Source organism: Flavobacterium xanthum (assembly GCF_900142695.1).
GTDB lineage: Bacteria > Bacteroidota > Bacteroidia > Flavobacteriales > Flavobacteriaceae > Flavobacterium > Flavobacterium xanthum.
In genome coordinates this window covers 57,672-115,342 of the sequence record NZ_FRBU01000003.1, presented here as the reverse complement: position 1 = coordinate 115,342, position 57,671 = coordinate 57,672, and the positions used below count along the sequence as shown (strand labels likewise).

Annotated in this window: 52 protein-coding genes (1 of these 52 only partly in view); 32 read left to right on the top strand and 20 right to left on the bottom strand. The window is 34.7% G+C overall.

Translation table 11 applies throughout. The features are described from left to right. Positions 1 to 140: 140 nt before the first annotated feature. Genes BUC11_RS02405 through BUC11_RS02385 form a run of 5 tightly spaced genes read left to right on the top strand, consistent with a single transcriptional unit; the run spans position 141 to position 4,054 of the window. Entirely contained in the window at positions 141 to 629 is a 489-nt protein-coding gene (locus tag BUC11_RS02405) for a hypothetical protein (protein WP_073351530.1), read from the top strand. Next, positions 617 to 1,327 (top strand): NRDE family protein, encoded by a 711-nt coding sequence (locus BUC11_RS02400; RefSeq protein ID WP_073351529.1) that lies wholly within the window; start codon positions 617 to 619, stop codon positions 1,325 to 1,327. Before BUC11_RS02405 ends, BUC11_RS02400 begins: the two co-directional genes overlap by 13 nt. Before the next feature lie 10 nt (positions 1,328 to 1,337). Then, complete coding sequence (locus BUC11_RS02395) at positions 1,338 to 2,372, top strand: ATP-grasp domain-containing protein (RefSeq protein ID WP_073351527.1); 1,035 nt, start codon at positions 1,338 to 1,340, stop codon at positions 2,370 to 2,372. 4 nt (positions 2,373 to 2,376) lie between these two features. Beyond that, positions 2,377 to 3,030, top strand: coding sequence for a LysE family transporter (locus tag BUC11_RS02390; RefSeq protein WP_073351526.1), 654 nt, complete (start codon positions 2,377 to 2,379; stop codon positions 3,028 to 3,030). 52 nt (positions 3,031 to 3,082) lie between these two features. Beyond that, positions 3,083 to 4,054 carry a M20/M25/M40 family metallo-hydrolase gene (locus BUC11_RS02385; protein WP_073351525.1) on the top strand — a complete coding sequence of 324 codons (972 nt, stop codon included), beginning with the start codon at positions 3,083 to 3,085 and terminating at the stop codon, positions 4,052 to 4,054. On the opposite strand, the gene BUC11_RS02380 is transcribed toward BUC11_RS02385, so the two are convergent. Then, positions 4,047 to 4,625: a GNAT family acetyltransferase gene (locus BUC11_RS02380; protein ID WP_073351523.1), complete on the bottom strand. Its 579-nt coding sequence runs from the start codon at positions 4,623 to 4,625 to the stop codon at positions 4,047 to 4,049. The genes BUC11_RS02385 and BUC11_RS02380 overlap by 8 nt on opposite strands. Before the next feature lie 130 nt (positions 4,626 to 4,755). Here BUC11_RS02380 and BUC11_RS02375 point away from each other — a divergent pair, with 130 nt between their 5' ends. Further along, a complete protein-coding gene (locus tag BUC11_RS02375; protein ID WP_073351521.1) occupies positions 4,756 to 5,433 on the top strand; it encodes an SDR family NAD(P)-dependent oxidoreductase in 678 nt (225 codons plus the stop codon). 12 nt (positions 5,434 to 5,445) lie between these two features. Continuing rightward, positions 5,446 to 6,048, top strand: coding sequence for a SprT-like domain-containing protein (locus BUC11_RS02370; protein ID WP_073351519.1), 603 nt, complete (start codon positions 5,446 to 5,448; stop codon positions 6,046 to 6,048). A gap of 4 nt (positions 6,049 to 6,052) precedes the next feature. Here BUC11_RS02370 and BUC11_RS02365 read toward each other — a convergent pair whose 3' ends face one another. The 6 genes from BUC11_RS02365 to gcvP form a co-directional block, all read right to left on the bottom strand. Further along, a complete protein-coding gene (locus BUC11_RS02365; RefSeq protein WP_073351517.1) occupies positions 6,053 to 6,814 on the bottom strand; it encodes an ABC transporter ATP-binding protein in 762 nt (253 codons plus the stop codon). Continuing rightward, positions 6,811 to 7,560: an MlaE family ABC transporter permease gene (locus tag BUC11_RS02360; protein ID WP_066081144.1), complete on the bottom strand. Its 750-nt coding sequence runs from the start codon at positions 7,558 to 7,560 to the stop codon at positions 6,811 to 6,813. Before BUC11_RS02360 ends, BUC11_RS02365 begins: the two co-directional genes overlap by 4 nt. 80 nt (positions 7,561 to 7,640) lie before the next feature. Further along, positions 7,641 to 8,489, bottom strand: a complete 849-nt coding sequence (locus BUC11_RS02355; RefSeq protein WP_073351515.1) for a glycosyltransferase family 2 protein — start codon at positions 8,487 to 8,489, stop codon at positions 7,641 to 7,643. Next, positions 8,489 to 9,013 carry a class I SAM-dependent methyltransferase gene (locus tag BUC11_RS02350; RefSeq protein WP_073351513.1) on the bottom strand — a complete coding sequence of 175 codons (525 nt, stop codon included), beginning with the start codon at positions 9,011 to 9,013 and terminating at the stop codon, positions 8,489 to 8,491. Before BUC11_RS02350 ends, BUC11_RS02355 begins: the two co-directional genes overlap by 1 nt. A gap of 231 nt (positions 9,014 to 9,244) precedes the next feature. Further along, positions 9,245 to 10,303 (bottom strand): 3-oxoacyl-ACP synthase III family protein, encoded by a 1,059-nt coding sequence (locus BUC11_RS02345; protein ID WP_073351510.1) that lies wholly within the window; start codon positions 10,301 to 10,303, stop codon positions 9,245 to 9,247. 281 nt (positions 10,304 to 10,584) lie between these two features. Then, on the bottom strand, positions 10,585 to 13,434 hold the full coding sequence (gene gcvP / locus BUC11_RS02340; RefSeq protein WP_073351508.1) for an aminomethyl-transferring glycine dehydrogenase: 2,850 nt from the start codon (positions 13,432 to 13,434) through the stop codon (positions 10,585 to 10,587). Between the two features lie 147 nt (positions 13,435 to 13,581). Here gcvP and BUC11_RS02335 point away from each other — a divergent pair, with 147 nt between their 5' ends. Further along, positions 13,582 to 14,394 (top strand): UbiA prenyltransferase family protein, encoded by an 813-nt coding sequence (locus tag BUC11_RS02335; protein ID WP_073351505.1) that lies wholly within the window; start codon positions 13,582 to 13,584, stop codon positions 14,392 to 14,394. 104 nt (positions 14,395 to 14,498) lie between these two features. Here the strand turns inward: BUC11_RS02335 and BUC11_RS02330 are convergent, their stop codons facing one another. From BUC11_RS02330 to BUC11_RS02315, 4 genes are all read right to left on the bottom strand, one after another. Further along, positions 14,499 to 14,951, bottom strand: coding sequence for an SRPBCC family protein (locus BUC11_RS02330; RefSeq protein WP_073351503.1), 453 nt, complete (start codon positions 14,949 to 14,951; stop codon positions 14,499 to 14,501). Positions 14,952 to 14,956: 5 nt separating this feature from the next. Beyond that, a complete protein-coding gene (locus BUC11_RS02325; RefSeq protein ID WP_073351500.1) occupies positions 14,957 to 15,664 on the bottom strand; it encodes a YqjF family protein in 708 nt (235 codons plus the stop codon). A gap of 268 nt (positions 15,665 to 15,932) precedes the next feature. Continuing rightward, on the bottom strand, positions 15,933 to 19,601 hold the full coding sequence (locus tag BUC11_RS02320; RefSeq protein WP_073351498.1) for a DEAD/DEAH box helicase: 3,669 nt from the start codon (positions 19,599 to 19,601) through the stop codon (positions 15,933 to 15,935). 24 nt (positions 19,602 to 19,625) lie between these two features. After that, positions 19,626 to 21,653, bottom strand: a complete 2,028-nt coding sequence (locus tag BUC11_RS02315; protein WP_073351494.1) for a M3 family metallopeptidase — start codon at positions 21,651 to 21,653, stop codon at positions 19,626 to 19,628. Between the two features lie 223 nt (positions 21,654 to 21,876). Between BUC11_RS02315 and BUC11_RS02310 the strand changes: the two genes are divergently transcribed. Beyond that, a complete protein-coding gene (locus BUC11_RS02310) occupies positions 21,877 to 22,548 on the top strand; it encodes a hypothetical protein (protein WP_073351491.1) in 672 nt (223 codons plus the stop codon). 50 nt (positions 22,549 to 22,598) lie between these two features. Here BUC11_RS02310 and purE read toward each other — a convergent pair whose 3' ends face one another. Together purE and BUC11_RS02300 are read right to left on the bottom strand one after the other, a co-directional pair. Continuing rightward, positions 22,599 to 23,081, bottom strand: a complete 483-nt coding sequence (purE, locus tag BUC11_RS02305) for a 5-(carboxyamino)imidazole ribonucleotide mutase (protein WP_073351488.1) — start codon at positions 23,079 to 23,081, stop codon at positions 22,599 to 22,601. 109 nt (positions 23,082 to 23,190) lie between these two features. Beyond that, positions 23,191 to 24,342, bottom strand: a complete 1,152-nt coding sequence (locus tag BUC11_RS02300) for a 5-(carboxyamino)imidazole ribonucleotide synthase (RefSeq protein ID WP_073351485.1) — start codon at positions 24,340 to 24,342, stop codon at positions 23,191 to 23,193. Between the two features lie 215 nt (positions 24,343 to 24,557). Here BUC11_RS02300 and hpt point away from each other — a divergent pair, with 215 nt between their 5' ends. From hpt to obgE, 4 genes are all read left to right on the top strand, one after another. Next, positions 24,558 to 25,088, top strand: a complete 531-nt coding sequence (hpt, locus tag BUC11_RS17120; protein ID WP_084129483.1) for a hypoxanthine phosphoribosyltransferase — start codon at positions 24,558 to 24,560, stop codon at positions 25,086 to 25,088. A 15-nt stretch (positions 25,089 to 25,103) separates the two neighbouring features. Continuing rightward, on the top strand, positions 25,104 to 25,676 hold the full coding sequence (locus BUC11_RS17115; RefSeq protein WP_084129481.1) for an adenylate kinase: 573 nt from the start codon (positions 25,104 to 25,106) through the stop codon (positions 25,674 to 25,676). Between the two features lie 215 nt (positions 25,677 to 25,891). After that, the gene (locus BUC11_RS02290; protein WP_073351588.1) at positions 25,892 to 27,166 is read left to right on the top strand and encodes a hemolysin family protein; all 1,275 of its coding nucleotides are present in this window, start codon (positions 25,892 to 25,894) and stop codon (positions 27,164 to 27,166) included. Positions 27,167 to 27,238: 72 nt separating this feature from the next. Continuing rightward, a complete protein-coding gene (gene obgE, locus BUC11_RS02285) occupies positions 27,239 to 28,240 on the top strand; it encodes a GTPase ObgE (protein ID WP_073351481.1) in 1,002 nt (333 codons plus the stop codon). A 72-nt stretch (positions 28,241 to 28,312) separates the two neighbouring features. On the opposite strand, the gene BUC11_RS02280 is transcribed toward obgE, so the two are convergent. Beyond that, entirely contained in the window at positions 28,313 to 34,813 is a 6,501-nt protein-coding gene (locus BUC11_RS02280) for an alpha-2-macroglobulin family protein (RefSeq protein ID WP_073351478.1), read from the bottom strand. A gap of 129 nt (positions 34,814 to 34,942) precedes the next feature. On the opposite strand from BUC11_RS02280, the gene BUC11_RS02275 reads away from it, so the two are divergent. The 6 genes from BUC11_RS02275 to BUC11_RS02250 are packed head-to-tail and all read left to right on the top strand — an operon-like array spanning position 34,943 to position 39,663. Continuing rightward, positions 34,943 to 35,641: a tetratricopeptide repeat protein gene (locus BUC11_RS02275; protein WP_073351475.1), complete on the top strand. Its 699-nt coding sequence runs from the start codon at positions 34,943 to 34,945 to the stop codon at positions 35,639 to 35,641. A 43-nt stretch (positions 35,642 to 35,684) separates the two neighbouring features. Next, positions 35,685 to 37,040 (top strand): UDP-N-acetylmuramate--L-alanine ligase, encoded by a 1,356-nt coding sequence (locus BUC11_RS02270; RefSeq protein WP_073351471.1) that lies wholly within the window; start codon positions 35,685 to 35,687, stop codon positions 37,038 to 37,040. 7 nt (positions 37,041 to 37,047) lie between these two features. Continuing rightward, a complete protein-coding gene (locus BUC11_RS02265; protein WP_073351468.1) occupies positions 37,048 to 37,506 on the top strand; it encodes a GNAT family N-acetyltransferase in 459 nt (152 codons plus the stop codon). 12 nt (positions 37,507 to 37,518) lie between these two features. Further along, complete coding sequence (radC, locus tag BUC11_RS02260; protein ID WP_073351466.1) at positions 37,519 to 38,214, top strand: RadC family protein; 696 nt, start codon at positions 37,519 to 37,521, stop codon at positions 38,212 to 38,214. Positions 38,215 to 38,223: 9 nt separating this feature from the next. After that, entirely contained in the window at positions 38,224 to 38,913 is a 690-nt protein-coding gene (locus BUC11_RS02255; protein WP_073351464.1) for a YjjG family noncanonical pyrimidine nucleotidase, read from the top strand. A gap of 3 nt (positions 38,914 to 38,916) precedes the next feature. Further along, a complete protein-coding gene (locus tag BUC11_RS02250; protein ID WP_073351462.1) occupies positions 38,917 to 39,663 on the top strand; it encodes a hypothetical protein in 747 nt (248 codons plus the stop codon). Positions 39,664 to 39,733: 70 nt separating this feature from the next. Here BUC11_RS02250 and BUC11_RS02245 read toward each other — a convergent pair whose 3' ends face one another. Further along, on the bottom strand, positions 39,734 to 41,011 hold the full coding sequence (locus tag BUC11_RS02245) for a replication-associated recombination protein A (RefSeq protein WP_073351460.1): 1,278 nt from the start codon (positions 41,009 to 41,011) through the stop codon (positions 39,734 to 39,736). Positions 41,012 to 41,309: 298 nt separating this feature from the next. On the opposite strand from BUC11_RS02245, the gene BUC11_RS02240 reads away from it, so the two are divergent. Continuing rightward, the gene (locus BUC11_RS02240) at positions 41,310 to 42,086 is read left to right on the top strand and encodes a rhomboid family intramembrane serine protease (protein ID WP_073351458.1); all 777 of its coding nucleotides are present in this window, start codon (positions 41,310 to 41,312) and stop codon (positions 42,084 to 42,086) included. A 59-nt stretch (positions 42,087 to 42,145) separates the two neighbouring features. Here BUC11_RS02240 and rlmB read toward each other — a convergent pair whose 3' ends face one another. The 5 genes from rlmB to BUC11_RS02215 all read right to left on the bottom strand — a co-directional run bounded on the left by rlmB (position 42,146) and on the right by BUC11_RS02215 (position 49,457). Continuing rightward, entirely contained in the window at positions 42,146 to 42,880 is a 735-nt protein-coding gene (gene rlmB / locus BUC11_RS02235; RefSeq protein WP_073351455.1) for a 23S rRNA (guanosine(2251)-2'-O)-methyltransferase RlmB, read from the bottom strand. Between the two features lie 249 nt (positions 42,881 to 43,129). Further along, the gene (locus BUC11_RS02230) at positions 43,130 to 44,677 is read right to left on the bottom strand and encodes a SusD/RagB family nutrient-binding outer membrane lipoprotein (RefSeq protein ID WP_073351453.1); all 1,548 of its coding nucleotides are present in this window, start codon (positions 44,675 to 44,677) and stop codon (positions 43,130 to 43,132) included. 10 nt (positions 44,678 to 44,687) lie between these two features. Then, entirely contained in the window at positions 44,688 to 45,899 is a 1,212-nt protein-coding gene (locus tag BUC11_RS16870; protein WP_073351451.1) for a SusC/RagA family TonB-linked outer membrane protein, read from the bottom strand. A 99-nt stretch (positions 45,900 to 45,998) separates the two neighbouring features. Further along, positions 45,999 to 47,783 carry a carboxypeptidase-like regulatory domain-containing protein gene (locus BUC11_RS16865; protein WP_073351448.1) on the bottom strand — a complete coding sequence of 595 codons (1,785 nt, stop codon included), beginning with the start codon at positions 47,781 to 47,783 and terminating at the stop codon, positions 45,999 to 46,001. An 84-nt stretch (positions 47,784 to 47,867) separates the two neighbouring features. Continuing rightward, positions 47,868 to 49,457: a BamA/TamA family outer membrane protein gene (locus BUC11_RS02215; RefSeq protein WP_245793704.1), complete on the bottom strand. Its 1,590-nt coding sequence runs from the start codon at positions 49,455 to 49,457 to the stop codon at positions 47,868 to 47,870. 386 nt (positions 49,458 to 49,843) lie between these two features. On the opposite strand from BUC11_RS02215, the gene rpsL reads away from it, so the two are divergent. From rpsL to rplP, 12 genes are all read left to right on the top strand, one after another. Beyond that, positions 49,844 to 50,227 (top strand): 30S ribosomal protein S12, encoded by a 384-nt coding sequence (gene rpsL, locus BUC11_RS02210; protein WP_007136570.1) that lies wholly within the window; start codon positions 49,844 to 49,846, stop codon positions 50,225 to 50,227. 71 nt (positions 50,228 to 50,298) lie between these two features. Further along, positions 50,299 to 50,775: a 30S ribosomal protein S7 gene (rpsG, locus tag BUC11_RS02205; RefSeq protein WP_035668130.1), complete on the top strand. Its 477-nt coding sequence runs from the start codon at positions 50,299 to 50,301 to the stop codon at positions 50,773 to 50,775. Positions 50,776 to 50,785: 10 nt separating this feature from the next. Further along, positions 50,786 to 52,942 (top strand): elongation factor G, encoded by a 2,157-nt coding sequence (gene fusA, locus BUC11_RS02200; protein WP_073351442.1) that lies wholly within the window; start codon positions 50,786 to 50,788, stop codon positions 52,940 to 52,942. Positions 52,943 to 52,953: 11 nt separating this feature from the next. Next, entirely contained in the window at positions 52,954 to 53,259 is a 306-nt protein-coding gene (rpsJ, locus tag BUC11_RS02195) for a 30S ribosomal protein S10 (RefSeq protein WP_011963470.1), read from the top strand. Positions 53,260 to 53,413: 154 nt separating this feature from the next. Beyond that, on the top strand, positions 53,414 to 54,031 hold the full coding sequence (rplC, locus tag BUC11_RS02190) for a 50S ribosomal protein L3 (RefSeq protein ID WP_073351440.1): 618 nt from the start codon (positions 53,414 to 53,416) through the stop codon (positions 54,029 to 54,031). After that, positions 54,031 to 54,660: a 50S ribosomal protein L4 gene (rplD, locus tag BUC11_RS02185; protein WP_035668126.1), complete on the top strand. Its 630-nt coding sequence runs from the start codon at positions 54,031 to 54,033 to the stop codon at positions 54,658 to 54,660. The genes rplC and rplD overlap by 1 nt, the downstream gene beginning before the upstream one ends. Positions 54,661 to 54,666: 6 nt before the next feature. Next, entirely contained in the window at positions 54,667 to 54,957 is a 291-nt protein-coding gene (rplW, locus tag BUC11_RS02180) for a 50S ribosomal protein L23 (protein WP_066081040.1), read from the top strand. Between the two features lie 9 nt (positions 54,958 to 54,966). Next, positions 54,967 to 55,791 (top strand): 50S ribosomal protein L2, encoded by an 825-nt coding sequence (rplB, locus tag BUC11_RS02175; protein ID WP_035668122.1) that lies wholly within the window; start codon positions 54,967 to 54,969, stop codon positions 55,789 to 55,791. 6 nt (positions 55,792 to 55,797) lie between these two features. After that, positions 55,798 to 56,076, top strand: a complete 279-nt coding sequence (gene rpsS / locus BUC11_RS02170) for a 30S ribosomal protein S19 (protein WP_007136562.1) — start codon at positions 55,798 to 55,800, stop codon at positions 56,074 to 56,076. A gap of 6 nt (positions 56,077 to 56,082) precedes the next feature. Beyond that, positions 56,083 to 56,493 carry a 50S ribosomal protein L22 gene (gene rplV / locus BUC11_RS02165; protein WP_066081038.1) on the top strand — a complete coding sequence of 137 codons (411 nt, stop codon included), beginning with the start codon at positions 56,083 to 56,085 and terminating at the stop codon, positions 56,491 to 56,493. 6 nt (positions 56,494 to 56,499) lie between these two features. Next, complete coding sequence (rpsC, locus tag BUC11_RS02160) at positions 56,500 to 57,261, top strand: 30S ribosomal protein S3 (protein ID WP_073018949.1); 762 nt, start codon at positions 56,500 to 56,502, stop codon at positions 57,259 to 57,261. Positions 57,262 to 57,280: 19 nt separating this feature from the next. Continuing rightward, positions 57,281 to 57,671, top strand: partial view of a 50S ribosomal protein L16 gene (gene rplP, locus BUC11_RS02155; protein WP_007803637.1) — the 5' portion only. 35 nt of this gene lie beyond the right edge of the window; the window shows 391 of its 426 coding nt (coding positions 1-391); its start codon is at positions 57,281 to 57,283; its stop codon lies beyond the right edge, outside the window.

The window sequence follows — 57,671 nt, the reverse complement described above, 5'->3', positions numbered from 1 at the left end:
TTCTGCTGCACATGCTTAAAATGAAGTTAAAATGGGGATAGTGTACTTTTTATTTTGGTACTAATTCCCTTTCTTTGTTGCAATACCGTGGTTTATAAGATAAAACTGTCGGCTCAAATTTGTTGATTTAAAATATAAATATGCTAATACCCTCTATTAAAAATAGCTTAAATGAACTAATTGATTTGCTGAATCAATTGTCCCAAAAAGAATATTCAAATTCTTGTGCGGAATTAAGTAATGCAACTATTGGAGAACACACCAGACATATTATTGAGATGTTTCAGTGCTTAGAAAATCGATATGATTGTGGTGTTGTTAATTATGATACTAGAGAACGAAATAGTCGCATTCAAACGGATACTGCTTTTGCTATCGAAAATATTGTCATGATTCAACAAAATGTGGATAAAAAAAATAAGAAAATTGAGCTGTTACAAGTTATTGATGACGAAGAAATTTGGATTGAAAGTAATTATTTTAGAGAGTTACTTTATAATTTGGAACATTGTATTCATCATCAAGCATTGATAAAAGTAGCTATTTTACAATGTGAAACCGTTACTGTTAATCCTGATTTTGGTGTTGCTCGCTCTACAATAGAATATAGGAAGCAATGTGCACAGTAAGTTTTGTAACCACAAAGGATAAAATTATCATTACCTCTAATCGGGATGAAAAAATAGTGCGACCTAGCGCTATTCCACCTAGACTCTATACAATAAATGGGAATGATCTTATTTTTCCAAAGGATCCGTTAGCAGGTGGAACTTGGTTTGTTACTAGAGCAGATGGAACGATTTTAGTGCTGTTAAATGGCGCTGATGAAAAGCATAAAGTACAACTGCCGTATCGAAAAAGTAGGGGTTTGGTTGTTTTAGATGTGATCAGCAGCTTTTCGCCAAAGGATTTCTGGAACGACATTGATTTAGAAAATATAGAACCGTTTACTTTAGTTTTATTTCAAAATAAGATGCTTTTTCAATTGCGATGGAACGGAAAGGAGAAAGAAACCACGCCTTTGGATATTAAAAAAAATCACATTTGGTCATCATCTACTTTATATCCGTTGGCCATTCGAGAAAAACGCTCGAATTGGTTTCATACTTTTGTGGATCAGAATTCGGAGATTTCAGTATCAACAATGTATGGTTTTCATCGCCACACGGAGTCCGGAAATAATGAAAACGGCCTTGTGATTAATAGGAATGACAAGTTGAAGACCTTAAGTATCACGCAATCCGTGTTGGAAAATAATAAAGTCAGTATCTTTCACTATGATTTGATTGCCCAACAGGAGTATTCTTCGTCATTTATCACCGTTTAATAACTATAGTATGAAACTATTTTTTCATAAAATTACGCATTGGGAATACTGGCCTTTCCAGATTGTATATATTCCTATTTATTTTTTATGGTCCTATTATTCCCTCAAGGCAAAGTCAATTTTTTTCTTCAATGCCTGTAATCCAACCATCAAGAATGGAGGTTTTATGATGGAATCGAAGAAAGAAATTTACGATTTGATTCCACAACAGTATTTCCCGAAAACGGAATTAATAAAAGAGGGAACTGATCTTCAAAACGTTTTGAATGTTATCACAAAAGCAAAAATAAAATACCCTTTGATTGCAAAACCCGATATAGGTCTGCGTGGTTCTGCAGTAAAAAAAATCAATTCAATAGCCGATTTAGAAGAATATACACAGAAAGCAAATTTCGATTATGTGGTTCAGGATTTAATTCCATTTGATAATGAAGTTGGCATTTTCTATGTACGTTATCCTCATGAAAAAGCGGGTAGAATTACAGGAATCGTATCAAAGGAATTTTTGATTGTCACTGGTAACGGCTTTTCAACTGTAGAGGAATTGATTAAAGAAAATCCACGATATGAATTACAATTGCCCGTTTTAAAGCAGGAATACGGTCGAAAACTACTCGATATTTTACCTAAAGGGGAGAAATTGAATTTGGTGCCTTATGGGAATCATGCTCGAGGCGCAAAATTCATTGATGGAAATCATTGGATAACTCCAAAATTAACACAGACTATAAACGAAATGTGTTTGCAAATTCCAGGTTTCTATTTTGGTAGATTGGATGTAATGTACCATACTATCGTAGAACTGGAGCAAGGACTTAATTTTTCAGTTGTAGAACTAAATGGCGCTGGGAGTGAACCCACTCACATATACGACCCAAAGCATTCTTTGTTTTTTGCTTGGAAAGAACTCGCACGGCATATTACGTATATGTATGAAATAAGCGCAGCGAACCATAAAAAGGGTGCTTGCTATTTACTGCATAAGGAAGGCATGAAAGAATATAAAATGCACTTAGAACAAAGCAATAAAATTGTAAATTTTTAAAGTAATGAAGGCATTAAAGAACATTTTTATTGGTTTTTTAGTGAGCTTTATTGGTTCCATACCGTTAGGATATTTGAATTTGATCGGTTTCGAAATATATGTCAAACTTGGGTTTAATAGCTTGTTTTTGTTTTTAGCCGGAGTCATTTTCGTAGAGCTGTTCGTGATTTATTTATCATTACTATTTGCAAAGCAATTGGTTAGTAATAAGAAATTAATGAAGATCATTGATTTTTGTGCTATTTTCTTTCTCTTAATTTTAGCGTATTCGTTTTTTGCTAGCGCTAATCAACCAATAGAACAACAAGGAATAGTAGAAAAATATGCGACGTATTCTCCTTTTTTAATTGGTGTTTTTTTGAGCGCTATTAATTTTCTTCAAGTACCATTTTGGACCGGATGGAATCTCTATTTGATGAATGGGAATTATATTTCAATTGTAAATAAAGACAAAGTGTATTATATTGCAGGAACTTTGGTAGGTACATTTATGGGGATGCTTGGTTTAATTTTGATTTTAAACACATTAGCTCAAAATACAAGTAGCTTTTCTATGTATGTAATCCCAGTCGTAATTCCGTTCTTTTTTGTGGTTTTGGCTGTTGTTCAAATAGTCAAAGTTTATAGAAAACATTATCGAAATAAAACGGAATTATAAAAGTGTAATTCTAATTCACAGCTGTCTTTATTAATACTAATTCTTTTCAATTATGAAAAAACTTTTTCTTTTACTCCCATTTCTTTTCTTATGTTGCAAACCTTCTTCTGTAGTTGTAAAGGATGCTGCAAATAGTGTTCCATCGCATCTCGCGTATACGGTGCAGCAAAAGGATGTTGCTAAAACGTTACAATATTTAGCTTCAGATGAATTGGAAGGAAGGGAAACTGGACAAGCAGGGATGGTAAAAGCTGCGGATTATTTAGAGCAATTTTTTAAAGATAATAGGGTAAAGCCCTATTTCATATCGTATCGGGATACACTTTCAACTTTCAAGGGTACTGCGTTTAATGTAGTTGGTTATGTTGAAGGTACTGATGCTGTTCTAAAAAATGAATTTATAATTCTAAGCGCGCATTATGATCATATCGGAATAGATAAAAAAGGGGTGAATGGGGATTTTATTAATAATGGTGCCAATGATGATGCCTCAGGAACAACCGCAGTTGCCGAAATGGCAAAGTATTTCAGCAGTGCCAAAAATAACAAACGAAGCATTCTTTTTGTGTTTTTTGCAGGAGAAGAAAAGGGATTATTAGGGTCTAAACATTTAGCCAAGAAATTGAAAGCACAGGATTTTAAACTCTATGCGCAGTTCAATATTGAGATGATTGGTGTCCCAATGAAAAGAGATTATTTAGCTTATATTACGGGTTTTGATAAGTCGAATATGGCTGGGAAAATAAATCAATATACTGGGAAAAACACGATTGGTTTTCTTCCAAAGGAAACCGAATTTCAACTCTTTTACAGATCAGATAACTTCTCTTTTTATGATGTTTTCAAAGTTCCTTGCCAATCGGTTAGTACTTTCGATTTTGAGAATTTTGAATTCTATCATCATGTTTCAGATGATTTTAATGCAATGGATATTCCCCACATGACGTCCTTTATACAAGAATTATTGCCTGCTGTAGCACAAATGGCAAACACACCTACTCAAGAAATAATAATGCTTAAATAAGATAAGAAACGGATTGCTTCATGTCATAAGCCAAAATATAATAGTCATTAGTGTTGAATTGAAAATCGCCTATAATAGTCCATTTTAGCTTTTTGGTATGCGCTTTGGTGGAGGGGATATTAATTTTGTTAATGAAGGTCAAACTCAAAGGGTATTTTTGCGACAGGTTTATTCTCATTAACTCAAAAAGGGAAGTTATTAATCCCTTTCCACGGTAGTCCTTATGAATACAAACGGGTCCATATTGGAAACTATTGGTGGTAGTGATCTTAAAATCTAAAAAAGTTAGTTTGGGAAAAAGGGAATTCATATAGTTAAAAATGGGCCATTGATTGAAGAATTCCCAACTACCGGCAAAAATATACCCAATGATTTTGTTGTTATCTTTTGCTAGGAACAATTCTTCTTTTTGGATAACTTCGGTAAGTTGTTGTACTGTAAATGGCGTGGTAACAAATCCAAAAGCTTTTTCTTCTTCGGATAAATTAGTGACAAGGTATAAATCTTGTAGTGCCAAAACGCCTTCAATATCACTTATTTTTGCGATTTGGAATGTGATAATTTCTCTCATTTTCTGATAATTCGATGGTTAGGATTTTGAATCAAAAATAATGAATTTTATAATAAAATTTTAATTTCATTGCCGTAATAATCTTGGCGTAAAGCAGTACTTTTTTGTTGGTTTTGTTTATTTTTGTTTCATGAAAAATATTATTATCACAGGAACAAGTAGGGGGATAGGATTTGAATTGGCCTTGCTATTTGCAGCTGCCGGTCATCAGGTGCTTGCTATTTCTAGAAAAATTCCTCAGGCGTTATTGGGGAACGAAAATATTACTTGTCTTTCGGTTGATTTATCCAATGAATTGGAATTAGATAGAGTAAGTAGTTTTCTTTCTAAGTCGTGGAAACAAGTAGATGCCGTCATTCATAACGCAGGAAGTTTATTGTTGAAACCTTTTCTAGAAACAACCCAAGAGGATTTCGAAAATATCTATAAAGTAAATGTCTTTGGAGTCGCTAATTTGACACGTATTTGTTTGCCGTACCTACATAAAGGAAGCCATGTAGTAACGATTAGTTCTATGGGCGGAATTCAGGGAAGTTTGAAGTTTGCTGGATTGGCGGCTTATAGTTCGAGTAAAGGAGCCGTGATTACATTATCAGAATTACTGGCAGAAGAATACAAAGATCGTGGAATTTCATTCAACGTTTTAGCGTTAGGATCAGTGCAAACTGAAATGCTAGCTGAAGCTTTTCCAGGCTATCAAGCACCTATATCAGCAAGTGAAATGGCAAATTATATTTATGATTTTACGTTGAACGGTAATAAATATTTCAATGGAAAAGTGTTGCAAGTTTCTTCAACTAATCCGTAACTCCTATTTGTTTTGAGCGAAACCTTAGCCAGATACATTCCCGAGCATGCGGTAAAACCCGTTTTCGAACTTATTGTTGCCAATCAAGTGCATCTTAAGATTGTCAACGAGCGCCAGACGCGTCATGGAGATTATCGAAAAGGACTGAATGGAAAGCATGAAATTACGGTAAACTCAAACCTGAATAAATACAAGTTTTTGATCACCTTGATTCATGAGATTGCGCATTTGGTGGCCTTTGAGAAATTTGGGCGAAACATTAAGCCGCATGGAAATGAATGGAAATATTCTTTCCAAAGGTTAATGATTCCATACATTCGTCCGGAGATTTTTCCTAATCATTTATTGCCTTTACTGGCGAGACATTTCAAAAATCCAACAGCCAGCAGCGATACAGATGCTAATTTGGCTTTGGCACTGAAGCAATTTGATCAGCAAAATGATAAAAATTACGTTTTTGAAATTCCTTACGGCAGTGTTTTCCGAATCCAAAATGGAAAGATTTTCAAGAAAATAGCCGTTAGAACCAAACGTTTTGAATGCCTTGAAATGAATTCTGGAAAAACGTATTTATTCAATCCCAATGCTGAGGTGGAGTTGTTGAAATCAAGCTAGGTTTTTACTCTTTCAAATACGCTTCTCTTACTTTTTTGAATAAATTAGAAGAATAAACAAAATCAACAACCGATTGATTATCTGTTTTAAAGATTTCTTCTTTAGTTCCTTCCCAAGCTTTTAAACCGTCTTTAAGGAATAAGATTCGCTCTCCAATTTCCATCACAGAGTTCATATCATGGGTGTTTATGACTGTTGTGATGTTGTACTCTTCCGTGATTTCTTTGATCAAATTATCAATCAAAATTGCTGTATTGGGATCTAAACCAGAGTTAGGTTCGTCGCAAAATAAGTATTTAGGTTTGTTTACGATGGCACGAGCAATAGCAACACGTTTTTGCATCCCTCCAGAAATTTGAGAAGGTAATTTTCCATGTGCGTCTGTTAATGCTACTCTTTCTAGCACAAAATCAACACGTTCTTTTATTTTAGCTTTGTTGTCTTTGGTAAACATTCGTAATGGGAATCCAACATTTTCAGCTACAGTCATCGAGTCAAACAGAGCACTTCCTTGAAATACCATTCCAATTTCCGTTCTAAGCTCTCTCTTTTCATTAGGATCTAATTCGGAGTAAATTCTTCCATCAAAACATATTTGACCTGATTCAGGTGTGTGAATACCCAAAAGACTTTTTAATAAAACTGTTTTTCCAGAGCCACTTTGTCCAATAATTAAATTGGTTTTTCCAGTTTCAAATACGGTCGAAATGCCTTTAAGAATTTTGTTTCCGTTAAATGATTTTTCTATATTTTTAATTTCTATCATGAGCCTAGTAACAGTTGTGTTAATATGTAATTAAAAAGTATAATGGAAACGGATGTCCAAACAAAGGAAACGGTGCTCGCTTTCCCTACTTCAAGTGCGCCACCTTTCATGTAATAGCCGTGAAATGAAGGTATGGTTGCTAATAGCATGGCAAAAATTAATGTTTTTATGAAGGCATAAACAATATGAAACGGAATAAAGTCCATTTGAGTTCCATTTATAAATTCAGCGCTTGAGATAAAGCCGCCATAAACACCCGCCATCCATCCACCGAGAACGCCTAGAAACATAGCGATTCCAATAAGAAATGGATATAACAATAAGGCTATTATTTTTGGGAATACAAGATAATTTAAGGAATTTACCCCCATTACTTCTAAGGCATCAATTTGTTCCGTAACCCTCATCGTTCCTATGCTTGAAGTGATAAAGGAACCCATTTTCCCAGCCATAATAACGGAAATAAAAGTGGGAGCAAACTCTAATATTACGGATTGTCGGGTTGCAAAGCCAATAAGGTATTTAGGAATCAAAGGATTCGTTAAATTTAATGCTGTTTGAATGGCAACAACTCCTCCTACGAAGAAAGAAATGAAAGCAACAATACCAAGAGAATCGATAATTAAGTCATCAATTTCCTTGAAAATAAGATTTTTCATTACAGACCATTTGGTTTGTTTATTGAAAATTTCTTTCAGCATTAAGAAGTATCTTCCTATTTGCGTTATATAGCGAATGAGCATCATAAGTTTTGCGAATATGGGCTAAATTACAAAAAATGTTAGGAGTTATCTCTTTTGGTTCAGCAGTTTTTTGATTTTGTTGGCTAAAAAAGCTTTTGTTTCATTTTCTTCAAACGGTATTTTCGAATGAATTTTGCTTGTTCGGTTGTTACTAATAAAGGCGTTTGGGCCGCTTTAGCTTTCCAGAAACCTTTGATGTAATCTATAAAAAGCAGCGGTTTTTTCTTCATTATCGCCAGTTTTGCCGAAGCTATGGAAGTGATAAGGAATCCGTAGCCTAAAGTATAAAATGCTTCTCCTTGTTTGTATCGGGCTGTTTTGTTGTAGTTTGCTCCGGTTGGTTTCAGATGTTTTACAATTAATGAAGCATCCGTAACGACTTTCCATCCGTAAAATTTCGAGAGTAATTCATCGACGGTATCCCAACCCATTGCTGGCTTCAAATTGCCTATTTGTAGAAAACATTCTTTTCTGTAGGCTTTGAAGGCGCCCCTAATATGGTCTTTGTCAGTTAGATTTTCTAGAATCCAAGAGCCATTTTTCTCGATATACGCAAATCCACCAACCATTCCTATGGTGGCATCTTTTTCGAAAGTATTTAAAATAGTTTCAAAATAATTGTTGGGTAGAATTAAATCTGCATCTAGCTTTACAATGACATCGTAATTTTCGTCCAATGTTTCAAAGCCTTTTTGAAAAGCTTGAATGACTTTGCTCCCTGGCAAATGTATCGCTTCAGAACTCTTATTAACTAAAGTAATGAACGGATTTTCTTTAGCGAAAGAAGTTACAATTTGGGCCGTTTTATCTGTTGAATTGTCATTGACAACAACTACTTTTTTAGGCAAAACGCTTTGCGAAATCAAAGAATCTAACGTTAAAGCAATAAAATCTTCTTCGTTATGCGCCGGAATGACAATGTAGTAATTCATTATTTTATTTTTTCGGCATAAACGATATAATATCTTGGTGTGAATTTTCGAAGTAATGGTCGAATTCCAAGTTTCTTTACCGGATTGGTCCACTTTTCTCGGTCTATTATTTTCCAACCGGTTTTTTCCAAAAGCCAATCGAGTTGCCAATCTTCAAATTCATGGTAATGTCTGTCCCATAAATCTGTTTTGCTTCTATAGGCTGGGGAAAACCAAAGACGCATGGGAATGGATATAAATAGTTTCTCGGATTTTATTTCTTTTAAAATAGTGAAAGGATTTAAAAGGTGTTCAAAGATCTCGAAAGCTGTTACAACAGTCGTTTTTTCAGATTGAAATACTGATTGATCTAGGTCTAAATCTTCACCAGTTGTGTTTTTAACATTGAAACCTTCTTCCTTCATGATTTTAGAAAAAGGGTTTTCAACACCTAAATCTAATATGGTCTCTGAATTTGACACGTGTTTTTTTAGAAATTCTAAAGTATGTTTGAATCTTTTATTGGGAAACGTTTTCTCGTACATGTTTATTTATTTTGCGCAATCCTCAAGCTTCGGGAATGAAGCCACAAATATAGTAATAAAAGTGTTTTTTGGTATTGTTTTTTAGCCCTGATGGAAATGAAAATCCCGGAGCGGCAAAAGGTAGTTTTTCAGGGTGCAAAAAGCGACTAAAAGAAGCTTTCTTGCACCCTAGAAAAACAAGTTTTGTAGTGAGGAATTGTAATGTACAGCAGGAATAGCTCCTACTACAAATTAATATCTATAAACAAATGCGTTGATGTTCATTCCTGCGCCAACAGAGGCAAAAATCATAACATCCCCTTTGTGTATTTCTTGATTCTGGATTTCGCCGCGAATAAGCAAATCAAAAAGAGTAGGGACGGTGGCCACACTGCTATTTCCGAGTTCATGAATGCTCATAGGCATAATGTCTTTAGGAACCGTCTTGTCGTAAAGTTTGTAAAAACGGTGGATTATGGCTTCATCCATTTTTTCATTGGCTTGGTGAATGAGTATTTTTTTCACATCGTCAATACCTAATCCACTTTTGTCTAAACAACTTTTCATGGCTGCTGGAACGTGATTAAGAGCGAATTCATATATTTTGCGCCCGTACATTTTTATATAGCGGGTGTCTGGGTCTAAATCAGGATTGTAGGATTTGCCAAAAAACAAATAGCCTGCTTCGTCATTTGCATAAGTGGCACTTTCATAGGCCAATAATCCCGTTTCATCATCTGAAGCCTCAATAATAGAAGCTCCTGCGCCATCAGAATAGATCATGGAGTCTCTATCATGAGCATCAACTACTCTGGATAACGTTTCTGAACCTATAACCAAACAGCGCTTTGCCATTCCAGATTTGATGAATGCATTGGCTTGAAGTACGCCTTCAATCCATCCTGGGCATCCAAAAAGAATGTCATACGCGACGCATTTTGGATTTTTTATTTGTAATTTATGTTTAACACGGGTAGCCAAACTTGGAAGCATGTCGGATTGGGTTGTGCCGTATTTTACATCGCCAAAGTTATGAGCGAAGATGATGTAATCGATTGTTTCGGGGTCAATTCCAGCATTTTTAATGGCTTTTTGAGAAGCTAAAAAAGCTAGATCGGAGGAGTTTAAATGATCTTCAGCATAGCGCCTATGCTCAATTCCAGTTATGCCTTTAAATTTATTGATGACTATTTCATTTGGATAGCCAAAAGCTGTTCCATCCTCGTTTAAAAAAACATGTTCGCTAAAATCTGTATTACTTACTTTTTTCTCAGGAATATAGCTTCCTATTCCAGCTATTTTTATTTTCATTGCGTTAATTTTCCAAATTTTAGGCTAATTTAATCATTAAAAAATAATTACAGCTACAAAATTTACTATGCATGCATATAATTACGAAATAATAACTTATTGGCAAAATTTTTGATTATTTTATTACGAAATTGAAGTTTTTGTGTGATATTTATTTCTTAAATCTTTTAAGCGAAAAAAAGTGATTTTTTTAAATTTTGAATTAAAAGTATTTTAATTCACTTTTATTTTTGAAGTCAAAAAAAAATGTCCCGATTTCTCGAGACATTTTAAGTTGCAATCTAACTTTCTATATACGCTTCAATTGGCGCACAGGAACAATTTAAATTTCTATCTCCATACGCTTCGTCGACTCTACGTACGGTAGGCCAGAATTTATTTTCGGCAATGTATTCTAATGGGAAGGCTGCGGCTTCACGACTGTAAGGAAAATTCCAGTTGTCTGTGGTGGCCATCATTAAAGTGTGGGGTGCGTTTTTTAAGATATTGTTTGGATTGTCTAAAGTAGCCGTTTCAATTTCTTTTCTTATGGCAATCATCGCGTCACAAAAACGATCTAATTCTTCTAAGTTTTCACTCTCTGTTGGTTCAATCATCATTGTTCCAGCAACTGGGAAGGAAACTGTAGGTGCATGGAAACCATAATCCATCAATCGTTTAGCAATATCAGTTACTTCAATTCCTTTTTCTTTAAATGGACGGCATTCAATAATCATTTCATGTGCTGCGCGACCCATTTCTCCTGAATATAACGTGTCGTAGTGACCGTTTAATTTTTCCTTGATATAGTTTGCATTTAAAATCGCATATTCCGTAGATTGTCTCAAACCTTCGGCACCTAACATACAGATGTAACCATAAGATATCAGACAAACTAATGCAGAACCCCAAGGAGCAGCAGATATTGCAGTAATTGCATTTTCTCCGCCTGTTGGTATCACTGGATTTGTAGGTAAGAAGGGAACTAATTGTGGTGCCACACAGATAGGTCCTACACCTGGTCCGCCACCGCCATGAGGAATAGCAAATGTTTTATGCAAATTCAAGTGACATACGTCAGCGCCAATAGTTGCGGGATTTGTCAATCCAACTTGAGCATTCATATTAGCACCATCCATATAAACTTGTCCACCATTATCGTGAATCAATTGTGTAATTTCTTTGATTGCACTTTCAAATACACCGTGAGTGGAAGGATAGGTTACCATCAAACAAGCGAGGTTGTCCTTGTGTAAAATAGCTTTCTCTCGTAAATCGTCTACATCAATGTTTCCGTTTTCTAATGTTTTAGTAACAACAACTTTCATTCCTGCCATAGCTGCCGATGCTGGATTTGTTCCGTGCGCCGATGATGGGATTAAAGCAATGTTTCTATGATGGTCTCCTCTTGAAAGGTGGTAAGCACGAATCACCATTAATCCGGCATATTCTCCTTGCGCACCTGAGTTAGGTTGTAATGTTGTTCCAGCAAAACCAGTTATTACATTTAACTGTTGTTCTAGTTTAGCTAACATTTCTTGGTATCCTTGTACTTGATCCAATGGTGCAAAAGGATGAATGTTATTCCATTGTGGCATACTTAAAGGCAACATTTCTGAAGCTGCATTCAGTTTCATGGTGCATGAACCTAAAGAAATCATGGAATGATTCAAGGCTAAATCTTTTCTTTCTAGCATTTTGATGTAGCGCATCAAAGCGGTTTCAGAATGGTATTTGTTGAAAACATCGTGCGTTAAAAAAGTAGATGTTCTGTTTACATTTTCTGGAAAATGATTGGTTTCAGATAGTGTTTCAATCAGAGTCAGTGCAGTCCCATTTGCAGAAGCGAATACAGCAACAATTTTATTTAAATCAGTGATGCTTGTCGTTTCATTTAAAGAAATTGAAATCGTATTGTCGTCTACATAGTAGAAATTAATTTCGTTTTCTTCGGCAATCGCTTTTACTTTTTTGGCATCAGCCTTAACAACAATGGTGTCGAAGAAAGCGGTATTCGTTTGTTGATACCCTGATTGTTCTAATGCATTTGCTAAAGTTGCTGCAGATGCATGTACTTTATCAGCAATATACTGTAAGCCTTTTGGTCCGTGATACACAGAATACATTCCAGCCATAACGGATAATAAAACTTGAGCAGTACAAATGTTTGAGGTTGCTTTGTCTCTTTTAATGTGTTGCTCGCGCGTTTGCAGTGCCATACGTAGTGCACGATTTCCATCTGTATCTACTGTTACACCGATGATTCTGCCTGGCATGCTTCTTTTGTATTCGTCTTTTGTAGCAAAATAAGCTGCATGTGGTCCGCCATAACCTAACGGAATTCCAAAACGTTGTGTAGTTCCAAGTACCACTGCAGCGCCCATTTCTCCTGGAGGAGTTAATTTTACTAAACTCAAAATATCAGCAGCAACCGCTACTTTAATTTCGTTTTCAGCAGCTTTTGCGATAAAATCAGTGTAGTCGTTAACTTGTCCAAATTTTCCAGGATATTGAAGGATTGCTCCAAAATATTCCGATGAAAAATCAAATTCTTCATGGTTTCCAATTACTAATTCAACGCCAATTGGAGTGGAACGCGTTTGTAAAACCGATAAAGTTTGGGGTAATATTTCTTCGGAAACGAAGAATTTATTTGTTTTGTTTTTCTTTTGATCACGCGAACGAACATCAAAAAGGAGCGCCATAGCTTCAGCAGCAGCAGTTCCTTCATCTAATAAGGAAGCGTTAGCAATTTCCATCCCAGTTAATTCGATAACCATGGTTTGAAAATTCAAAATCGCTTCGAGACGACCTTGGGCTATTTCTGCTTGATACGGTGTGTAAGCAGTGTACCAACCTGGGTTTTCAAAAACATTTCTTTGGATTACTGCAGGAATAATTGCAGCGTTGTATCCTAAGCCTATATAAGATTGAAAAACTTTATTTTTATTTCCTAATTTTTGAATGTGATTTGCAAACTCATATTCGGTCATTGCCGGTTCTAAATCTAAATCCGATTTTAAACGAATGTCACTTGGAATAGTTTCATCAATCAATTGATTCAGAGTTGCTGCGCCAATTGTCTTCAACATGTGTTCTAAATCATTTTCTCTTGGGCCAATGTGTCTTAATGCAAAAGCGTCTGTTTTCATTGTATATAAAATGGGTTGTGTGTTTCTTGTTTTAAAAGGCTGTAAAATTAAATATTAATATGCTATTAATAGCCTTTTTTAACGTGATTTTCTGTGAATTTTTCAACTAAAAGCCGTTCTTATTAACACTTTGATTAATTTTGTCTAATGAGGGTTTTTAAACTAATAATCGATTTTTATATTAAAGGCAGTATTCACGTGGGTTTATCGTGCTATGCCTTAGTTAGAATGACCCAACACATGTTCCACATTTCTTATGAGGACTCCATTGCACACTTTGCTTTTTTTGGAATTGTCGTTGGATACAATTTTGTTAAATACGATGCATTAGCCCGAGCAAAAAAAATTCAAATGCGGAACGAACTAAAAGCAATTGCGCTGTTTAGTTTTTGTTGTTTTATTTTAGTAGGTTATTATTTTTTTCAATTGCAACGAGTTACTCAAATTGCAGCTGTTATTTTTTTAAGTATCACATTATTATATACACTTCCTTTTTTTCCTACTAAAAGGAATGCTAGAAATTGGGCTGGGGTAAAAATTTATATTGTGGCTCTGTGTTGGGTAGGAGTGACTTTGGGTTTGCCCATATTAAATGCGGAGATACCTATAACAGCAGATTTTTATCTAAAATGTTTACAACGGTTTATTCTTATTTTTGTTTTGGTGCTTGTTTTTGAAATCATTGATTTGGCAAACGATGATCCGCATTTAAAAACCGTTCCACAACAAATAGGGGTGAGGCGAACCAAACTATTAGGACTGTTGCTTTTGCTTCCTTTTTATTTTTTGGAATTTTTAAAAAGTAATTTTGATAAAAACCAATTAGTAGTCAACTTGCTGCTAGTGATTATGATTTCATTATTTCTAATTTTTGCCAATGATAAACGATCGAAATATTACACCTCTTTTTGGGTAGAAAGTATTCCAATCGTCTGGTGGATGTTGCTGGTTTTAGGGTAAAAAGTAAATAGTGGTGCGTGCGTTCGTCAATAGCACTGAAAGAGTGGTGAAGAGGGTCATTTTAGTGGTTCAATACGTTACTTCTATTGTCCACTTTTTGTAAATTACTTGCTTTCAGCTAATTCTTTCAACACCTTGTTTCTTGCCAAAACGAAATTTATCATGTGATTTTTTAGAAACAAAAAATCAAATAATTCGCCAAAAACACCGTAAGGAACTTCATAATGTATTTTGTCTTTCATTACTGTCAGGCCATTCTTTTCTATGAAAAGATGTTCATGTCGGAATGATTTGAATTTCCCGTCCTCCATCTCATCTACAAAATAATCGTATAAGTTCATGGCGGTTATTCGGCTTTTGTGAGTCAGGTAAAAACCAAAATGTTTTCCGCGCCAAGTCACTGTTTCATTATAGTTGATCAAGCCGGAAGTGATGCCGTCGATAGCCGTTTCTTTTGTAGGACTAGCTGATTTTTGGTGTACATCGATGTCTCTGGAAATATCAAAAACAGTTTGTATTGGGGCATTTATTTTAGTCCTAATTTTTATTCGGGTCATTAAAATTATAATTTTCGTTTGTCTTCAATAGTTATTTTGGAGCCAATAGCTAGAAATACGGAAGTTGGTTCTAAATTAGCAATAAATGCAAATTCCTTCCCGTATACACCTTCAAAATCTATTTTAGAGTTATTCTTCGTTACTTCAAATTGTTGCCATCTGGGATGTGTGACTTGGTACTCAAAAGTTTCATTTTCATTTATTTTGGTATACCCAAAGTAGTGTTCTGTAATAAATTCAGCTTCTGAATCCGGTTCAATTGCAATGGGCGTCTTGTCCGTTGTTACATGAATGGTATTCCAATTGTTACGGACTTTCCATTGGTATATAAATTCTCTTGACTTTTCATTGACTGTTAAAGTGTGTTTCATGGGTAACGTGCTGTAGTGCTCATTATAAAACGTATTGGCAATAAATGAAATGGCGTATTTCGGAACAATTTCGCTTATAAAAACGGCCCCTCTTTTCCATACTCCATTTTCAAAACGCCTCACATAAAACCGAAGATTGACTTCCTCAAAATCACTATGGAAGGGAATTTTGATTCCTAGAACACGCACCTTTTCAAAAAGAAACCCAATAAAACTGACGTAGCATTTGCCGTTCCAAAAATCGAGTTCGGTTCCTTTTGGGACATATTTTTGTAAAATTTGAGGATCAACCTCATAATTAATCATGGCTAAATTATTCCACTCTGCTTTTAAAAAACTCATTTTATTGTAGGTTTTATTTTTTTAATTATTCTAAAATTTATCAAAGAATCCGAACCATTGTACTTTGGTTTTCAGAAATTTATGATTAAACAATTTCACTTTTTTCATTAAAGCTTCCAGTTTTGGATCTTGTTCTTTAAAGCGTTCGTAAAGTGCTATCGTCAATTTTATTTTCGCTTCGAAAAGTACATTTCGTTACTTTTAGTGTTACTTTTTTATTATAAGTATCTTTTTTCGAAAAATAAGTAAAGTATTTTAGGAATCGGAACTACCGAAACAATTCCTTTACCTCATTAATATCAAACGATTTTTTCTCGTCGTCGATCGAAATAATACTCGAAGCTACATTTTTCTTTTTTTGTTGCAATGAAACAATTTTTTCTTCGATTGTATCTTTACAAATCATGCGGTATGCCATTACTTTTTTGGTTTGTCCAATGCGATAACAGCGATCAATGGCTTGGTTTTCGACAGCAGGATTCCACCAAGGATCAATAATGAAAACATAATCTGCTTCGGTTAGATTTAGTCCGGTTCCACCAGCTTTAAGACTAATCAGAAAGACCCGAACATCGGCATTATTTTGAAAATTCTCGACTCGCTCTTGTCTGTTGGTCGTTTTTCCGTCTAAATATTCATAATGAATGTGTTCTTCTTCTAGTCTCGTTTTTACGATTTGAAGCATTTTGACAAACTGTGAAAAAACTAAAATTTTATGATTTCCCGTTTTTTCTTTGATGTTTTCCATTAATGCCTCGAGCTTTACCGAATAATTCCCAAAGTCTTCATCAGTCGGAATTAGCGCGGTCGAATTGCAAATTTGCCGGAGTTTAGTTAAACCTTCTAAGATGTACATTTGTGATTTCTCGACGCCATTTTCATCAATTTTATTCATTAAATAATCACGGTATTTATTTTTGAAGGTGTTGTAAACCGCACGCTGCTCTTTTTCCATTTCACAAAAAATGATGCTTTCTGTTTTTTCTGGCAATTCGGTGGCTACTTGTTCTTTGGTTCTTCGCAACATAAAAGGCGTGATAATTTTACTTAAAATTTGCGAAGCGTCAACATCTTTTTCTTTGTCTATGGCATCCGAAAAATTATTTTTAAAATGCGTCATATTACCCAGTAATCCAGGATTTAAAAAGTTAAGTTGTGCATACAAATCAAAAGTGTTATTTTCTATTGGTGTTCCCGTAAGTGCAATTCTGTTATACGAATTCAACAATCTGACGGCTTTGTATCTCTTCGAATTTGGGTTTTTTATCGCTTGACTTTCGTCTAAAACAATATAATTAAATTTAAAATCTTTCAAAAACGCAATGTCGTTCAGCAAAGAGCCATAAGTGGAAATAATTAAATCGTACTTGTTGAAATTATCTTTATTTTCAAGTCTGTTTCCACCCGTAAAAGTAAGCATCTTCAGGGTTGGACAAAACTTTTCTATTTCATTTCTCCAGTTAAAAATTAATGAGGTTGGAGCAATAATTAGTGAAGGTTGATTCTTAGGATTTGTCACTTTCAAATGTTGTAAAAATGCAATAGTTTGCAAGGTCTTCCCTAATCCCATATCGTCTGCCAAACAACCGCCCAATTGGTTTTTATCTAAAAAAGCGAGCCAGTTTAGTCCGTGGTGTTGGTAATCTCGGAGTTTTGCTTTTATCCCTTTTGGAATTGGAATAGTTTCAATTTCAGAAATGTTTTGTAAACGCATTTTCTTGTTGTACAGCTCTTCCAGAAATGCAGGTTTGGTATCCATTTCCTCATAAAGTTCTTCAATGATTCCGAACTGATAATTCGACATTTGTATGCCGTTTTTCTTGACTTCACCAGTCTTGAAATAGTTAGCAAATTTTTTCATCCATTCCTCTGGAAGAATTCCCAGTGTTCCATCACCAAGCGCAACATAATTTGATTTTTTCAAAAAGGCCTTCTGTAACTCCTTAATGTTTACTTTTTGATTGCCAAAACTAATGTCGATTTCAATATCAAACCAATCAATATCCGATTTTAAATTGACTCGGATTACGGGTTTGTTCAAATTAAATTTGAATGATTTCAATTCATTGGCTCCAAAAACAGTGATGCCTAATTGCTTCATTCTTTCCGTGGCGTGTAACATCCAGTAATTCTCGAAAAGTTCTTCGGGTGTGAGGAAAAACATACTTTCTTGAGTTTCAAACTTTGGATGGAGGCTTCTGAATTCTTCTATAAAATTATCCTCAAAAGACTGATTACGGTCTTGATATGTGATTTTTGAATCTTCGGTGGCTTCTAATAACAGTTCGTTTGAAAATACTGGTACGAGCGTTTTGCCATACTGAATTACAGGCTTAAAAACAATATAATGTCCTTCTAAATCCGACATGTAGATTTGTTTTTCAATACTTTCATTTTCTATTTTGGCTTTAGATTTCTTGAAAATGGTAGTTTGAATTTCAAATTTTTTAGATAACGGTAAAATTACTTTTTCAATAAAATTGGGCACATCTTTTTTGAAGTAATTAATTTCAGAGTGATTAGCGAAACTATTTAAATGTGCAGAAACATTGGCATTTGGAATGGGATAAGCATTACCCTGAAAAAATACAAACAACGAACTCACAATTATTGCTGTACTGTTGAGGTTAAAATCTTTATCTCCAATTGCTATTTTTGCTTTTAGTGTGTAAAAATATTCATTTTCGCTAAGAGTAAAAAACAATCTTATTTTGATATCCTCTATTTTTGTGGACACCAGATTTTTCCTTGTCAGACTGGCTTTGTCTTCATGTTTATATATCAAGAGCGTTTTCCATAATGGTAATAAAAGTTCTAAATGTTCAAATGCTTTTGTTAAGTAACCAATTTCTCTTTTTGATTCATAGCTGGAAATTAGGTCGTTTAGCTGTAGCGATTTTATGATTACCGCATCATTATTTTCATTAAGAAATAAGTGCATAGATTCTCCGATACTGTAATAGTTAAGGTCGGAAATGCTCGATGCAAAATCGGTTTTAGCCTTGTTGTACTTTGCCTGAAAAGGAAAGATACCCTTTAATTTTTTTGCTCTAAATCCAAAATATATTCCCAGTCCAAAATCATGATCAAAATGATCTGACATGGGTAATTTAGCGCTTAGCTCAACCGCTTCATTCGCGTAAATATTAGAAAGATCTTGAAATCCTTGTTGGATATTTTTATATTTTGAAGTTGCTTCAAATCCTTTTTTTGTAATTTGAAAATCGAATATTTTTCCAATTTCCGCGTTATCGGTTATCTGATATGGTTTTAAAAATGCTTCAATTTTTTGCGGTAAATAATTTGTATTAAAGAAATTTTCGCCCAATTTCTTTTTTATAATCCGCAAACTAATACCAATGTGATCGCATGGTTTTTCTGCTTTAGAACAAGTACAACGCGTTTTTAAAATTTTAGTTTCGCTATCATAGCTTATGGTTTGTTCATGGTTTCCCCAATCTAAAAACATTGTTTTTACCTCTGATTGTGACGCATTGCTAATTTGTAGCTGATGGTCATAGTAACTAGTATAACGCGAGGGAAATTGCGAGAGAACGGCATCCGAAAGGAGTTCGTTTTCTAAATGTGTCTGATTTAAAGGTAATTTCTGGGTTGCTGTAAAATCATTTAAATCGTGCAAAATACTATTTGTTTTTTTAATAATGACTTTACTAATATCAGTAAGAGCTGCAATTATATGCTTGCAAACACCTCCGTGATCGTAAGGACAACTGCAATAAGACTCAATTTTTTTAGGATTAGCAATATTAATTTCTATTTGATACGGTTTAGTTGCGCCGCCAAGATATTCAAATTCATATTGCCCAAAGTATACGTTAATAAGCGTAGGGCTAATGTTTTTTGCATTAGCCGTAGAACTTGCAATACTATTTTCTTTTAAATAATCTTGTATTAATTTTAGGTCGGTAAGCTCCATTTTTAAACTTTATAAATCAGTAATTTAAAGCAATCCAGCTCTTTTTAGCAAAGCTTGTGGTCTTGGTTCCTGACCTCTAAAGCGTTTGTATAAAATCATAGGATGTTCTGTTCCACCTTTAGAAAGTACGTGCTCTTTAAATTTAGTGGCGACCTCCTTATTGAAAATACCTTTTTCTTGAAAATATTCAAAAGCGTCAGCGTCCAGCACTTCTGCCCATTTGTAGCTGTAATAGCCAGAGGAATATCCGCCTTGAAAAATATGCGAAAAAGAAGTACTCATAGCGTTTTCCTTTACATCGGGATATAATTGTGTAGCAGAAAATTGTTTGGCTTCAAAAGCTTTAATATTTTTAATATTCGAAGGATCTTCTGCATGCCAACCCATATCCAAGAGCCCAAAACTCAATTGACGCATCGTTGCAATTCCTTCTTGAAAACTAGCACTTTCTTTAATATTGTTCACTAATTCTAGCGGAATCATTTCGCCAGTTTCATAATGGTAGGCGAATAAGGCTAATGCCTCCGGCTCGTAGCACCAGTTTTCTAAAATCTGACTTGGTAATTCCACAAAATCCCAATAAACACTTGTTCCTGATAAACTGGGATACGTAGTATTAGCCAACATGCCGTGCAAAGCATGACCAAATTCATGAAATAAAGTGGTAACTTCATTAAAAGTTAATAAGGATGGCTTTGTTTCTGTAGGTTTGGTAAAATTGCATACAATGGAAATGTGCGGTCTTTCATTAATTCCCTTTTTTATGTATTGCGATTTAAAAGAAGTCATCCAGGCACCGTTGCGTTTCCCTTTTCTTGGAAAGAAATCAGCGTAAAAAATGGCGACAAATTGGTCTTCCTCATCTTTTACTACGTATGTTTTTACCTCTTCATGGTATTTGTCTACTTCAAAAGTTTCTTCGAATGTGATTCCGTATAATTTTTGCGCTACGGCAAAAGCACCTTCCAACACTTTTTCTAATTGAAAATAGGGTTTTAGTATTTCATCGTCTAAATGGAATAATTGCTGTTTTAATTTCTCTGAGTAATAAGCGCCATCCCACTTTTCCAGCAATGTAACGCCGTCTAATTCTTTGGCGAAAGCTGATAATTGTGCAAATTCTTTTAAAGCAGCCGGTTTTGCTTTTTCTAGTAAGTCATTGGAGAATTTTTTTACTTTCTCCGGACTTTCGGACATTCGTTCTTCCAGTACAAAATGGGCGTGGCTTGCATATCCTAAAACTTGTGCTCGATCAAAACGTAATTTGGCAATTTTAAGGACAATTTCTTGGTTGTCAAATTCGTTATTTTGAAAACCTTTGGCGCCAAAAGCAATTGCCATCTTTTTACGCAATTCACGATTATCAGCATAGGTCACAAATGGAACATAGCTTGGGTAATCCAAAGTAAAAATCCAACCTTCTTTTTCTTGGCTTTTGGCCAATGATCGAGCGGCTTCGATCGTTCCTTCCGGTAAACCAGCTAGGTCAGATGCATCTGTAATATGCAACTGATAGGCTTGGGTTTCGGCTAAAACATTTTCGCCAAACTGCAAACTTAATTTTGATAATTCTTTGTCTATTTCTCTTAATTGATTTTTTTTATCCTCGGGTAAATTAGCACCATTTCTAGAAAAACCCTTGTATTTTTTGTCTAAAAGCGTAGTTTGTTCTGCCGTCAGATTTAATTTTTCTCTTTGGTCGTACACTGTTTTTACTCGTGCAAATAAATCAGGGTTCAGTCGAATATCATTTCCAAACTCTGATAATAAAGGAGAAACTTCTTGTGCAATTTTTTGAATCTCATCGTTGGTTTCTGCAGAATTTAAGTTGAAAAAAATACTAAAAATTCGATCTAGAATAGCACCGCTAAAGTCCAATGCTTCTATCGTATTTTCAAAAGTAGGTTGTATAGGGTTTCTGATAATGGCATCGATTTCGGCTTTTGCGAGTTCGATTCCTTTTTGAAAAGCAGGAAGAAAATCCTCGTTTTTTATTTTCGAAAAAGGGGCCGTATTGTATTTTGTATTGAAGTGATGGGTTAAGATGCTCATTTGTTTTTTAATAAAAATAATTTGATGTTTTAAACAGAACAAAGGTAGGGATTTATTGAAAAAAACGAGGATGTTAAAGGAATTGATTTGCCCTAAAATGCTAGAGTAGATTGTGTTATTTAAATGTTATTTATTTCGTTTGTGAGTAATAAAGCCTTAAATTGTGAAAAAAGATTGGTTTTTAACGAAACGAATTTAAAAAACAATAAATTTTAAAGAAAAGATGAACTATCAAATTACAATAAAGAAAGCCTACACCGTTGATGAAATTGAAGATTATTGGACAAGTGATGATTATATAAAGTTGTTAGAAAAATTCGATTACCCAGATGCTGGTGATTCGGATCCTGCCACTTTGAAGGAGTTGTTATTCATGGCTATATCTGATTTTGAACCTAAAGATGCTGCCGTAATTGCATTGGAATATAAGTTGTCTGAAAATTTGAATGAAGGTCAGATTCAACAAGTTTCGAATGATATGTTATTAGATAAAGTATGTGAAGAATATCCTGAAATTGGACTACACGCAACCTTGTTCCATGTGAATCAATTACTCTTCAAAGCGTACAACGGTACTTTTCCTAATGCAAAAGCGACTATTATCGAATGTAGTTTTGTGCCTTTGGAAGAGGAAAGCGAAATTGAATTGACTAAAGAGAATATTTTGAAATTGTTAAACAACGGTTTGTCAGGTAGTAATTTGATCAAAAGATTGTTCGACCTGCCTATGACTGAAAACCTACCTTTTCCAGAAGCCGAAGATATTTTATGGGAAGTGCGATCAACGGATAATAGTAATTTTACGATCATAACTTCTGAATATTGGTTGAGTAAAGAAGATATTATAGCATCGGAATTTGAAGGAATTCTAGAAATTCCACTTGACGTTGAATAAATTATGTCAACACTTTTATGCCATAAAAAAAGCTCCATCTGGAGCTTTTTTTATTTTTGTAGACTTTCAGAGGCGATAATAACCGCTTCTTTTAATCCTGTTTTATACTTGATTATTTTTTCTAATATACTTTGATCATGGCTTCCTAAGATTTGAACTGCCAAAATCCCTGCGTTTTTGGCACCATTCAAAGCAACCGTTGCGACAGGTACACCACCGGGCATTTGTAGAATGGATAAAACACTGTCCCAACCATCTATAGAATTACTTGATTTGATAGGAACGCCAATAACTGGAAGTGGAGACATAGAGGCAACCATTCCTGGCAAATGCGCCGCGCCACCAGCACCAGCAATAACAACCGAAATTCCACGGGTGTGTGCATTTTTGCTGAAATCAAATAGTTTTTCAGGAGTTCGGTGTGCCGAGACAATATCGACTTCTATTTCTATTTCGAATGCTTTTAAAATATCTATTGCTTCTTGCATGATCGGCATGTCTGAAATGCTTCCCATTATTACGGCTACTTTCATTGTTTTTTATTTAAAGATTTTATGATTTAAGCATTTAAAGATTTGTTTGAGAACTGACATATACTTGTTGTTCTGAATTTTTGAATCTTTTAATTTTTGAATCTTTCTATTAACTAATTACTCTTATGGTATTTTTTACCTCTTCGGCAATTCGTCTTGCTTCATTGACATTTTCATTTACGATGGTCACGTGTCCCATTTTTCTAAATGGACGCGTTTGTTTCTTTCCATAAATGTGTGGAGTAACACCATTCCAACCTAATATTTTTTCAATATTTTGATAAACTACGTCTCCAGAAAATCCTGCTGAACCAACTAGATTCACCATAATACCAGCCACTTTGCTGTCTGTATTTCCTAAAGGTAAATCTAGGATGGCGCGTAAATGATTTTCGAATTGGGAGGTAAAGCTGGCCTCAATAGAATAATGACCGGAATTGTGAGGACGTGGCGCTACCTCGTTCACGAGAATTTCATCATTTTCGGTCTGAAACATTTCAACAGCTAGTAAACCAACATGATTGAATTTTTCAGAAACATGAAGCGCGATTGCTCTTGCTTTTTTTGCTACTGTATCTTCAATTCGAGCAGGACAAATCACATATTCTACCTGGTTTGCTTCTGGATGAAATTCCATTTCTACCACGGGATAGGTTTTTATTTCGCCCGAAGGATTGCGGCAAACAATAACTGCCAATTCGTTTTTAAAAGGAATCATTTCTTCAGCAATGCATTCTACATTGGCTAGATTGTCCAAATCTGAAATTTGTCGAATGACTTTTACGCCATTTCCATCATATCCAAATTCGGTACACTTCCAAACGAAAGGGACTTTTGTTTTTGAATCCAAAATCGATACCACTAAACTTTTCAAATCGTCAAATCGTTGGTAATTTGCAGTTGGAATTGCATGGTGCAGGTAGAAATCTTTTTGAATTCCTTTGTTCTGAATCAATTTTAAAGTTTTTGGCGAAGGATATACTTTTAAGCCTTCGTCTTCCAGTTTTACCAAAGCGTCTAGATTGACTAGTTCAATTTCAAAAGTCAAAACATCGACTAATTTCCCAAAATTATAAACCGTTTCAAAGTCCATTAAGTCGCCTTTAAAAAATTGATTGCAGGCAATTTTGCAGGGCGCTTCATCACTAGGATCCAGCACATAAGTTTGGATGTCAAATTTCCGAGTGTCAAACAATAGCATTTTGCCTAATTGTCCGCCGCCGAGAATCCCCAATTTAAAATCAGAAGAAAAATAATTCATGGTGTCGTTGTATGTTTAAGCAAAGATACTTTATAATGATTGAATTGGGAAATGCTATTTTATTTTCTTCGGAATTTATGTTGTAACTTTTATGACTTTCGATCGATTTTTAGGTTGTTTTTTATGGAATTTACTTAAAAATACAAATTAATGACCATTTATCAATTCACAATTCCGAATTCTGTATCTTTGCCCATTATTTTAAACATCAAAAAATGATACAACTTCACGATAAACAATTTGTTCCGTTTATTTCTGCTAAAGAAATAGAATTTGCTTTAACAAAAATGATTGCCCAAATAGAAGACGATTTTGCTGATGAAACACCCGTATTTGTAGGTGTATTGAACGGTGCTTTTATGGTAGTTTCTGATTTTATGAAGTTATATAAAAAGCCATGTGAAGTTTCTTTTATAAAAATGGCATCGTACGAGGGAACTTCTTCTACAAACGAAGTGAAACAGTTGATTGGTTTAAATCAGGATTTAACGGGTCGTTCTGTAATCATTATCGAAGATATCGTGGATACTGGAAACACATTGGTGGAACTAAAAGAATTGTTCAAAAAACAAAATGTCAAGCATTTTAAAATTGCAACTCTTTTTTTTAAACCAGAAGCCTACACGAAGGACATCAAGATAGATTATATAGGAATCCGAATTCCTAATAAATTTATTGTTGGTTATGGCTTAGATTACGATGGATTAGGAAGAAATTTACCAGAAGTATATAAACTAAAAGAATAACTACACAACAACAACATGACTAACATTGTTTTATTTGGAAAACCAGGAGCAGGTAAAGGAACTCAAGCAGAGTTTTTGAAGGAAAAATACAAATTAACGCATATATCCACCGGTGATGTATTTCGGTTTAATTTAAAAAATGATACCGAACTTGGCAAACAAGCAAGAGTATTTATGGATGCCGGTGATTTAGTGCCAGATGAACTGACTACAAAAATGCTGATTGATGAAGTAAATAAGCATCCAGAGGCTAACGGAATATTGTTTGACGGTTACCCAAGAACACTATCACAAGCCGAAGCTTTAGATGGTTTTCTTACTTCAATAGGTTCCAAAGTTGCTGCAACAATAGCACTAGAAGCAGATGATGAGCTTTTAGTACAGCGCTTGTTAGAAAGAGGAAAAACAAGTGGCCGAATTGACGATCAAGATGAAGAAAAGATCAGAAATCGCTACCAGGAATACAATGAAAAAACAGCGCCTTTAATGGATTATTATCAAGCTCAGGGTAAGTTTTTTGCAGTGAATGGTATAGGTACTATTGCCGAAATTACGCAACGAGTAAGTGCGGTTATTGATAATTTATAGGAGCTATTCCAGCTCTATGTTACAAGTCCTCGATAAAAAAACATTTTTCTAAGTCCTAAAAGGAGCTTCCTTTGGTCGCTCTTTTTTGACAAGAAAAAATAGTTTTTTTATCTCCGGGCTTTTCACTTTGATCTGGGCTAAAAACCGGATTGACAATTTCAAGAACGAAAAATTCAGAAATTAGATTTTTATTTAAAAACGAATCCACTAATACATTGGAAATACTTATAATATTTTTTCTAATATTACTAAATGGGGTTTTCTCCATGTCAGAAATCGCATTGATTTCAGCACGAAAAAATAGGCTTGAAACGGCAGCAAAAAAGGGGAATAAAAGTGCTAAAATCGCTTTGGATTTAGCAAATTCACCCAATAAATTTTTGTCTACGGTACAAATAGGAATCACTTTGATAGGGATCCTTACTGGTATTTACAGTGGCGATAAAATCACGAAAGATGTTGAGGTATTCATCAAAGGCATTGAACTATTAACACCGTATGCACACCCTGTTGCGGTAGGTTTAGTTGTTGTTATTTTGACCTTTTTCTCTTTAGTTCTAGGGGAATTATTGCCAAAGAGAATTGGTTTAAATCATCCAGAAGCGATAGCAAAAGCAGTAGCATTGCCTATGAAAATAGTCTCAATCGTTACGGCACCTTTTATTTGGTTATTAACACATTCTACCGAGTTTTTACTTAACATTTTACAAATAAAGCCCACAGCAGATGGTCGAGTGACCGAGGAAGAAATAAAAGCGATTATCAAAGAAGGAACTGAAGGTGGCGAAGTGCAGGAAATAGAACAAGATATTGTGGAGCGTGTATTTCATATTGGAGACCGCAAAATAAACTCTTTGATGACTCATAGAAAATCAGTTATGTTTTTGCCTTTGCACTCTAATAAAGAACAAGTTAGGGAGTTTATGTTGAAGGAGCTGCATTCAATTTATCCAGTTTATGGAGAAAATTATGATGATATTGTTGGCGTTGTAAATCTGAAAAATATTTTTGCTCATTTTGAAAATGAAAATTTCAATTTGGTTGACATCATGACCGAAGCTCCATTTATGATGGAGCAAACGACTGCATATATCGCTTTAGAAATATTTAAAAAATCGGGCATTCATTACGCATTTGTATCTGATGAATATGGCGTTTTTCAAGGAGTAATTACTTTGAATGATATACTAGAAGCGTTGGTAGGTGATGCATCAGATTTTTATAAAGATGATTTTCAGTTAGTAGAAAGAGAAGACGGAACGTGGTTAGTAGACGGGCATTATTCATTACACGATTTCTTGACTTACTTTGAGTTAGATGAATTAATCAATGATTATGAAGTCACAACGGTAAGCGGATTAATAATGACAGAGCTCTCTCACATACCCAAACAAGGGGAAAAATTGATTTGGCAAAAATTTGAGTTAGAAGTCATTGATATGGATGGTGTGAAAATAGATAAAGTAATGGTAAAGGCATTACAAGTATAAAAATAGTGAACATCATGGGGAATTTCAAAATGGAATTTCAATGGTGTAGTTGAAAATTGAATAGTAGAAAAAATGACAGAAGGGAATTTTGTAGATTACGTTAAAATATATGTTTCTTCCGGAAAGGGAGGAAAAGGATCTACGCACTTACACAGAGAAAAATTTATTGAAAAAGGGGGTCCAGATGGTGGCGACGGTGGTCGTGGTGGCCATGTATATTTGGTTGGAAACAAAGGTCTTTGGACTTTATTTCACTTAAAATTTGCAAGACACATCAAAGCGGGTAATGGTGGAGATGGTAGTGGTGATAGAAGTACAGGTGCCGACGGTGATGATAAATTTATCGAAGTCCCTTTGGGAACTGTGGTAAAAGACAAAGAAACTGGAGAAATATTATTTGAAATTACTGAAGATGGTGAGAAACAAGTACTTTCAAGAGGAGGTAAAGGTGGTTTAGGGAACTGGCATTTTAGAAGTTCAACAAATCAAACACCGCGGTATTCTCAACCTGGATTACCAGGAGCAGAGATGGACGTGATTCTAGAGTTGAAAGTACTAGCCGATGTAGGTTTGGTAGGTTTTCCTAATGCAGGAAAATCAACTTTGTTGTCAGTGTTGACTTCAGCTAAGCCTAAAATTGCAGATTATCCGTTTACTACTTTAAAACCAAATCTTGGAATTGTAGCATACAGAGATTTTCAATCGTTTGTAATTGCCGATATTCCGGGAATTATTGAAGGAGCGGCAGAAGGAAAAGGGCTTGGACATTATTTTTTAAGACATATCGAGCGTAATTCAACATTGCTGTTTTTAGTCCCGGTTGATACACCAGATATTAAAGGGGAATATGATATTCTAGTGAATGAGTTGACCAAATACAATCCAGAAATGCTAGACAAAGAGCGTTTGCTTGTAATTTCAAAATGTGATATGCTGGATGACGAATTAAAAGCAGAATTGAAAACAGAACTAGATGTCGCTTTTAAGGATGTGCCATATATGTTTATTTCTTCTGTGGCTCAACAAGGATTGACAGAGTTGAAAGACAAGTTGTGGAAAATGTTGAATGACTAATTTAAGTTTTCTTTAAAATAGTAAATCCGCTTCAAATAACTTGAAGCGGATTTTTTTGCTATTGTAGTGATTTTATTCCTTGACTTGTACCCGAATTCCTTTAGTATGACTGGAATATTCAGGAGCGTACATACTTTGAATGGTTGAAATACCATTAGAGAAATCACCTTTGTTGTTCACTCGAATGTCATATTCTAATACGTAGGTCCCTTTGTTTATTTGGTCAAAAAAGAAATGTGTTGCAGCATCTTTAGTACTTTGATAAAAACTCAACCCACCTTTGTATTGGTATGCAGAAAGTACATCTATGGGTTCAAAACAAGAAGCACGCATGTCTTTTAAATGTACAAATTCCATGTCTTCCTTTGCAGAAATTACTAATCTAACGGTGACTAAATCACCGATTTTCAATAGATTATTTGAATTGATTCGTTCCAATATTTCGCCTTTGTCAGTATCTTTCTTTACATATAATTCTTTGGAAACTGATAATGCAGTTCCAGAATTGGTTTTTATTTTATCTAATTCTTCAAAATATTGCCAATAAATACCTCCAAAACCTGGAACTTTAGATTTGTTTTCGATGGAAATAGTTGCCATGTCTTTTTTGATTTCTTCTGCGTTCCAGTTTAGTTTTACATAACCTGTTTCGGCTTCTTTTTCGTTTTCAACTAATTTTTTGGTTAATATTTTTTCGGTTCCAATTTTGAAAATTGTGTTGTCTTTGACGCTCAACCAATCGGTTCCTTGCATCAATAAAGCATAAATTGCTTCGGTGGTGGATTTTGTGGTGGGCCAGTTTTTGCTTTGTTTGTTTTTTAATAACCAAACCTTCATAGCATCTACAGATTTAGTGTCGTTGCTAATTTCTGCGAAAGCCTCAATCAATAGTGCTTGCGTTTCAATAGGGGCTTGGTACCAGAAATAGCCAGATTTATTAGCTATCCAATACATTCCCCAATCTTCATTATTCGAAGCGGTTTCTTTCAAGCTTGCCAGAATTATTTTGGCAGCTTCTTTTTCGCCAAAGCGCTCTAGAGTCAATGCCGCTAATCCTTTTTCGTATAAGGAATAGGTTAACCACTCTTTTTTCGCAATTTCAAGGTACAATTTAGAGGCTTTTTGTAACGTATCCGAAAGCGGATACGTTTTCAGATAATAGCTTCGGGTGTATAAATAATGTAAATCAGAATACGGATTGAACCAAATCAATTTTTCTTTTGTTTTTAATTTTTCTGTTCTGGTTTTATGATTTTCTAAAAACTTTTTATCTAAAAATGGAATTCCGATTGCTGTAATTTGCTTGATTTTGGAAGTGATGTTTTCATTATTACTTAATTTTGAAAGATGTCCTAAACCGGCCAAAATATGTCGGGTTATGTATTCGTTTTCAGTACTTCCTTCAAACCATGCGAAACCTCCGGACGTTGTTTGCTTTTGTTTCAGCTTATCAAAAGTTACTTCTTGTGCGTTTTTCATTTTTTCTAAATCAAAAAGTAAAGCAAGATTTTTCTTTTTCTCTTCTTCGGTTTGAGCATCATTCAACCACGGTGTTTCTGCAAGAATAATCGATTTTAGTTCTTCGTTTTCTTCTAGTTTCGAATTCAACTTTTCATTTTTTCTCCAAGTTTCGAATAGATTAGCAATTTTTGGATTGCTAGAAATAATTTCAGACGCTAAAGCATTCGCATAAAATCTGGCAAAGGTATGTTCCGCGCTTTCGTGTTCGTATTCCATCAAATAGGGCAAAGACTGAATGGCTAACCAAGATGGATTTGAGGTGTATTCTAACGTAAATTGATGGTTTTGTAGACTGGTCGAATTGTTGTTTTTTAGGTTTTCGAAGGTATATTCTTTCTTTGAATTTTTTCGAACCCAAATCGGAATGCTCTCGGTAACCAACATAGAATTTGTTAAAACAGGAAGTAGGTTTTCTTCCCCATCCGAAAAGTTACCTGCCTTAGCTAAAACTTTATACTGAACGCCTTGCAGACCTTCTGGAACATAAATTTTCCAACTCACGGTTGTATTTCCAAAAGGAGCGATTTTAAAGTTTTTTACTGAATTCGCATTTTCCATTTTAGCATCTATTGGTTGCATTGTTGTTGCATCAAAAAGTTGTAAAATAGCAATTCCAGTTTTGGCCTCATTGGTAATATTCGCCACTTTTGCAGTGATTAAAATACTGTCTTTTTCCCTGAAAAAACGTGGAAAATTTGGGGTAACCATTAACTCTTTTTGAGTAATGACACTTTTTTCTAAATAGCCGCTTGTTGCCTCTTTATTGTGCGCTAATAGCCGAAGTTTCCAAGCGGTTAAAGCTTCAGGCGAAGTGAAATTGAAACTTACTTTTCCTGTTGTATCTGTTTTTAGATTCGGATAAAAGAAAGCAGTTTCTGAGAGATTTTTTCTGGCTTTTACTTGAGTTAAGGCTTCCAAAGCTTTTTTGGTTGTGATGATAATTGCTCCGTTAGCTGCTTTACTTCCATATAATGCGATGGCTTTCTCTTCTTTTAGAACATCAATAGCAATAATATCGGTCGGAGAAATTAATCTGAATTGTTCTTCTGTTATTACTTCGCCATCAACGATATACAAGGCATTTTTGTAGTTGCCTGAAATACTTAAGTTTCCTCTAATTGTTATTCCACTAGCTTTTCCTTCTAATTTTATAGCTATTCCAGCAGAATTATAAATTTGATTGTCAGCTTCTTCAACGACTGCAGCAACACCCGTATTGCTAGCTAGAGATTTCTTCTTAACACTTTCATACGCCATAACGACAACCTCTTGAAGGCTGTTTTGTGACTCGGTTAAGACAATATCGACAACGTTTGAATCAATTTTGATTATTTTTTGTTCAAAACCAATATAGTTAATAGTCAACTCTTCTCCTATTGCAGCCTCTATTTGGTAATAACCATCAAAGTCAGTTTGCGTGCTTCGTTGAAGTCCATCAATAATGATATTCACACCAGGCAATGGTAACTGACCATCAGTAACAATTCCAGAAATCATTTTGGCAGTAAGCGGTTTTCTGCTTTTACTATTTAGTTCTTTTCGATACGCTTTTTGTTGCTGTTCAGTGAAAGAATCGTTGATGTTAAAGCCAAACCATATTAGTTTTGTAGTTTCATCAATAAGTTCCATGCGATTTGGAATAGGATTTAGATTCCGAATGTAAATTGAGGTTTTATCGAATCCGATACTAGTTTTAAAATTAGCAGAGTTGTAATTATAATTATTGAATTTCAGGGGATTCCAGTCTCTTTTAGCAAACTGATCTAAAGAACTGTCATACATTGAGGCTAAGACTTCAGCTTCTTTTGCAGTATTAATTGATTTTATTTGAAACGACCAATTTTCATTGGTTCCGGGTTGTAATTTGTTTCTTAAACTTTCAACTGTGAATTGCAATTTGGATTCCTCCTCTCTAAGAATTACGTCTATTTGGTCGTAAAAAGTTTGATTTTCAAAAACACTTTCAAAAGCAATTTTCATACTTTTTTCAAATTCTTTTTTCAAAGGAATTTTGACAATGATTTGATTGTTTTGCAATTGAAAAGTATTCTCAAAATAAAGGAAACTTTGATAATTGCCAGTTGTGTTGATGTAAAGTTCAGGAATAACCGACGTTAATTTGACTAAAACAAAACCATCTTTTTTAGCATCAATATTGATTTGTTTCGCAACAAATAATTTACTCGAATCAATTTTGTCTTTGCTTTGTAGCAATTGGAAATTAGTACTGGTTTCTATTGGATTTTCAAAAGCATCTTTAGCGGAAAACACCACTTTATAATTCCCGGATTTGTAATTGGAAATAAAATCTAAAACTAATTTCTTGTCTTTTTCTGTGTCAATTTTTTTAGAAAAGACTAAAGTTGGACTTGGTTTTTCAACAGTTGCTTTTTCATTTTGTTCGTATGGAAATAATCGCTCAAACTCTTCTTTTGAAATCGATTCGATTTCTGGTTGTGGAAAAACTCGGGATTTAAATTTATCCAAAAAAGGACTCACATAATAAAGGTTAATCTCGCCTTTTACAGCTAAAAATTCTCCATTGAGATTGGTGCTTTTTAGTTCAATTTCATTTTCATTTTTGGTTTCAATTCGATTTGGTATAGTTGCAGTAAGTGTCAAAGAATGATAGCCAACCCTAACATTTGTTTGAGCTTGTTGGGTCTCCCCATTACTATCAGTCACGGATGCTGAGATAGAATATTCAAAAATGGGTAACTGTTCTTTAGAGCTGTTTTCAAATGGTTTAGCGATAAAATTTATATCGAATTTCCCCGAAGCATCTGTTGTAGTCTCACCAACTAAAAGATTTTCTGATTTGCCGTTTTGTTGGTAATAGTAACCGTTGCTTAAGGTGTAAGGGATTAGTGTAATCTTATAACTTACTTTTGCATCGGAGATGTTGCTTCCCGAAAAAGCTTTGGCAATTCCAGTTACACTTACTTTTTGATTGACTTTATATGTTTTTTTTACTGCCTCAAAAGTAACTTCAAATTTAGGACGTTTGTATTCTTCCACTTGAAATGATATTTGAGAATTCTCATAATTTACATTGTCCCAAAACGGGTGCTCGTCTTTTATTTTATCGTAAAAAACATCTTTTTCATAATCATCAGGTTCATCAGCAATGATTCTGAAATTTCCTGTCATTCCACTTTTTGGTAATAAAAATTCTCCAGAAAAAGAGCCGTATTCATTTGTAACGGCTTCAAATTCTTTGAAGGCAGTACCGTTAGGGTCTTGAATTGTAATTTTGAATGCTGTTTTTGCAACCACGCTCGTTTTGTCTTGGTCTTTTCTAAAAGCAATTCCTTTGTAATAAACCGTTTGTCCCGGACGGTAAATAGCGCGGTCCAAATAGAATTCGACTTTACCTTTTGCTTTTTGGTTTTCTAAAGTCTCGTAATCGTAGTCATTATTATAATAGGAGTAGCGACTGTTCAGTAACAGTGAATCGTTTTCAGTTGTAAATTCAATAAGACTGTAATTGCGGTTGTTATTTTCTTTGGTAAACGTTGCATTACCACTTTTGTCAGTTATAAGTGTTTGATTTAGTAGTGTAATAGAAACATTTTCTAAAGGTTTTCCCGTTTTTCTGTCTAAAACTTGATAGTTTTCTTTCTTATCGTTTTCCGAAGTTAGTACGGTGATATTAGAAACTGTAATAGTTTCGTAAGCAAATGCTTTTGTATTCTTGATATCTGAATTGCTTTCAAAATACACCAAATAACTGCCTGTTTTTAATGGCGGTAAAAGGACTTCCGTGCTGTATTCAAAATAATTATTTTTTTCTTCAAGTACATAGTTTTTACTGGCAATTGCTTTTTTGTTTTTGATGATTGCAGCTACTAAACTGTCTTTGTTGTGAGGAGAATTTCGGAAATTTTTTGTCATGTTTTGATCAATTTTAAAGAAAGAAACTGACAGGCGATTTAAATTTTTATACCGAATAAATGCTCTGGTATTTTCATCAGTATAGCTGAATTTTTGAAGCTGAATGTTCAAGGATTTAGCTTGAATATTTTGTATTTTTTGTAAAGCTATTTTGTGAGCATTTGAACGATTATTAATTTTTAAAATGCTGTCAAGTGTTGCGATGGCTTGAATGTTATAATCAGGATGTGCTTCTTTTGAAGCCAGATTGTTGAGAATAATTGCCTTTTCTAATTGTATTTTTTGAATCAAAATGGTGTCCTTGGATTCTTTTTGCATGGATCGTAAGGATTTCATAAATCCTTCGTTTGAATCTAACAAAACGTTGTTGCAAAATTGAATTCGGTCGAATTGGTTTTCTAAAGTAGGAGCGTTTTTCTCCTGTTTTTGGTACAATTCAAGCACTTTTTTTAGTTTTTCATTTTTTACAAAATCAAAATTGAGTTGTGCAAAAGATGCTGAATTCTCTAAAAATCCTTTTTCATAAGGCAAGAATTCTTTTTTTTGAATTTCCCATTGCCTAATCTGTGGCGTATATAGCGCAATGTTTTCTTTTACTAAATAGTTAAATAGATTGTCTTTTTTAGTTTTTTCTTCGTCACTATAATCAAATATTTGAAGATACGTGCTCAAGGAAGTTTGTTTTAATATTGTTTCATTAAGAAGTGTTTTTTCTAAAGCACCATCTATTTGTTCCGAAAAGTCTTTTGGAGTCCAAGTTAAAAATTGATCGTCAAAACTCACCGTATTGGTTCTGTTGTACAATAAATATGAGTTTTGATTTCGATAATCAATTAAACATTTCGCATAAACCAAATTCAAAATTGCTTTAGATGGAATGGAGACTTTGTTGATTTCAGTTTTTAAATTGTTGATAATTTTGGTTTGAGCATCTTCATCCAAAACTTGTAAATATTTGGATTCATAGAAAAAACATTTTATGATTTGAACTTCATCTTTATCTCGAGCAGCTTTTTGACGGATTTTAGAAACTATTTCATTGGCTGATTTTATTTTCCCTTCGTTTTCAAATTCAATTACTTTAAGCCAGTTTTTGTCATAGTTTTGTCCAAAAATTGAAGTAGATACTAAAATAAGGAGTAAGAAAATTTTTTTCATAAGTTGATTTAAAATAAGTTGTAAATATTTTTCAATTATGGAGAATTAATATTAGAAATATTTCTTACTAAATTACTAATATTTACTTAAAATCAAATCTAACTTATCATATTTCCCTATTTTTGAAGAATGAAACATATTATTTATTTATTTGTATTTCTACCGGTTATGATGTGGGGACAATCAGATTTCGAAAAAGCAGAAAAACTGTATAAGGCAGATAAAATGGATCAAGCTGAGGTGGCTTTTGAATCTGTTTTGAGGTCTAATCCATCGGATTTAAAAACCATTGAATATCTTGGAGATATTGCTGGTCATGATAAATTGTGGGATAAGGCGATTGGCTATTATAAAAAACTCAAGCAACTCAAACCTTCTGAAGCTAATTATTATTATAAATATGGTGGCGCTTTAGGAATGAAAGCCAAAGATTCAAACAAGTTTAAAGCCCTTGGAATGATTGACGAAGTGAAGACCTCCTTCGAAAAAGCAATCACCCTAAATCCTAAGCACCTTGAAGCGCGTTGGGCATTAATTGAGCTGTATATTCAGTTGCCGGGAATTGTAGGTGGAAGCGAATCGAAAGCTATCAAATATTCCAATGAATTATTACGATTGTCGCCTGTTGACGGTTATTTGTCACGAGGACACATCGAAGAATATTTTAAAAGATATAAAACAGCAGAACAACAATACAAAAAAGCGATAATGGCTGGAGGTTCCAAAACAAGTTATCAAAAATTAGCTAGCTTGTACAAAAACAAAATGCGGGATCCTGAAAAGGCAAAAACAGTATTAGAAACATATAATAAAAAAAATCAGGACTAATTATAATTTCTTCTGAATCCAAAATTAATAAACCAAAATTAGAATGCGTACACATTTTATAGCTATCGGCGGAAGCGCGATGCACAATCTGGCATTAGCACTACATAACAAAGGATATCAAGTTACTGGAAGTGACGATGCAATTTTTGAACCATCAAAATCAAGATTAGATAAAAAGGGGATTTTGCCTCCAGAATTAGGCTGGTTTCCTGAGAAAATAACTTCAGCTATTGAAGCAGTTATTCTTGGGATGCACGCCAAAGCAGATAATCCAGAATTATTAAAAGCACAAGAATTAGGGCTAAAAATATATTCTTATCCTGAATTTCTTTACGAGCAATCCAAAAATAAAACACGAGTAGTTATTGGCGGATCTCATGGGAAAACAACAATTACTTCAATGATTTTGCATGTTATGCATTACCATGACATAGCGGTAGATTACATGGTTGGTGCACAGTTGGAAGGCTTCGATACGATGGTTCATCTTACGGAGGAGAATGATTTTATAGTTTTGGAAGGAGATGAATATTTGTCTTCTCCAATTGACCGCAGACCAAAATTTCATTTATACCAACCCAATATCGCTTTGATTTCAGGGATTGCATGGGATCATATTAATGTTTTTCCAACCTATGAAAACTACGTAGAACAGTTCGAAAGTTTTATTGGTAAAATCACTAATGGCGGAATTCTGGTGTATAATGAAGATGATGCTGAAGTAAAACGGGTTGCTGAAGCCGCGACAAATCCAATTCGAAAACTAGCCTATCATACGCCAAAATATGCTGTCAATGATGGCGTAACATTACTGGAAACTCCAGAGGGCGACATGCCAATTGAAGTTTTTGGAGCGCATAATTTGAATAATTTGGCTGGAGCCAAATGGATCTGTCAAAATATGGGCGTTGATGAAGCTGATTTTTATGAAGCCATTGCCAGTTTCAAAGGCGCATCAAAAAGATTAGAAAAAATTGCCGAAAGCAAAACGAAAGTTGCCTATAAAGATTTTGCCCATTCACCAAGTAAGGTTTCAGCAACTACAAAAGCGGTGAAAGAGCAATATCCAAACCGAACGTTAGTAGCTTGTTTAGAATTGCATACGTATAGTAGCTTGAATGCTGAATTCCTGAAAGAATACGAAGGTGCATTGGAATATGCCGATAAAGCAGTCGTTTTTTATTCGCCAGATGCCGTGAAAATCAAACAGCTTGAAGAAGTTACTTACGAACAAATTGCTAAAGCGTTTAATCGTGAAGATTTAATTATTTATACTAATCCAAAAGATTTCAAAGACTATCTTTTCAACTTGAATCTTGAAAATTCTGCTTTACTATTGATGAGTTCCGGTAATTACGGTGGATTAAACTTTGATGAGGTAAAAGAATTGGTAAAGTAAAAGTGGTATGAAAGAAAATATTAGAATTGTTAAGACTACCAGTGAAAACCTAGATTTTGTCAATTTGATTGCTGCTTTGGATAAGAGTTTATGGGAGCGTTATCCGGAATTAAAATCGGATTATTGGGGTAATAATATTTTGGAATTAAATCCAAATGTCGTTATTCTTTATCTAGAAGACAAAGCCGTTGGTTGTGGTTGCTTTAAAAAATACGATACAAATAAAATTGAAATAAAGCGTATGTTTGTTTCTATTGAAGCGAGAGGAATGGGTTTAGCGCAAACTATTTTAATGGAATTAGAACGTTGGGCAAAGGGCTTAGGATATTCATTTTCTGTTTTGGAAACTTTATATAAACAAAAAGAAGCGATTGCTTTATATCAAAAAGCTGGATATGTCATAGTTGATAATTATGAGCCTTATGTAGGTTTAGAAAATAGTATTTGCATGCGGAAACCAATTTAAACAACAAACTAAATGGCTGAAAATTCCTTTTTCCCTATAACGAATTGGTCTGAAGATGATAAGCCACGCGAAAAACTGATGCTCAAAGGCAAAAGTGTCTTAAGTGACGCGGAATTAATTGCTATTTTGATTGGTTCTGGAAGTAGAAATGAATCGGCGGTGGATTTAAGTAAACGGATTCTAGCAAGTGTGGACAATAATTTGAATGCGTTGGGAAAATTATCATTGTCTCAGCTTATTCAGTTCAAAGGAATAGGAGAGGCAAAGGCAATTTCAATTATAGCAGCTTTGGAATTAGGAAGGCGCAGGCGTTCTGAGGATGCAATAGAGTTAAAAAAAATCACCTCTAGCAAAATTATTTTTGAGATTATGCAACCTATTATTGGTGAATTACCCCATGAAGAATTTTGGATCATTTACATGAATAATTCAAATAAGGTGATTGCTAAATCGCAGTTAAGTAAAGGCGGTATTACGGGAACGCTAGTGGATGTTCGTATTGTCTTTAAAACGGCGCTAGAAATGGGAGCTACAGCCTTAATACTATGCCACAATCATCCTTCTGGTACTTTGATTCCTAGTGATGCAGACAAGCAAATTACAAGGAAATTGAAATTAGCTGGAGATAGTTTAGAAATAAAAGTCTTGGATCATCTCATTGTAACTGAAAACAGTTATTTCAGCTTTGCAGATGAAGGAATATTTTAAAATTTAAAAATGAAACAAACACACATAAAAGATGTATTTTTCGATTTAGACCATACACTTTGGGATTTTGATAAAAATTCAGAGTTGACTTTCGAGGGGATTTTTAATAGAAATCATCCCGAAATTGAAACCAAACAATTTATTGAAAAATACGTACCCATAAATCAAGAATGTTGGAAGTTGTATCAATATGATAAAATTACTCATCAAGAACTGCGATACAATCGACTGAAACACTCTTTTGATGCTATAAATTATACAATTTCCGATGAAGAAATAGATGCTATTGCCGAGGATTATCTTCGTTTTTTGCCCGATAACAATCACCTTTTTGATGGAACAATTGAAGTTTTAGAGTATTTAAATCAAAGGTATACACTTCACATAATTACAAATGGATTTGCGGAGGTTCAATATAAAAAGATAAGTAATTCTAAGATTGAGTCTTATTTTCGAACCGTTACTAATTCTGAAATGGCTGGAGTTAAGAAACCAAATCCACTAATTTTTGATTTTGCTTTAGATTTGGCTAAAGCCAAAAAAGAAAGTAGCATTATGATTGGAGATAGCTTAGATGCTGACGTTCAAGGAGCGATTGACGCAGGATTAGATGCTGTATTTTTCAACGAAGCAAAAATTGAAGTTGGAACTCACATTAAACAAATTAACCATTTATTAGAAATCAAAAAATATTTATAAACTATGAAAAAGTTATTTCTATTCGTACTAGTACTAGCAATTAATTATTCGTACGCTCAATCCGTAAATGAGTATAAGGCAGTAATCGTTCCTTTGAAATATGAATTTCTAAAGGGAGAGAATCAATACCGTTTGAATACTATAACTAAGTTTAATTTAAATAAGGCAGGCTTCGTTTCTTTTTATAGTAACGAGACAATTCCCGGTGAATACAGTGATCGTTGCGATTTATTGTATGCTGATGTAGTTAATGATAGTGGTTTTTTGACAACAAGATTGATCATCACTTTGAAGGATTGCTATGGTAAAATCATTTTTCAATCGGCTGCTGGTAAAAGTAAAGAAAAAGACTATAAAAATGCTTATAATGAAGCGCTTGCTGAAGCCTTCGAATCCGTGTATGAGTTGCAATATAAATATAGCGGAACTCGTGCTAAGGCGCAGCCGGCAGTTGTCGCAGCTGCTGCTACTCCTGTAATAAAGGAAATGGTAGCCGTAACAGAATTAAAGCCCAGTCTTACAATTGAAGAAAGTACTATGCTTTACGCTCAGGCCACCGAAACTGGTTTTCAGCTTATTGACAATACTCCAAAAGTAGTTATGAAGTTGTTTAAAACATCCCAAGCCAATTCATTTATTGCAATAAGAGATGCAGTTCAAGGGTCTTTAATTTTGAAAGACAACGAATGGTATTTTGAATATTATCAAAATGATAAATTAATTTCTGAAAAAGTAGCGGTTAAGTTTTAGCGGTTACAAAGCTATTTTGAAAATAGTTCATAAAAAAAGTCTTGCGTAATCAAGACTTTTTTTATGGAATTTAATATCCGTATTTATTTTTCCAACGGTTTTTCAGAAATTCTCGTATGCTGTTTTCCCTTGAATTGTTTCCAGGAATATAAATAGGTTTTTTACTTATAGCATCAGGTAAAAATTCCTGCTCTGCAAAATTATTAGTGTAATCATGGGCGTATTTGTACTCTTCACCATATCCTAGCTCTTTCATTAATTTTGTAGGTGCATTGCGCAGGTGAATAGGAACCGGCAGATCTCCAGTTTGTTTTACTAACTGTTGTGCTGTTCCAATTGCTAAATAGGAAGCATTACTTTTGGGAGAAGTCGCAAGGTAAACCGCACATTGGCTTAATATGATTCGGCTTTCCGGATAGCCAATCGTAGTCACAGCCTGAAAAGTATTATTGGCCATAATAAAGGCAGTAGGATTTGCATTTCCTATATCTTCACTGCTGAGAATAAGCATTCTTCGGGCTATGAATTTCACATCTTCACCACCTTCGATCATCCGTGCTAGCCAGTAAACAGCGCCATTAGGATCGCTGCCTCGAATCGATTTTATAAAAGCAGAAACAATGTCATAATGTTGTTCTCCAGTTTTGTCATACAAAACAGTATTTTGTTGTACCAAAGCAAAAACACGATCATTAGTGATTATTACTTCGTCATCATTGGAAGCGTTTACAACAAGTTCAAAAATATTTAACAGTTTACGTCCATCTCCGCCGGAAAGTCGCAATAGGGCTTCGGTCTCGTTTAGTTTAATGTTTTTAGTAGATAAATACGGATCCGTTTTCATGGCACGGTCTAACAGAGACTCTAGATCTTTTTTAGTAAAAGCATTCAAAATGTAGACCTGACAGCGGGAAAGTAATGCGGGAATCACTTCAAAGCTTGGATTTTCAGTTGTAGCGCCTATCAGCGTAATCCAACCTTTTTCGACAGCTGCCAATAATGAATCCTGTTGGGATTTGCTAAAACGGTGAATCTCATCAATGAAAAGAATTGGATTTTTTGCAGTGAATAAACCGCCACTTTGCTTTGCTTTTTCAATCACTTCCCTAATATCCTTAACTCCTGAATTAATCGCACTCAAAATATAAAAGGGACGTTTGGATTCTTGTGCGATTATTTGTGCCAGTGTAGTTTTTCCAGTTCCTGGTGGCCCCCATAAAATTAATGATGGGATAATTCCTTTTATTATTTGTTGCGTCAACGATCCATTGGGTCCCACGAGATGGGATTGACTGATGTAGTCTTCTAATTTTTGAGGGCGTATGCGTTCTGCAAGTGGTGCTTCCATTTTTTCTTTAAATCTAAAATGCTTCGCCAGTTCGCTGGCGCTCGGGTCTAAATTCGTTACTATTCAATCGAAAATATGACTTTGGTAAAATTACTATTTTTATTCGGAGCTATTTCCGGCTGTACACTATATCTTTTCTATCTCGTTAAAAAACGAGATAGAAAAGGATGCCGCTTCCATCCGGGCTAGGGACTTATACTTTAGAAAGCCTTTTTAATTTAAATATGACAAAATAGCATTAAATTGCTTTTGGATAAGTTTTTGAAATACTACTAAAATGTAAAATCTCACCCTATTCATGGAAAAGCATTTTAAATTTACGAATTCAGTTATTGGACTGCCCCTTTTTTTTGTGGTGTTGTTGTGGTTTGTTTTTTGGCTCCAAATCCGATATGATTTTGACTTTGTCGAAAATGGGATTTACCCTAGAACTTTTTCAGGTTTACAAGGAGTTTTTTTTAGTCCATTCATTCATGCCGATATAGAACATCTTTATAACAATTCCATTCCGCTATTGATTTTATTAACTGCTTTACAATTTTTTTATACAGAGCAAGCAATGAAGGTGATTGGGTATGGGATTTTAATTTCGGGTTGTATCACTTGGAGTATTGGTAGAGATAATTACCATATAGGAGCAAGCGGTTTAATATATGTGTTGTTTAGTTTTGTCTTTTTTAAAGGCCTACAAACGAAGTACAATCGGCTTGTCGCTTTATCGCTAGCTGTGATAGTTGTTTATGGAGGCTTGGTTTGGTATGTTTTTCCAAGTCCTGAGATTACTGGAAACAAATCTATTTCTTGGGAAGGACATCTGGGAGGATTGCTCGCGGGATTTGTTCTTTCTTTAGTTTATAAAACTCCTGAGTACAAGAAAGTGATTAAATACGATTGGGAACACCCTGATTTTGATGCTACAGCAGATAAATTTATGCAGCGTTTTGATGAAAACGGAAACTTTGTAAATTTACCTCAAGAAAATGAAGAAGCCATTTTTACCTATTATACAGCCGATATTCCCATAAATTATAGCGTTGTACCAGATCAAAAAAAAGAATCAAAACCGCAGTCTTGATTCTTTTTTTTATTTAGCAGTATTGGCTCACTTCCCTTTGGGAAGAGTCGGGGATGGGATTAACTTCTTTGTCTTACGGCTTCATACAAGAAAGCACCGCAAGCTACTGAAACATTCAAAGATCCTATTGTTCCAAACATAGGTAGTTTTGCTTTTTCATCTACAATTTTAAGAACCGATGGGTTTACACCACGATCTTCTGATCCCATGATAATTGCAACAGGCTCGTTTAAAGAGATGTTATAAATAGTTGTGTCTGTTTTTTCAGTTGCAGCGACAGTTTTAATACCACTTGCTTGTAATAGAAAAATGGCATCTTTAATGTGTTCTACTTTACAAATCGGAATATTAAATACGGCACCAGCCGATGTTTTAACGGTATCGCCATTTACGGGTGCTGAACCTGCTTTTTGAACAATAATTCCATTTACTCCGGTACATTCTGCGGTTCTGATAATTGCACCAAAATTGCGAGCGTCAGAGATTTGATCTAATATTAAAAATAATGGTTTCTTTCCGTTTTCAACAACAGATTCAATTAAAGATTCTAAATCAAAAAAGGAGATCGGAGATACCGTTGCCACTGCACCTTGATGATTATTAGGTGTAAGTCTGTTAAGTTTTTCAACCGGTACATAGGAAAAATTGATGTTTCCACGCTTCATTACTTTCATTAAGTCTCTCATAAGTTCGCTGCTAGCTTCCTTTTGAATATAGACTTTATCTACTGTTGCGCCTGCTTGGATGGCTTCAATGATCGCTCTAATCCCAAATATTTGATGTTCTTTTTCCATGGTGCAAATATATAAAAAAAAACCATCAGCATTTGCTGATGGTTTTAAAGATTTAGTTTCATACTGTACATTAGTGTAAAGTGATCTTTTAATTTTGTAAAAATTATAAAAATAGGAGGTAAGGATCTTCAGAGGGTATTATTTTCAAAGAATTCTTTAGGTTTTAATTTTCCTCCTAAAAGGGTAGTTAAATAAAAAAGAGGCTGTCCAAATAGGAACAGCCTCTTATTAACTAAATCATAAGATTAATTACGGTACATACCAGAAAGGACCTTGTGTTGTAACTTGAGCAGATGTTAAAACAGGCACATTACCTGAATTTGCATTGTACTCTGACAATGGATAAATCAGTCTTTTTGGTCTAGTAGGTTGCAAGTTGAAACCATTAATTGAACCAGGGATTACTGGGAATCCAGTTCTAGTGTAATTGATGTAATTTTCTACACCATGAATTCCGCTTAGTGCAATCCATTTTTGTGTTAAAATTGCTTGAATTTTATTAGTAGATGCTGTCCATCCAAATCCAGGAACTGCTTCGATTTGAACTGCATAAGTTCCAATAGTAGCACCTAAGTAAGTAAATGAAGCTTGAACTCCTTCATTAAATAAAGTTTGAGCTATTCCAGTTGTTAAAAAACCTCTTTGAACTGCCTCTGCTTGAAGAAATTTACTTTCAGAAAGCAACATTAGCGCTCCAGCTTTTGAAGACCCTGCTGCAGTTCTAGCTGCTGTATTTGCACCTACATAATTAGTTAAGCCTAAACCAAATCTAGAAGTTGGATTTGTTGTGTTGTTTTGACCAGGAACTGGTTTTTGACCTTGATCAGTTCCTACAACTTTTCCTCCTACAAGTAGCCATAGTCTAGATCTTCTAGGGTCAATAACTCCAGCTGTTGGACCACCAGTTTCTCCATTTAATACATCAGCAAAATGTTTAGATGAAGTAAATAAAGTATAAGTAGTATTTGTTGTAGCACCTGCTGCATCTCTAACGAACGAACTAAAGAACGGACTTTGTTTAGCATCATTTGCAGAAGAGTATCCTGGATTGATCAATACATCAGCGTCAACAAAATTATTTAAAGCTTGTAAGTCTGCGTATTTGCTATTTACATAAGTTACAGTCGCTGCATCAGTCAGTTTGCTTTGTCTCAATAAAATTCTTAACTCGATAGTATTGGCTAGTTTAAGCCATTTACTCATATCTCCGTTGAAAACAACGTCAGTAGCAACACCTTCTGCTGTAGAAGACGGGTTTTGAATAAGAGCACGTGCTTCTTCTAATTCTTTAACTAATTCTTTATAAATTATTGCGTCATCTGTATAAGCTGGTGTTAGGTTAGCTTGTCCTTTAAACGCTTCGAAGTAAGGTGAATCACCATATAAATCGACAATATATTGCATGTAATGTGCTTTCATGATCTTGGATATAGCAACAAAATTGCCTTGATTCTCTAAAGGAGTCTCGATTATCTTTTGAAAGTTGTTTACACTTCTGTATAATCCATCCCATACTGCTGCATAGGTGTTGTTGTCAAAGTTATAAGAATATTCTACTTGCAATGGATTTGTAAATTGGTATATGTTACCTCCCCATGCATTTGTCATTACACTACCTAAACGGTTCATGTTTATAGCTTGTGTTCTGAATGCTTGTGATTGCGCACCAGGTAAAATAAGTCTTGGCGGAAGAGCTTCTTCTAGCGGACTATTTACATTGGTGTTGTCTGCTAAGTAGTCACTACAAGATGTAAGTGATACCGCTGCTACTGCTATTAATAAAAATATTTTTTTCATGCTTTTTAATTTAGAATGTTAAATTGATGCTTCCACCAAAAGTTCTTGTATTTGGATACTGTCCTGTTCCTGAATATCCTAGACCATTACCATTGTTTGCAGTACTGTCAGATGCTTCTGGATCAGTATAACCTTTATTGCTTTTTGCCAAAACAGTAAATGGGTTTCTTGCATTTATACCAAATCTAAGTGAAGTTAATCCAATTCTTTCAATTACAGTAGTTGGTATTGAATAACTTAAAGCAAGTTCTCTCACTTTGAAAGCAGTAGCGTTAATAACGTTATGCTCTCCAGCTCTACTCAAAGTTCCGTAATAATCAATAATTCCGTTTGGATTATAACCAGCTGCAGAGTAAACAGAAGTATTAGGAGTGTAGATTCCTGATCCTGGAGCAGTTTCAACTACTGAGTTTGGTAAAATGAAACCAACCTCTCTATCAAAATCAGCTGATTCTACTAAACGTCCTGGCCAAGTTAAGTCGTATTTAGTTCCAGAAATGATTTGGTGACCTGTTCTGTAATCCATAACAGCAGATAATCTAATTCCTTTGTACTCAAATGAGTTAGATAATCCTAAAATATAATCTGGAGTTGATTTACCTAAAATCGAGTTTGAAGAAGATCTTGTTGGAAGTCCAAACTGGTTCACAATAATGCTTCCATTATCATCTCTTAAAAAGGTTGTTCCTTTAATCAAAGGAAATTCTTCTCCTACTTGAGCAAAAATTCCAGTTCCTGTTGCAGCGTCAGATAAAAGGTTGATTTCATTTGCTCCAGCAGCAAGTGAATTGATAACTGATTTATTCGTAGAATAACTTGCTCTTAAGTCCCATTTGAAATCTTCCGTTTTAACCGGTACGAATCCTAAGTCAATTTCTAGACCTTTTGTAGTCATATCTCCAATGTTACTTTGAGAAGTGGCTAATCCTGATGCAGAAGAAGCAGTAGCAGCTGTAATCAAATCTTTTGTGTCAGATATGTAAGCTGACCCGTCAATTGTAATCCTATTGTTGAAAAGTCCAATATTAATATTTACCTCTTTTGTGGTCACAAATTCAGGTTTGATATTTTTATCAGTTGGTCTCTGGTTGATGATGTACGATCCTAGTTGTCCGTAAGGGAATCCTGTTGGGAATACACCAATTTCAGAGGTAGCATAAGGCTGGATAGAAGAGGAGTTACCCACTTTTACGATGTTAGCAGATACTTTCAAATAATTCAAAGTTTCGCTTTTTAGTCCTTCAAAAGCTAAAGTTGGTACAAAAGATACACCAGCACTTGGATAGAAGAAGTTGTTGTTCTCTTTTGATAAAACTGAAGTCTAATCATTTCTACCTGTAACATTTAAAAACAAGTAGTTTTTGTATCCTAAATCAACGTTAGCTAAAACAGAAGCACGATTTGATTTTTGAGATCTATTATCTAAATTAGATGGATTTGCTGGACTCAATACATTATTAATGTGGTACCATCCTGGTATGTCTAGATTTTGTCCTCCTTGTGAAGTAATTCTGTAGTTACGATCTTGCATGTTACTTCCGACGTTCGCTTTTAAACTCAAATCATCTGTCAAATCGTAGTCAAAATTCACTAATAAATCACCATAATAAGTTCTTAAAGAGGATTGACTAGCAAAATATTCAGAAGTTTGATTTCTATTTGCTCCTGCTCCTGCTAAATCTGGAGTTTCTCTATACTGATTGATGTGAGACTGTGCATCTCTATTCGTAAATTGTAAGTTACCTGTATAAGTAACATTTATGTTTTTATTAATATCGTACTTCAAAGCTGCGATAGTATTTATAAATGTTCTTCTAGAGTCATTACGGTTATTATCTATTGTCCAATATGGATTTTTGAAATATATCGTGTAATTACCTTCATTTCCAGAATTTTTAAACAACGATAAATCAACATTTCCTGCTGTCTGAATTAAATCGTCAAGTAAGTCATTAGAAGTTTCGGTAGATTTTTGATAGTTGTAGTTAACGTTACCATCAATGCTTAGTTTTCCAATTTTTTTACCTGCCTTGAATAAAAAACTATTTCTTTCAAGTTGATCTCCGTTTACAATAAATTCTGTCTTTACTTTGTTAGCAGAAAATAAAGCGTAGGAGTCTGAAGTTCCAGCGTTTATAGAAAATCCATTTTGGAAGGTAGTACCTGTTTGGTAGAAATCCTTAACATTGTCTTTGATGAAAGAGTAAGGTCTTTGTAATTCAAGTCCATCCGCTTGTGGTAAACCTGTTGGTCTCAACACGCCATCAAAAGGAAGTCCCCATGATCCGTTTTCTTCAGGATAGTGAACTCCGTCCCAACCTTGACCATATTTTTGTTGTGTTTCAGGCATAAAAGATACTGTCTCAAAATCGATAGCTGAATTTACATTCACCGTGATTTTTCCTTTTTCTTTTCCTTTTACTGTAGTAACTATAATTACTCCGTTAACTCCTTGCTCACCATATAGTGCAGCACCTTGCATACCTTTAATAACGTTTACGCTTTCAATTAATTCAGGTGGTAATTGTTGCAAAACAGCTGATGAAGAGATTGAGTTATCAATAACTACCAAAGCTTCATTGTTACCAGTAATAGATCTTGAACCTCTTAATACGATTCTGTTTGTTCCATTAACTCCACTTGAAGATTTGTTTATTTGAAGACCAGATACTTTACCAACTAAAGACTGCACCACGTTAGGGTTGGCAGCTTGAGTTAGCTCTTGACTTGCTACCACTTGCGTAGAGGATGTTAGCGAATTTTTACTTCTTTTAATCCCTAAAGCTCCTACTATAACTCCTTCCAATTGGATGGAATCATCTAGAAGTTTAACGTTAACATTTGCCGAAGTGGCAGTTGCTTCTTGAGTTTTCATCCCAATGTAGCTGAAAACCAAGACTTGACTAGGTGTTGCTCTGATAGAATATTTTCCATCAAAATCAGTTTGTGTTCCAGATTGTGTTCCTTTCACTAACACACTCACGCCTGGTAAAGGCAATCCTGCATTATCAGAAACAACACCAGAAACAGTTCTTTCTTGCGCAAAAGTTATTTGCGCCACAAGTACTACTAAGAGCACTAAGAATCCATTAAACTTTAGTTTCATTTTTTAATATTTTGAATTAGTCTCGCAAACCTCTTAATAATTTGTTAACTTTCCTAATATATGAAATGCTAATTTTACCTTAAACTAAAATTTAACATTATAACTAATATGGATTATGGTGTTATAAATTTCAAATTGTTGCTTTTTCGTTTTGCCATTGGCTAGTGCTAATTTGAGTAATCCGTTTTTTGTTTGTATTCCCATTCCTAACCCAATGCCAATAAGGTTTTCCGTAATATCTGAATTTCCTGAATCAGAATTATTTTTAATTAAGCCATAATCCAGAATGGAATGTAAGTAAAGATTTGGAGACAGAATGTAGCGGTATTCTGTTAGTAATGATGTTGTTAAATAGGCTTGTAGGCTGTTTTCTGCAAAGCCTCTTATGCTATTAAAACCTCCAAAACGGAACAATTCATTAACAACGTATCGGCCACTGTTAAGGTAAAAATTTTGACTATTTAGATGAATCGAATTCTTTCTGTTCAAATAGATGTTGTGCATTGCTTGAAAAGTAAGCGTCAATTGGTTATTTTTCGAATTCTCAGTTGGATTGGAGATTTCTCTTTTACCGATTCCTATTGCGGTTTGGAATTTTGATTTTATGGGAAATAGAAGGTTGTTTGTGTCTGATTTTAAATATTCAAAACTCGAAGTTAAAAATGAATTATTAAAATCACTGATTGAAGTGCTATTTAAATTTTGAATATCGCTAGACTCTGTAGTATGATATCCCAAGTACACGCGAGAATTATAGTTTATGAAATAGCTTAAAGCAATTGCAGTTTTTGTGTTTTGAAAAGTAGTATCTTGCCTGAAAACCTGTAATTGTGCTTTAAGTCCTATTGGTGTTTGTAGTAGATAAGGTAGTTCAAGACTTGCGTTAAAAGTTTTTTGATCGTTTCCGTCGCTTTTCCAATAGATAGCAACTTGCTCGCCAGAGCCCAAGATGTTTTCGAGTTTAATGTCAAGATATCCTGCTAGTGCGATCTTTTCGTTTTCATTATTTGAAAAACCCAAGAAGCCATCAAAAGTATTTGAATTTCTTTTTTCTAGGTACACATAAACTTTAGTACTGTCTTTTGTAAATAAAATTTCCGGGTATTTTACTTGATTTACAAAATTATATTTTTCGAAATCACTATTAATTTGTTCAACCACTTTTTGATTGAAAATTATTTTTTGGTATTTTTTATTAATTTGTTTCAAGTGACCCTTCGGAAATTTATTTACACGTCCGTTTTCGTTATACCGAATTGTAATTGAATTTAAGACTCTTTTTTGTTCTGTTTCCATTTGTAGGGTCGCTGAAAGAGCACTTTTGTCTCTTCTAATGTTTACTAGTTTTAATTTTGCTAATGAAAATCCATTTTGCTCTAATTTTTGGACGGTTTGCTCTAGGAAGGAATCTATTGCTGAGTAAGGTACTTCAACACTACCATTTTTTTTGTTTAGTGTGATTAAATTATTTAATTGTTTGTCATCACCTATATATAGGTAGATGGATTTTACTTTTTTTCCTAAAGCGATTTTTGCGATATAGCAGGAATCTTTTGATTTCGTAAATTCAAGCATGTTATTATCGATGTAACCTACCTGGGTTAATTTTACTGAAAACGTATTGATTTCATCTTGAAGTGCTTTTGTGTTTTGGTGTTTGGAGTTGTATCCCAAAGAATCGATGGTTTTGGTTTCGAAGTCGGATTGTCCAATTATTTGTAGCTGAAAATTTTGGGCGGATGAGTGCCACCCAAAGAATAATAATACAAGAATAGTGACGAAAGGTTTCAAATGTGTATTTGTTTTAATAAATATAATGCAAATATCTATGGTTTGTAATAAAAATCAAAGTGTAAAACAACGGTATTGAATTTGTTGCTTAATTAGTATTGAATTCTAAACCGTTTTTCACTTCGGAATTCTTTATTCCTTTAGAGAACAAATTATTAGTTCATAAAAAAATTAATAGATTAACGTTTGTAGAGTAAAAAATATTTTCTACATTTGCAACCCCGTAAAAAGCGGGAATTTAATATAATAAGAAATTTTTAGTATTAATTATGCCAACAATTCAACAATTAGTAAGAACAGGAAGAACTCAGATAACTAAGAAGAGTAAATCGGTTGCTTTAGATTCTTGTCCTCAAAGAAGAGGGGTTTGTACGCGTGTTTACACTACAACACCAAAAAAACCAAACTCTGCAATGCGTAAAGTAGCGCGTGTACGTTTGACAAATGGTAATGAAGTAAATGCCTACATCCCTGGTGAAGGACACAATTTACAAGAGCACTCGATAGTATTAGTTAGGGGTGGAAGGGTAAAAGATTTACCAGGAGTTAGATATCACATCGTTCGTGGTGCACTTGATACGTCAGGAGTAGCAGGAAGAACGCAAAGAAGATCTAAGTACGGAGCAAAACGCCCAAAAGAAGCAAAAAAGTAATTTAAAGTTTGCATCATAGAGGCGCAATTTATTGCGACTGTGTAGGTGTGGAATTTTATTAAAAAAAAGACATGAGAAAAAGAGCGGCAAAGAAGAGACCACTTTTACCAGATCCAAGGTTTAATGATCAACTGGTAACACGTTTTGTGAACAACTTAATGTGGGATGGAAAAAAATCGACAGCGTTTAAAGTATTTTATGATGCAATTGACATCATTGAGTCTAAAAAACAAGATGCGGAAAAACCGTCATTAGAAATTTGGAAAGATGCATTAACCAATGTTATGCCGCACGTAGAAGTACGTAGTCGTAGAGTAGGTGGGGCAACATTTCAAATTCCAATGCAAATTCGTCCAGATAGAAAAATATCTATGGCGATGAAGTGGTTGATACTTTATTCTAGAAGAAGAAATGAAAAATCTATGGCTCAAAGACTAGCTTCAGAATGTTTAGCTGCGGCTAAAGAGGAAGGTGCTGCTGTTAAAAAGAGAATGGATACTCACAAAATGGCAGAAGCTAACAAAGCATTCTCTCACTTTAGATTTTAATTCATAAGAAATGGCTAGAGATTTAAAATATACAAGAAACATAGGAATTGCTGCTCATATTGATGCTGGTAAAACAACAACAACAGAGCGTATATTATTCTATACTGGAAAGTCACACAAGATAGGTGAAGTGCATGATGGTGCTGCAACTATGGACTGGATGGCACAAGAGCAAGAAAGAGGAATTACAATTACTTCTGCTGCTACAACTTGTGAATGGAATTTCCCAACTGAACAAGGTAAAGTTTTACCTGATACCTTACCGTATCACTTTAATATTATTGATACCCCAGGGCACGTTGATTTTACTGTAGAAGTAAATCGTTCATTGCGTGTACTTGACGGGTTGGTTTTCTTGTTTAGTGCTGTTGATGGTGTTGAGCCACAATCAGAAACGAACTGGAGACTAGCAGATCAATACAGAGTGCCACGTATTGGATTTGTTAACAAAATGGACCGTCAAGGATCTAATTTTTTGATGGTTTGTCAACAAGTTAGAGACATGTTGAAGTCTAATGCAGTTGCTATCACTTTGCCAATTGGTGAAGAGAATGACTTCAAGGGTGTAGTAGATTTGGTAAAAAATCAAGCTATTGTATGGCATGAAGAAGGTCTTGGTGCTACATATGATATTGTGCCTATTCCTGAAGACATGGTTGCTGAAGTGAAAGAATACAGATCGATTCTTATTGAGGCAGTAGCTGATTATGATGAAAATTTGTTGGAAAAATTCATGGAAGATGAAGACTCTATTACAGAGGAAGAAATCAATACAGCGTTAAGAGCTGCTACTATGGATATGGCGATTATTCCAATGATTGCTGGTTCTTCTTTTAAAAATAAAGGAGTTCAATTCATGTTAGATGCAGTGTGTAAATATTTACCTTCTCCGATGGATAAAGAAGGTATCGAAGGGATTCATCCTGATGATGCTGATTTATTAGAGGAAGATCAAACTAAAATTTTGCGTAAGCCAGATGTTAAAGAGCCTTTTGCTGCTTTAGCTTTTAAAATTGCTACTGATCCATTCGTTGGTCGTTTAGCTTTCTTCCGTGCTTACTCAGGACGTTTGGATGCAGGTTCTTATGTTTTAAACACACGTTCAGGAAACAAAGAAAGAATTTCACGTATCTATCAAATGCATGCCAATAAACAAAACCCAATCGAATACATTGAGGCAGGTGATATTGGAGCAGCAGTAGGATTTAAAGATATTAAAACTGGAGATACATTGTGTGATGAAAAACACCCAATTATTTTGGAGTCAATGAAATTCCCTGCGCCAGTAATTGGTATCGCTATTGAGCCTAAAACTAAAGCTGACGTTGATAAAATGGGTATGGCTTTGGCTAAATTAGCTGAAGAAGATCCAACGTTTACGGTTAGAACAGATGAGGCTTCGGGACAAACGATTATTTCTGGTATGGGTGAGCTTCACTTGGATATCTTGGTAGATCGTATGAAACGCGAGTTCAAAGTCGAAGTAAATCAAGGAGAACCTCAAGTTGAATATAAAGAAGCATTTACTAAATCTGCTCAACATAGAGAAACTTACAAGAAACAATCAGGTGGTCGTGGAAAATTCGGTGATATCGTATTTAGAATCGAACCAGCAGATTTAGTTGACGGTAAAGCTCCAGTGGGATTGCAGTTTATTAATGCAGTAAAAGGTGGTAACGTTCCTAAAGAATATATTCCATCTGTTGAAAAAGGTTTCAGAGAAGCTATGAAAACGGGTCCATTAGCTGGATACCAAGTGGATAGTTTGAAAGTGACTTTATTAGACGGATCTTTTCATCCTGTCGATTCAGACGCACTTTCTTTTGAGTTAGCTGCTAGAATGGGTTACAGAGAGTCAGGTCGTGCTGCAGGTGCTGTTATTTTGGAGCCTATCATGAAAATGGAAGTTATTACGCCAGAAGAAAACATGGGAGATATCGTAGGTGATATCAACCGTCGTAGAGGTCAGGTAAATGACATGGGTGACAGAAATGGTGCAAAAACTATCAAGGCTGATGTGCCATTGTCAGAAATGTTTGGTTATGTAACTACTTTAAGAACTTTATCTTCAGGTCGTGCAACATCAACAATGGAATTTTCACATTACGCTGAAACTCCTTCGAATATTTCGGAAGCAGTTATCAAAAAAGCAAAAGGAAACGCTTAATCTTTAAGAAAATGAGTCAAAAAATCAGAATAAAACTAAAATCTTACGATCACATGTTAGTAGATAAGTCTGCTGAAAAGATTGTAAAAACTGTAAAAAGTACAGGTGCAGTAGTAACAGGACCAATTCCATTACCAACTCACAAAAAACTTTTCACTGTACTACGTTCTCCACACGTTAACAAAAAAGCGAGAGAGCAATTTGAAGTAATGTCATATAAGAGATTAATTGACATTTATTCATCTTCATCAAAAACTATTGATGCTTTAATGAAACTTGAATTGCCAAGTGGAGTTGAAGTTGAAATCAAAGTTTAAGTAGTTTAAGAGTAAAAAGGAGCGCTGTTTTTAAGCGAAAAATATTTTTTTGGTTTGTGTGTAAATAAGTTATACATTTGCACCCACTAAAAAAATAGGATTCGGTTAAAAGCTGCGTTCTATATTTATATTTAATAATTAATAATTAATATTTATGTCTGGGTTAATTGGTAGAAAAATCGGCATGACTAGCATTTTCGACGAGAACGGGAAGAATATTCCTTGTACAGTAATCGAAGCTGGACCATGCGTTGTTACCCAAGTCAGAACCAAAGGTGTTGACGGGTACGAAGCGTTGCAACTTGGTTTCGATGACAAAAACGAGAAACATTCCACAAAAGCGGCTTTAGGTCACTTTAAAAAAGCGGGAACTGTAGCTAAGAAAAAAGTCGTTGAATTTCAAGATTTTGCAACTGAACAAAAATTAGGAGATCTTATTGATGTTTCTATTTTTGCTGAAGGAGAATTTGTAGATGTACAAGGTGTATCTAAAGGTAAAGGTTTTCAAGGGGTTGTTAAACGTCACGGTTTTGGTGGTGTTGGTCAAGCAACTCACGGTCAACACAACCGTTTAAGAGCGCCAGGTTCTGTAGGAGCTTCTTCTTATCCATCTAGAGTATTCAAAGGAATGCGTATGGCTGGAAGAATGGGAGGAGATAATGTAAAAGTTCAAAACCTTAGAGTTTTAAAAGTAGTGGCTGAAAAGAATCTACTTGTTATTAAAGGATGTATTCCTGGATGTAACAACTCTTATGTAATCATTCAGAAGTAATGGAAGCAAAAGTATTAGATTTCAACGGAAAAGATACTGGAAGAAAAGTTCAACTTTCTGATTCAGTATTTGGTATAGAACCAAACAATCACGCAGTATACCTTGATGTTAAGCAGTATCTTGCTAATCAAAGACAAGGAACGCACAAGGCTAAAGAAAGAGCTGAAGTAGCGGGAAGTACGCGTAAGATTAAAAAACAAAAAGGAACAGGAACTGCTCGTGCAGGATCTGCTAAAAATCCATTGTTTAAAGGTGGTGGAACAGTTTTTGGACCAAGACCAAGAAGTTATTCATTCAAATTGAATAAAAGCTTGAAACGTTTGGCAAGAAAATCTGCTTTCTCAATTAAAGCAAAAGAGTCGAACATAATCGTTCTTGAAGACTTTAATTTTGAAACACCAAACACTAAAAATTTCATCAACGTTTTGAAAGCTTTAGAGTTAGAAAATAAAAAATCTCTATTTGTATTGGGTGATACCAATAAAAATGTATATTTGTCCTCACGCAATTTAAAAGGATCTAGCGTTGTAAGTAGCTTAGAATTAAGCACTTACGCTATTCTAAATGCTAATAATTTAGTTCTTTTAGAGAGTTCTTTAGAGATAATTGAAGAAAATTTAAGTAAATAATAGGATATGAGCATCATAATTAAGCCTATAGTAACGGAAAAAGTAACCAAAGAAAGTGAAGTTTTAAACCGCTTCGGATTCGTTGTTGACAAAAAAGCAAATAAAGTTCAAATTAAGAAAGCTATTGAAGCTGCTTACGGAGTAACTATTTTGAGTGTTAACACGATGAACGTAAGACCGGATAGAACTACAAAATACACTAAAAGTGGTTTAATCAGTGGAAAGACTAATGCAATTAAAAAAGCAATTGTTCAAGTACAAGAAGGAGAAACAATTGATTTTTACAACAATATCTAAGATAGAAAAATGTCAGTAAGAAAATTAAAACCTATTACCCCAGGTCAGCGATTTAGAGTTGTGAATGGTTATGACGCCATTACAACTGATAAGCCGGAACGCTCTTTGATAGCGCCGATAAAAAACTCTGGAGGTAGAAATAGTCAAGGAAAGATGACCATGCGTTATACGGGTGGTGGTCACAAGCAGAGATATCGTATAATTGATTTTAAACGTACAAAAGAAGGAATTCCGGCTACAGTGAAATCAATCGAATATGATCCAAATCGTACTGCATTTATCGCTTTATTGGCGTATGCTGATGGAGAGAAAACGTATGTTATTGCTCAAAACGGATTGAAAGTTGGTCAGAAATTAGTTTCTGGTCCAGAATCTCAACCTGAAATTGGTAATACTTTACCTTTAAGTAGAGTTCCACTAGGAACTGTAATTTCTTGTATCGAATTGAGACCAGGGCAAGGAGCGGTAATCGCTCGTTCAGCTGGAACATTTGCTCAATTAATGGCAAGAGATGGAAAATATGCAACAATTAAGATGCCGTCTGGTGAAACAAGATTAATCTTGTTGACTTGTTCGGCTACAATTGGAGCTGTATCTAATTCAGATCATCAATTAGTTGTATCAGGAAAAGCTGGTAGAACGAGATGGTTAGGAAGAAGACCTAGAACAAGACCTGTTGCAATGAACCCTGTCGATCACCCAATGGGTGGTGGTGAAGGACGTTCTTCTGGTGGACATCCACGTTCAAGAAATGGAATACCAGCAAAAGGTTATAGAACTCGTTCTAAGAAAAACCCGAGTAACAAGTATATCGTAGAACGTAGAAAGAAATAATAAGATATGGCACGTTCATTAAAAAAAGGACCTTTTGTTCATTATAAGTTAGACAAGAAAGTTCAAGAAAACATCGCAGGTGGAAATAAAGGAGTAGTAAAGACTTGGTCTAGAGCTTCGATGATTACTCCAGACTTTGTTGGACAAACTATCGCAGTTCATAACGGTCGTCAATTTGTACCAGTTTACGTAACAGAAAACATGGTAGGTCACAAATTAGGAGAATTTTCACCAACTAGATCTTTTAGAGGTCATGCTGGAGCAAAAAATAAAGGTAAAAAATAAGAAGCAATGGGAGTTCGTAAAAGAGAAACAGCAGATGCGAGAAAAGAGGCTAATAAGTCTATTGCTTTCGCGAAATTGAATAACTGCCCTACTTCACCTAGAAAAATGCGCTTAGTAGCGGACTTGGTAAGAGGTCAGAAGGTAGAGAGAGCATTAAACATCTTAAGATTTAGTTCTAAAGAGGCTTCAAGAAAATTAGAAAAATTGGTTTTATCTGTAATTGCCAACTGGCAAGCAAAAAACCCTGAAGCTAATATGGAAGAAGCTGGTTTATTTGTAAAAACGATTACAGTTGATGGTGGAATGATGTTGAAAAGACTTCGTCCAGCTCCACAAGGTCGTGCACACAGAATTAGAAAACGTTCTAATCACGTAACAATCGTGCTTGGATCTATTAATAACACACAAGCAATTTAATACAAGATGGGACAAAAGACAAATCCAATTGGAAATAGACTTGGTATCATCAGAGGATGGGACTCAAACTGGTATGGTGGAAATGATTATGGTGATAAACTTGCCGAAGATTATAAAATCAGAAAGTATATCCATGCTCGTTTATCAAAAGCTAGTGTATCAAAAGTAATCATTGAGAGAACTTTGAAACTTGTAACCGTTACTATCACTACTGCTAGACCTGGTATTATTATCGGAAAAGGTGGCCAAGAGGTAGACAAGTTAAAAGAAGAACTTAAGAAAATTACTGACAAAGAGGTTCAAATCAACATCTTTGAAATTAAAAGACCTGAACTTGACGCGTATCTAGTTGCTACAAGCATCTGTCGTCAAATCGAAAGCCGTATTTCTTACAGACGTGCAATCAAAATGGCAATTGCTGCCTCTATGCGTATGAACGCTGAGGGTATCAAGGTTTTGATTTCTGGTCGTTTGAATGGTGCAGAGATGGCTCGTTCAGAAGGTTTCAAAGAAGGAAGAGTTCCTTTATCAACTTTCAGAGCTGATATTGATTATGCTTTGGCAGAAGCTCACACTACTTATGGTAGAATGGGAATCAAAGTATGGATCATGAAAGGTGAAGTTTATGGAAAGAGAGATCTTTCTCCACTTGCTGGAATGGACAAAAAACAATCTGGTACTGGTGGAGGTAAAGGTGGCGATGCTCCTAGAGGAGACAGAAAGCCTTTTAACAAAGGTGGAAAACCAGACGCTCGTAAACGAAAGTAAATTTTTAAATTAAAGAAAAATGTTACAGCCTAAAAGAACAAAATACCGTAAGGTACAAAAAGGTAAAATGAAAGGGAACTCTCAAAGAGGGCATGAACTTTCTAATGGAATGTTTGGTATTAAATCTGTACATGAAGATGGAATGTTCCTAACTTCTCGTCAAATAGAAGCTGCGCGTATTGCTGCAACTCGTTTTATGAAAAGAGAAGGACAATTATGGATCAAAATATTTCCAGACAAACCAATTACTAAGAAGCCTCTTGAGGTACGTATGGGTAAAGGTAAAGGAGCCGTTGAATATTGGGCTGCTGTTGTTAAACCCGGAAGAATTATGTTTGAAGTTGGAGGAGTACCTTTGTCAGTTGCAAAAGAGGCGTTACGTCTTGCAGCTCAAAAGCTTCCAGTAAAAA

Bases quoted from the DNA above. Each gene is read 5' to 3' on its own strand.
- BUC11_RS02375 (WP_073351521.1), top strand. From the start codon at position 4,756: ATGAAAAATATTATTATCACAGGAACAAGTAGGGGGATAGGATTTGAA.
- BUC11_RS02335 (WP_073351505.1), top strand. From the start codon at position 13,582: ATGAGGGTTTTTAAACTAATAATCGATTTTTATATTAAAGGCAGTATT.
- BUC11_RS02405 (WP_073351530.1), top strand. From the start codon at position 141: ATGCTAATACCCTCTATTAAAAATAGCTTAAATGAACTAATTGATTTG.
- BUC11_RS02365 (WP_073351517.1), bottom strand. From the start codon at position 6,814: ATGATAGAAATTAAAAATATAGAAAAATCATTTAACGGAAACAAAATT.
- purE (WP_073351488.1), bottom strand. From the start codon at position 23,081: ATGAAAGTAGCCGTAATAATGGGAAGCATTTCAGACATGCCGATCATG.
- BUC11_RS02325 (WP_073351500.1), bottom strand. From the start codon at position 15,664: ATGAGTTTTTTAAAAGCAGAGTGGAATAATTTAGCCATGATTAATTAT.
- rplV (WP_066081038.1), top strand. From the start codon at position 56,083: ATGGGAGTTCGTAAAAGAGAAACAGCAGATGCGAGAAAAGAGGCTAAT.
- obgE (WP_073351481.1), top strand. From the start codon at position 27,239: ATGACAGAAGGGAATTTTGTAGATTACGTTAAAATATATGTTTCTTCC.
- rpsL (WP_007136570.1), top strand. From the start codon at position 49,844: ATGCCAACAATTCAACAATTAGTAAGAACAGGAAGAACTCAGATAACT.
- rplB (WP_035668122.1), top strand. From the start codon at position 54,967: ATGTCAGTAAGAAAATTAAAACCTATTACCCCAGGTCAGCGATTTAGA.
- BUC11_RS02360 (WP_066081144.1), bottom strand. From the start codon at position 7,560: ATGATGCTCATTCGCTATATAACGCAAATAGGAAGATACTTCTTAATG.
- BUC11_RS02240 (WP_073351458.1), top strand. From the start codon at position 41,310: ATGGAAAAGCATTTTAAATTTACGAATTCAGTTATTGGACTGCCCCTT.
- BUC11_RS02230 (WP_073351453.1), bottom strand. From the start codon at position 44,677: ATGAAAAAAATATTTTTATTAATAGCAGTAGCAGCGGTATCACTTACA.
- BUC11_RS02275 (WP_073351475.1), top strand. From the start codon at position 34,943: ATGAAACATATTATTTATTTATTTGTATTTCTACCGGTTATGATGTGG.
- gcvP (WP_073351508.1), bottom strand. From the start codon at position 13,434: ATGAAAACAGACGCTTTTGCATTAAGACACATTGGCCCAAGAGAAAAT.
- BUC11_RS02250 (WP_073351462.1), top strand. From the start codon at position 38,917: ATGAAAAAGTTATTTCTATTCGTACTAGTACTAGCAATTAATTATTCG.
- BUC11_RS02330 (WP_073351503.1), bottom strand. From the start codon at position 14,951: ATGACCCGAATAAAAATTAGGACTAAAATAAATGCCCCAATACAAACT.
- BUC11_RS02380 (WP_073351523.1), bottom strand. From the start codon at position 4,625: ATGAGAGAAATTATCACATTCCAAATCGCAAAAATAAGTGATATTGAA.
- rpsC (WP_073018949.1), top strand. From the start codon at position 56,500: ATGGGACAAAAGACAAATCCAATTGGAAATAGACTTGGTATCATCAGA.
- rplD (WP_035668126.1), top strand. From the start codon at position 54,031: ATGGAAGCAAAAGTATTAGATTTCAACGGAAAAGATACTGGAAGAAAA.
- BUC11_RS02390 (WP_073351526.1), top strand. From the start codon at position 2,377: ATGAAGGCATTAAAGAACATTTTTATTGGTTTTTTAGTGAGCTTTATT.
- BUC11_RS17115 (WP_084129481.1), top strand. From the start codon at position 25,104: ATGACTAACATTGTTTTATTTGGAAAACCAGGAGCAGGTAAAGGAACT.
- BUC11_RS02400 (WP_073351529.1), top strand. From the start codon at position 617: ATGTGCACAGTAAGTTTTGTAACCACAAAGGATAAAATTATCATTACC.
- BUC11_RS02355 (WP_073351515.1), bottom strand. From the start codon at position 8,489: ATGAATTACTACATTGTCATTCCGGCGCATAACGAAGAAGATTTTATT.
- BUC11_RS02300 (WP_073351485.1), bottom strand. From the start codon at position 24,342: ATGAATTATTTTTCTTCTGATTTTAAATTGGGGATTCTCGGCGGCGGA.
- rplC (WP_073351440.1), top strand. From the start codon at position 53,414: ATGTCTGGGTTAATTGGTAGAAAAATCGGCATGACTAGCATTTTCGAC.
- BUC11_RS02395 (WP_073351527.1), top strand. From the start codon at position 1,338: ATGAAACTATTTTTTCATAAAATTACGCATTGGGAATACTGGCCTTTC.
- BUC11_RS02345 (WP_073351510.1), bottom strand. From the start codon at position 10,303: ATGAAAATAAAAATAGCTGGAATAGGAAGCTATATTCCTGAGAAAAAA.
- radC (WP_073351466.1), top strand. From the start codon at position 37,519: ATGGCTGAAAATTCCTTTTTCCCTATAACGAATTGGTCTGAAGATGAT.
- BUC11_RS02265 (WP_073351468.1), top strand. From the start codon at position 37,048: ATGAAAGAAAATATTAGAATTGTTAAGACTACCAGTGAAAACCTAGAT.
- hpt (WP_084129483.1), top strand. From the start codon at position 24,558: ATGATACAACTTCACGATAAACAATTTGTTCCGTTTATTTCTGCTAAA.
- rlmB (WP_073351455.1), bottom strand. From the start codon at position 42,880: ATGGAAAAAGAACATCAAATATTTGGGATTAGAGCGATCATTGAAGCC.
- BUC11_RS02270 (WP_073351471.1), top strand. From the start codon at position 35,685: ATGCGTACACATTTTATAGCTATCGGCGGAAGCGCGATGCACAATCTG.
- rpsJ (WP_011963470.1), top strand. From the start codon at position 52,954: ATGAGTCAAAAAATCAGAATAAAACTAAAATCTTACGATCACATGTTA.
- BUC11_RS02385 (WP_073351525.1), top strand. From the start codon at position 3,083: ATGAAAAAACTTTTTCTTTTACTCCCATTTCTTTTCTTATGTTGCAAA.
- BUC11_RS02255 (WP_073351464.1), top strand. From the start codon at position 38,224: ATGAAACAAACACACATAAAAGATGTATTTTTCGATTTAGACCATACA.
- rpsG (WP_035668130.1), top strand. From the start codon at position 50,299: ATGAGAAAAAGAGCGGCAAAGAAGAGACCACTTTTACCAGATCCAAGG.
- BUC11_RS16865 (WP_073351448.1), bottom strand. From the start codon at position 47,783: ATGAAACTAAAGTTTAATGGATTCTTAGTGCTCTTAGTAGTACTTGTG.
- rplW (WP_066081040.1), top strand. From the start codon at position 54,667: ATGAGCATCATAATTAAGCCTATAGTAACGGAAAAAGTAACCAAAGAA.
- BUC11_RS02310 (WP_073351491.1), top strand. From the start codon at position 21,877: ATGAACTATCAAATTACAATAAAGAAAGCCTACACCGTTGATGAAATT.
- BUC11_RS02320 (WP_073351498.1), bottom strand. From the start codon at position 19,601: ATGGAGCTTACCGACCTAAAATTAATACAAGATTATTTAAAAGAAAAT.
- BUC11_RS02350 (WP_073351513.1), bottom strand. From the start codon at position 9,013: ATGTACGAGAAAACGTTTCCCAATAAAAGATTCAAACATACTTTAGAA.
- BUC11_RS02245 (WP_073351460.1), bottom strand. From the start codon at position 41,011: ATGGAAGCACCACTTGCAGAACGCATACGCCCTCAAAAATTAGAAGAC.
- BUC11_RS02280 (WP_073351478.1), bottom strand. From the start codon at position 34,813: ATGAAAAAAATTTTCTTACTCCTTATTTTAGTATCTACTTCAATTTTT.
- BUC11_RS02315 (WP_073351494.1), bottom strand. From the start codon at position 21,653: ATGAGCATCTTAACCCATCACTTCAATACAAAATACAATACGGCCCCT.
- rpsS (WP_007136562.1), top strand. From the start codon at position 55,798: ATGGCACGTTCATTAAAAAAAGGACCTTTTGTTCATTATAAGTTAGAC.
- fusA (WP_073351442.1), top strand. From the start codon at position 50,786: ATGGCTAGAGATTTAAAATATACAAGAAACATAGGAATTGCTGCTCAT.